Origin of the sequence: Paraburkholderia sp. C35 (genome assembly GCF_003121405.1) — a bacterium.
Taxonomy (GTDB): domain Bacteria; phylum Pseudomonadota; class Gammaproteobacteria; order Burkholderiales; family Burkholderiaceae; genus Paraburkholderia.
Genome location: NZ_QBUY01000007.1, coordinates 115,343 through 173,013, shown reverse-complemented (window position 1 = coordinate 173,013; position 57,671 = coordinate 115,343). Strand labels below are relative to the sequence as shown.

The window sequence follows — 57,671 nt, the reverse complement described above, 5'->3', positions numbered from 1 at the left end:
ACCGTGGTAGCCAGTTCTACCTCGCGATGTACTGGGCGCAAGAGCTGGCTGCACAGACTGACGACGCTGAGCTTGCTGCCAAGTTTGGCCCGCTGGCCAAGGTGCTGACCGACAATGAGAAGACCATTGTGGGTGAGCTGACGGATGTGCAGGGTAAGGGTGTCGATATTGGCGGCTACTATCAGCCGGACTTCGCGAAGCTGGAAACGGTGATGCGTCCGAGTAAGACGTTGAATTCGGCGCTTGCAGCTGTGACGGCTTGAGGGGTGTTGTTGTAGTGGTTTAGGTTTTTTTGTTTTTTTGTTTTTTTGTTTTTTGGCGAAGCCCGTGCATCGTTTTGGTGTGCGGGCTTTTTGCTTTTTGTCTTTTGTACTTTCGCGGGCATCCGCGATTTGCCTCCGTGCTTCATGCGTCGCCCCTGTGCGGGGCAGCACCTACTTTTCTTTGCCGCGGCAAAGAAAAGTAGGCAAAAGAAAGCCGCTGAACACCACCCACTTCGGTCCTTGCCTGCGGGCCCCAGCCGGTCCTATCCTTCACACGGCATCACTCGTCTTAATGCCCGTTGCCAGCGCTCTTTAAGGGCGCATCACCCGCTTCACACTCCTGCGTCTCAGCGAGCCTTACCAGTGAGTCCACGGCCGCCCAGGTGGCAAACGGTGTGTCGGCTGTCGCGCCTTAAATGCATCACTCCGGACTGAAAAGCAAAGGCGGTGTGTCTTGTAGGATCGCCGACGCAAAAGGTGCGATAACCTACACACAGTTTGCCACCTGGGCTGCATATACGGTTCGCTGTAGCATGATGCGCTACGGGTGATTGAAGCGGGTGAGGCGCTCGTAAAGAGCGCTGGCAGCGGGCATCGAGAAGAACGATGCCGCGGACAGGACGGGGCCGTTGGGGGCCCGCAGGCAATAACTAGCATTAGCGGTGTTAGCCCGCTTTCTTTGCTTACTTTCTTTGCGGCGGCAAAGAAAGTAAGTGCCGCCCCGCACAGGGGCAACACTAGCAGACCACTAACAAAACGCGGACGCCAGCGAAGCCAACCCCAAACACAAAACCAAAACCAAAACCTCCCCGCATGCGCGCCCATAACCATTCCTTCTTCGCCTCGCTATTCTTCTCGCGGCTCGCGGACCAGATCCTGCTATTCCTCGTCCCGCTCGTCGTCTTCCAGACGACACAAAAGCCGACTTGGTCCGGCATCGCGTTTTTCATTGAAGCACTGCCGCGCTACGCGGTATTCCCCGTGTGTGGCGCGCTATGCGACCGCATGTCGCCCGTGACCATACTGCAAGCCAGCCAGCGTTTTCGTGCTATCGCCTGCGCCGCAGGCATAGCGGGATACGCGCTAACCACCGGCATCGGCTGGTTGATCGCTCTGTCAGCGGTCTGCGGCGTGCTTACCAGTCAGGGTCTCGTCGCCCGCGAAGTGCTGTTGCCACAAGTATTCACGTCGGAACGTTTTGAGAAAGTGCTGTCGCATGCGCAGATCGCCGATCAGGTCGGCGTCGTGCTCGGTCCGATGCTGGCGGGCCTGCTGCTCGGCTGGTGGCGCTGGGAATATGTGGTCGGCGTGGCAGCGCTGCTGTTCTTCACCGCCGATGCCGCGACATTCTGGTGGCAGCGCGCCAGCGCATTCGTCTGGACACCGCACGGTCACGCGGAAAAGCATTGGTTCGCGCCCGTCAAAACCGCACTCGCGCATATCGTGCAACTGCCTGGCTTGAGCCGGCTCATCGCGCTCGCTGCCGCCGAAAATCTCGTGATCGGTGTCACGCTGGCGACTTCGGCGGCGATGGTCACAGGGCTGCACGCTCGCACGGACGCGTTCTATACCTTCGTTCAGACAGCCGGTGCCGTCGCCACGATCGTTATCCTGCTGCTGATCGCCCGCATGCAGATTCCACGCAAGGCGCTCGGCATCGTGTCGTTCCTCGCGATCTTCGCGGGCGGCCTGCTTGCAGGAGCAAGTCCTTCCGTGTGGGGTTACGTCGCAGGCTTTCTGCTGATCGTCGGCTTCGACAAGATGTTCAGCATCTATATCCGCAGCGTGCGGCAGGCGATCATTCCCGCGAAAGACTACGGCAAGACCCTTGGTGTCATCATCATGCTCAACAATCTGACGCAACCGCTCGCGGGGCTGCTCGTCGGCATGTTTTCCGGGCAGGGTCGCATGAGCGCTGTCGTGATCGCGATCTCGTTCGGCATGGGTGCGCTTGGGCTGATCGTCGTGCTGGCGGGTGCGATTGCGCGGCGGCGTGAGCGGCGTGCCCGTGGGCAGGTCGCGCCGCTGGCGCAGCGCACCTCCGACCGGGCCGAATAGACACGCGAAGTCACGCCACGATGTCACAATGACGCGATCGCTTTTCCACGGAGCGCCCTCGACATGGAATCGGACGACGAACTGAAGTATTTCGCCTTGCACGGCGCCACGCCGTTACCCGATGCGCAGGAAAGTGGCTTCGTGGATCATGCGGGCGCGCGCATCGCGTGGTCGGCGTATGGCATCGGAGACCCGGTCGTGCTGCTGCACGGCGGCCTCGGGCACAGCGGCAACTGGGGTTATCAGGTGCCGGCACTCGTGGACGCCGGCTATCGCGCGATCCTGATCGACAGTCGTGGACACGGCCGCAGCACGCGCGACGCGCAACCGTATAGCTACGACCTGATGGCGTCCGATGTGCTCGCCGTGCTCGACGAACTGCAGCTGCCGAAAGCCGCGTTCGTCGGCTGGAGCGACGGCGCTTGCACGGCGCTGATTCTCGCGCGGCGCGCGCCGCAACGCGTCGCGGGCGTGTTCTTTTTCGCGTGCAACATGAATCCGGACGGCGCCAAACCGTTCGAGCCGACGCCCGTGATCGATCGCTGCTTCAACCGGCATCGCGCGGATTATCAGGCGCTGTCGGCAACGCCCGGCGAGTTCGACGCGTTCGTCGCCGCCGTCAGCGAGATGCAACGCACCCAGCCCGATTATTCCACCGACGATCTCGCGCACATCGCCGTGCGCGTCGTGATCGCGATTGGCGAGCACGACGAGTTCATCAAGCGCGAGCACGCCGTCTATCTTGCCGAAACCATTCCGGGCGCCGAACTGATCATCTTGCCCAACGTCAGCCACTTCGCGCCGCTGCAGCGGCCCGCGCTGTTCAATGGCGTGATCGAGCGGTTCGCGGGCACTGCGTTGGAAACGCAGGGCTGAGCGCGATTATCAGTTCTTCGCGCCGACTTTTTCGCTCTTTACGTTGCCGCTATCGCTGCTGTCCTGCTCCCAGCCGCCGCCGAGCGCAAGGAACAGGTTCACCTGATCGACGGCCACCTGGCCTTCGGCCGCCGCCACCTGCGAGGCGACGCTGGTCAGCGTGCGCGTCGCATCGAGATCGTCGATGAAGGTCTCGCGGCCCGCCGTATAGAGGCGGTGCGTTTCGTCTGCCGACTGCACGGCCGACTTGTAGGCGATGCGCAAGGCGTCGGCGCGCGTGGTGTCGGATGCGTAGGTGGACAGGCTCGTCTGCGTTTCGCGCAGCGCGTTCAGCACCACGCCGTCGAAATGCGCGAGCGCGCCGCCCGTGGCCGCTTCCGCCTCGTGCACCCGTGCGCGCTGGCCGTTGATCGGGAACGTCCAGCTGATCAGCGGGCCGCACGCCCAGCGGTTCGTGGTCGGTCCGAACAGATCGCCGACCACGCCGACCGAACCCGCCGACGCGCCAATCGCCCCGGTCGGGTAGAGCGCCGCCGGCGCCACGCCGATGCGCGCCGTCGATGCGGCGAGCAACCGCTCGGCCTGGCGCACATCAGGACGACGCTTGAGCAGCGCCGCGCCGTCGCCGACGGGAATCGGTTCTTTCAGTTGCGGCAGCCGCTGACAGGTGAGCACGGCGGGCGGCAGATCGTTCGGCGAGCGCGCGAGCAGCATCGCGAGACGGTACTGCGCGGCGCGCCGGCGTGCGACGAAGCGCGGGATGTCGGCGGCAAGCGTGTCGGCTTGCGTTTGTCCGCGCGTCACGTCCGGCTGGTTGCCGCGGCCCGCGTCGCGCAGCCGCTGCGTGAGTTTGACGCGTTGCCGCTGCAGCGACAGCGACTTCTGCGCGATGTCGAGTTCGTCGCCCGCCGAGCACGATTCGACATACGCGCGCACGACATCGGCGACGACCGTGATGCGCGCAAGATCGCTCGCCGCTTCGACGGCTTCGTCGTCGGCCTTGGCGGCTTCAACGCCGCGCCGCAGCTTGCCGAACAGATCGACTTCATACGACACGCTCAGATCGAGCGCGCCTTCGTTGACGACGGGAATCTTCTCCGACAGCAGATACTGTTCGGCGGATTCCTGCGCACGCTGGAAAGCCGCCGACGTCTTGCCCGAAAACCCGCCTTGCTCGTTCGCGAAGTCCAGTTGCGCGCGCGAGCGGGCGAGGTTGGCCGCTGCCACGCGCAGATCGGTGTTCGACGTGAGCGCTTCGCTGACCAGCTGATCGAGCACCGGGTCGTCATACAGGCGCCACCACTTCGACGGCACGGCCTGCTGCGTGACGGGCGCCTTGTCCGCGCCGTCGATGGCCGCGTTCGCGTACGGCGCGTTGACGGCTGCGTTCTCGGGCAGCTTGTAGTTCGGGCCGACCGTCGTGCAGGCGTTCAGCGCGAGCGCGATGGGCAGCAGCGCGAGACCGGCGCGCGCCGCCTGCGAAGAGGTGAAGCGAGACGAAAAGCGTTTCATTGCGATGCGCCCGATGCAGTATGCGTCGCGCTCGACGGCGCCGTGCCGACGATGGCGGCGCCCGTCGTCGACGCACCCGAAGACGCACCCGGCGCGGAAGCCGCCGCCGCATCCGACGCCGGATTGCTGCGCCCGATCGAAGGACCGATGCCGCGCACCGACACCGTCGCCGTGCGGCCCGCGATCAGGCGGAAGTCAGCCGGAATCTCATCGAGCGCGACGCGCACGGGAATGCGTTGCGCGAGACGCACCCAGCTGAACGCCGGATTCACGTTCGGCAGCAGATTCTGGCTTTGCTGGCGGTCGCGGTCTTCAATCGCCGCGACGATGCTCAGCACGTGGCCGCGCAGCACGTTCGGCTCGCCCATCACCTTGATATCGACGGGCTGGCCGATGTCGATACCGTGCAGCTTGGTTTCCTCGAAGTAACCGTCGACGCGGAACGAATGCATGTCGACCACCGACAGCACCGGCCGTCCCGCCGCGATGTACTCGCCGACACGTGGCGCGCGGTCATTCAGATAGCCATCCACCGGACTTACGATCACCGTGCGCTGGAGATTGAGCCGTGCCGTATCGATCGCGACCTGGGCATCGGCGAGCGCCGCCGTGGCGGTTTCGACGCGCGATTGCGTTTCTTCGACCACCTCACGTGCGACGAGATTGCCGAGCACGCGGTTGCGGGCATCTTCGCGGCGCGCCTGATCGAGCGTCGCGCGGCGCTGCTGTGCGGTCGCCTCGGCATTGCGCAGCGCGAGCGTGTAGCGCGCCTGGTCGATCACGAACAGCACGTCGCCGCGCTTGACCTGCTGGTTGTCGACCACCTTGACCTCGGTGATGAGGCCGGACACATCGGGCGCCACCTGGATGACGTCGGCGCGCACGTGACCGTCGCGCGTCCACGGCGCGAACATGTAGTAATCGACCAGCTTCCACAGCACGGCCGCTGCGATCACGACGACGATAAGAGTGAGCAGGATCTGCCCGACTGAGAACCAGGTTTTTTTCACGTTATGAACCGGTGCGAAACGATGACGACAAGCCCCAGCAACAGAACATAGATGCCGAGATCGAAAATGGAACGATGCCAGATGAAGCGGTACACGCCGATGCGCGCGAGCACATTGCGCACCACCAGATTCATCAGATAGGCGATGATCATCAGCACCAGCACGGCTGGCACGAAGACGCCGAGAATGTCGATTTCGCCGATCATATGCGTCGACAGCCTGTAAAGAATGAGTTGGGCATCAGGCGGCGGTCTCCGGTTGGGGCGGCGGATTGGCGGGTGCGCCTTGCGGCGGGAACAGCGACAGGCGCATGCCCACCAGCGCATGCAGCGTTTCGCGCAGCCAGCGCTCGCCGGAGCGCGCGGCGGGTGCAGCGGGCGTGGCGGGCGTGGGTGCGGCGGCTGGCGTGTCCGCGCCGTCGGCTTGCCCTTGCGGTGGCTGCGGAGCGCCCGTTTCCGGTTGTCCTTCCTGAGACGTCGGTGCGCCGCCTTGCGACTGCGCGATGTTGAGCGTGGTCACGCGCGCGACGGCGGCGTCGATGGTCTCGATCAGCGCCGCGGGCACCGGTTGCCGCGTGCGGTGCGCGATGCATTGTTCGAAATATTGCCGCACGCCAGTCAGCACGTCATCGATCGATACCTGCAGGTCGGCCGTCAGCTTGCGACGCGTGCGGCGCAGATCCAGCGCGTTCAGCGCGACGCGGAAATCGCGGAAGCTTTCGATCGACGGATGGCGATGCGAATCCGATGCCGCATGACGCGGCAGCAGTTGCATCAGCCGGTCGAGCATGCGCGAGTACAGATTGCGCTGGTCTTCGATTGCCGCCGTCGATGCGCTCACCACCACGTCGGCCCATGCCGAGCGCGTCAGCCGCGAGGCAGCCAGTTCGGCGCCGAAAGGACGCGTGGCGCGTGTCCACAGGTACGCGAACAGCAAGCCGGCAACGCCCGCCAGATTGTTGTTGATGAACACGAAGAAGTCGGCCTCGTAAGCGCTCTGAATGCTGATGAAGGTCGCCGTGTTGACGGCTGTCAGCATCGTCACCAGCGTGAACTGCGGGCGCGGAATCAGCGTGCCGATGATCAGGAATGGCCCCGCAAAAATCACCACCAGCATCGCGAAGTCGTGCACGAGCGGCAGCACCACGAACACATACAACCCGGCGAACACGACGCTCATGCAGGTCGCGAGAAAGAACTTGAAGACGGCGGGCGCTGGCTCGTCGAGCGCGGCGAAGAAGCAGCACGACACGGCCGCGAGCGCCACGGCGGAGGCGCCGTCGTTCCAGCCCGAGGTGATCCACAGCCCGCACGCGAAGATGATGGCGCCCACGGCGGAAGCCGTCGAAAACAGCATCATGCCGTAATCGGAGAAGCGCTCCGTGCCGCCCAGCCGCCAGTGGCGGAAGTGCGGACGCCACAGCACAGTCTCGTTGACGATGGTCGCGCGCAGGCAGCGAATATCGCGCCACACGTCGATCACCTGCCCCAGCCGCCACAATGCGTTCGACAGCAGCGCGCCGTCCCAGCTTGCGAGCGCCTCGGCGGACGGCCTGAGCGCATCGGTGCGGGCGCGCAGCGCGTCGGCTTCGTGGGCGGGTTCCTCAGCGAGTCTGGCGTCGAGCGTCGGCGAACGTATCCACTTTGCGACGTCCAGCAGCAGGCCTTCGATATCAGGCGCATGGCCGCCGCGCTGCTTGACCAGTTCGATCAGCGGATCGGCCATCGACGAGATCAGCGGCAGAAAGATCTGCATGCGTCCCTGCAGCGCGCGGGCGCGTCGCACGATGTCGGGCCGGGTGTGATCGTAGGTCAGCTGGCTCAGCAGAAATTCGAGGCCGTTGACGGTGGCCGCAAGCCGCTGGCGCGAGGCCGAGATGGCCGCACCGGCGACGCGGCCGGACAGCGTCTCGCTGGCGTAGAAGGCGGCATCGCGGAACCAGGCGTCGGTGCGCTCGATCAGCGTCGGCGCCAGCCGGCTCGGAAACACCACGCTGCCGACAATGCTCGCCACCACGATGCCAAGCAGAATCTCTTCCGTGCGGGTAATGGCCAGATCGAAGATGGTGGTCGGATTGGTGACGGCGGGCAGCGCGATCAGCGGCAGCGTGTAGCCGGCCAGCAGGAACACATAGCTGCGCGCGGTCCGGTCGTTCATCGACAGAAACAGCAGCGAGCCCGTCCACACCGCGACGATCACGCTGAACAGGAACGGCGACTCGACGAACGGCGGCACGATCAGCACGGCGCCCGCCGCGCCGAGCGCCGTGCCGAGCGCGCGGTACAGCGCCTTCGAGCGGGTCGCGCCGACGAACGGATTCGAGACGATGTAGACAGTCGCCATCGCCCAGTAAGGGCGCGGCAGTTCGAGCGCAAGGGCGATGTAAAGCGCGATCATCGCGGCCGCGAACGTCTTGGCGGAAAACAGCCAGTCGCGGACTGAGGGATAGACCATGACGGTTATGTCTTGCGTTGGCTGCCGGATCGGGAGGCGGCGGCCGGCTCGCCGGATGCGCCTCTGTCGGGAGTGACTGTAGCATCCAGAGACGCATTGAACGCATTCAGCACCCGCAGCGTGGTTTCCAGATCCTCGCGGCTTACGCCCTTGAGCACGCGCGCGCGCAGCGCCATCAGGCGTTCTTCCATGCGCGCCGTGACGGCGCGGCCTTCGTCGGTAAGGGTGATGGTCTTGGCGCGTTTGTCGTCGGGATCTTCGTCGCGGCGCACGAGGCCGGCGGCGCACAACTGGTCGAGCAGGCGCACCAGCGACGGACCTTCGATCCCCACATGTTCGGCAAGCGTCACCTGACGCACGGCTTCGCCAAGACGGTTAGCCGTGAGCAGCGGACCGGCGCACGCTTCGGAGACGTTGTACGCCGACAGCACGCTATGACTCGTGCGGCGCCAGCGGCGCGCGGCGACGACCAGCGTGCTGCTGACGGAGCGGCGCAAAAGGTGGAGATTGACCATGGGCCGGGATTGTATGTCGAATTTTATTCGTTAGCATCCTATCGACCTACATTTTTTAAGGGAATGCTACAAAGTTCACTTACCGTGTGTTTCGGGGAGAGGGCGCTGCCTGTCTTTTGCGCGCCCGTAGCTTTCAGTCGTCGTTCAAACCCTTGCCTTCGAAGATCAGCGGCATGCATTTTTCGATCCGCGACTCGCGGGTTTTCGACTGCTTCGCCGACGAAAAATGCAGCAGATAGGCGCGTTGCCGTCCAGGCGTCAGCGCTTCGAAAGCCTTCTTGAGCTTCGGCAGCTTGTCGAGCTTCGCCTGAAACTCCTCGGCGACTTCGAAATCTTCCGTCGATTTACGCTGCACTTTCAGGCCGGCTTTTTCAACCTCGATGGCCGCGCGAATGTAGGTCTTCAGCGTGGCTTGCAGCTTGACGATTTCCTGAAGGCTCGTGAAGCGCACCTGACGCGCAGACTGCACGTTCTCCGTCTGCTGGATCAGGATGCCTTTCGGATCTTTCAGCAGCGCGCCCTTGGTGAACAGCAGCGCGCAGTAGTCCTTGAAGCTGTGGATGAGCACGACGTTCTTGTCATCGACGGTGTAGCAGGGCACGCCCCACTTCAGTTCTTCCGTGACGGGGCAATCGAGCACGATCGCGCGGAGCTTTTCCGTTTCTTCACGCCATTTTTCGAGTTTGCTGATGTAGGCGTCGACTTTGGGATTCATGGGTGTCCCTTGGGAATCAGGCGAGCCTATGGTACAGCCCGCCAGCCCCGCGCGGCAAACCCGTTCAGGAACGCGGTCTTATCAGAAACGGTCTGCGCGAAACGGATAAGGATTGGCGACCGTCGGCGTGCCCGTCATCATTTCCGCGAGCAGTCGCCCGGTAACGGGCCCGAGCGTGAGCCCATGATGCGCGTGGCCGAAGGCGAACCACAAATCCTTATGACGCGGCGCCGGTCCGATGATGGGCATCATGTCCGGCGTGCACGGACGGCGGCCCAGCCACGGACGCTCATCGAGCCGCGCGCCTAGCGGGAAGGTCTCGCGCGCAATCGGCTCGATGCCGTCCAGTTGCACGGGCGGGGCGGGCGCGTCGCAGGCGGCGAGTTCCGCGCCCGTCGTCAGACGGATGCCGCGCGCCATCGGCGTGATCATGTAGCCGATTTCCGTGTCGAGCACGGGCTGATTCAGCCGCGCGCCATCCTGCGCCGCGTAATGCATGTGATACCCGCGCTTGACGGCAAGCGGCAGCCGGTAGCCGAAGCGGGCGCTCGCCGTATCCGACCACGGGCCGAGCGAGATCACCGCTGACTTTGCGTCGATGCGTCCTGCATCGGTGTCGACGCTCCAGTGCGGTTGCAGCGTCGCGGCATCGCCGATGAAAATGCGCCCGCCAAGTTGCTCGAAGTAACGCGCGTAGGCCGTGACGAGCGCGTTGGGATCGCTGACGGTATCGGCATCGGTGTAACGCAGCGCGCCGAGCAGCACGTGGCTCAGCGAAGGCTCGTCGCGGCGCAGTTGCGCGGCGTCGAGTGCGTCGAACGTCACGCCGTACTCGGCTTTCCAGCGTTCGGCGTCACGCAGCGCGGCGTCCTGCTTGCGCGCGCTGCGGAACACCTTCAGCCAGCCGCCCGTGCGCAGCAACGCCTGCGCACCCGATGCCTCGATCAACGCGCGATGCTCATCGACGCAATGTTCGATCAGCGTCGCATAAGAACGCGCAATCGCGGCGTGACGGTCCGCACGCGAGTGATGCCAGTAGCGATACAGAAACGGCAGCAGCTTCGGCATCGCGCTGACGTGATAGCGGACATCGAGCGAACGGTTGCGCGCGTAGCGCAGCAGCGTGCCGGCATCGCGTGGAAACGCATACGGATAGACGCCTTCACGCTGGATCAGCCCCGCGTTGCCAAACGAGGTCTCGTTGCCGGGCGCCTTGCGATCGACCAGCGCCACGGCCAGCCCGCGCTGTTGCAGATGCACGGCGACCGACACGCCCACCATGCCGCCACCGAGTACGACGGTATCGAACTTCATTGCCGCGTTTCCTCGCGCGATGACATCAGGCCAGCGCCGTCACGGCGATTTCGACATCGAGTCCCGGCTTCATCAGCAGGGCCTGCACGCAGGCGCGCGTCGGTGCGTGGCCCGCAGGCACCCATGCGTCCCAGACGGCGTTGAATTCGTCGAAGTGCTTCGGGTCGCTCAGCCACACGTTCGCGGTCAGCACGCGCGTCTTGTCGCCATTCGCCGAAGCGAGCAGCGTGTCGATGCGCGCGAGGATTTCCGTGGCTTGCACGGTGATCGATGCGCCCGCCGTGTCGGGCACCTGGCCCGACAGATAGACGGTCCCGTTGGCAATCACCACCTGGCTCATGCGGGCGTTGGTTTGCAGTCGTTTGATTTCGTTGGACATGGTTGTGTTCGGTGAGTTAGACGGATGACATGCCGGCTTCGGCTTCGCCCGTCGAATCGAAAATAGGCGGCGCGGTGACGATCGATTTCAAGGCTGGATTCGGCTGCGTGAGCTTCGACAGATCGGGGCGCGGACGGCGTAACGCAGGATGCCGTTCGAACGCCAGTTCCATCGCGCGTGCAACGGCGAGCGTCTTGAGATCGCCATGATACGGCCCGACGATCTGCACGCCGAACGGCATGCCGGCCGCATCGACGCCGCATGGCAGCGACAGCGCGGGATGTGTCGTCAGCGTCACCACGTAGGTCAGCGCGAGCCAGCGGTAATAGTTTTCCTGCGCGCGTCCGTTAATCTGCGCGGCGTATAGCTCGCGCCACGGAAACGGCGAGACGGGCGTGGTCGGCGACAGGATCACGTCGTAACGCTCGAACGCAGACTGGAAGCGTTTGAAGATGCGCGTCTGCTCGGCTTGCGCCCACGCGCTGTCGGCCAGCGACATTGCGGCGCCCATCTCGTAGTTGGCGCGCGTGTTCGGACCGAGCGCGCCAGGGTCGCGCGCGTACGCGTCGCGCAGACCCGCGACGAAGCTCTCGGCGCGGATCACGTCGAACGCGCGGTGCGCGTCGCCGAGATCGAATGGAACCGGCTCGCAGGTCCGCACCATCGGCGCGAGCGCGGCCATGCGTGCGCGGAACAGGTCGCGGATGCCGTCATCGACATCGCAGCAGCCGAAGTCTTCCGTATAACCGACCCGCAAGGTCGAGAGATCGAAGGCGGGCAGGTTGGTGAAGCCGTGCGCATCGACTTCATAGCTGAGGGGATCGCCGGTGGAAAGGCCCGCAGTCGCCGCGAGTTGCAGCGCCGTCTCTTCGACGTCGCGGCCCATCGGGCCGACCACGGAGATGGGCGTCCAGCCGAGCAGACGGCGCGAATTCGGCACCAGTCCCGCCGATGGCCGGAACCCGACCACCCCGCATTTCGATGCCGGAATGCGCAGCGAGCCGCCTGTGTCGGAGCCCGTGCACACGGGCAGCATGTCGCACGCGAGCGCCGCCGCCGAGCCGCCCGATGAGCCGCCCGCGTTCAGTTCCGTGTTGAACGGATTGCCCGTCGCGCCCCACACCGGATTGCGCGTGTTCGCGCCCGCGCCCAGTTCAGGCACGTTGGTCTTCGCGACCAGAATCGCGCCCGCCGAACGCAAGCGCTCGACCAGCACGACATCGCGTGACGGCACGTGGCCGCGCGACATCGGCGAGCCGTAGGTGGTGAGCAGTCCCGCCGTGTCTTCCAGATCCTTCACGCCGAGCGGCAGGCCATGCAGCAAGCCGAGCGGCTCGCCGTCGAGCACCTTGCGCTCGGCAGCATGCGCGGCCTTGCGGGCGTCGTCGTAACAGGTGGCCGTGATCGCATTCACGGCGGGGTTGATGGCTTCGATCCGTTCGATGCAGGCGTCGAGCAGTTCGACAGGGGAAATCTCTTTCGCGCCGATCATCCGGCGCAACTCGACGGCATTGAGCGCGACGAGCTTGTCGCTATCAGACATGGTCCACGTTCCTGGTTGATGCTGCGTGTTCGTGCTTTCGAATGAAGTCAGTTGAGCGCTTCGCCCGTGCGGTCGCGCAGCCAGATGACGGGCACCAGCGACACCGCGCAGGCCGCCGCGACGTACCATGCGGGCGCGAGCGGATTGCCGGTCAGCGCAACCAGCCAGCTGGCGACGAACGGCGAAAACCCGCCGAAGAACGACGCGCTCACCACATAGGTTAGCGCGATGCCCGTGGCGCGCACATGTTTGGGGAAAAGTTCGGGGATCATCACCAGCACCGGCACGATCTGCCCGGCGACGAAGACCGCGAGAAACGCGGACACCGCGCACAGCATGATCGCCGACGGTTGCGCGGACAGCCACGCGAAGGCGGGATAGACCGTGAGCAGCAGGATCACGCGCGAAACGACCAGCACGCGCTTGCGGCTGAAGCGATCCGCGAGCTTGCCCGCGATGGGCGCCGCAACGAACAGCACCAGCGAACTGATCACGCCCGACACGACGGAAGCCGTCGATGAAAGATGCAGCGTGCGCACCGCATGGCTCGGCAGAAAAAACGCGGTGATGTAGACGGACACCGAGCCGCCGAGTTCGGCGAACGTGCCGAGTATCGTCAGCTTCAGATGCGTGGTGAGCGCGGCCTTCAGCGCGCCGCGACGATGCGTGCCTGTGTGAGAAGCATCGCTGAGCGTTTCTTCGAGCCTTCGGCGGATCAGCATGCCGACAGGCGCCGCGACGATGCCCAGCACGAACGGAATGCGCCAGCCCCACGCCAGCACGGCGTCCTTCGGCAGCGCGACGTTGACGAGCGTCGCGACGGCTGCGCCCAGTGCAAGACCGAGTGCCGTCGCCGCGAAGTTCCAGCTGGCGAAAAACGCACGCGTCGAGTCCGATGCGTATTCGACCAGCAGCGTCGTGCCGGGACCGAATTCGCCGCCCGCGGCAAAGCCCTGAATCAGGCGCGCGGCGAGCACGATGAAGGGCGCGGCCATGCCCGCCACTGCATAGGGCGGTGCGCACGCGATCAGCGCGCAACTGAGCGCCATCAGCATGATGGTCAGCACCATCGCTTTCTTGCGGCCCACGCGGTCGGCATACGCGCCGATCACGATGCCACCCAGCGGCCGCACCACGAATCCGACACCGAACACGCCGATCGACAGCAGAAACTGGTTCACGGGCGACGCCGACGGGAAAAACAGCTGCCCGATCTGGATCGCGAAGAAGCTGTAGATGGTGAAGTCGTAGAACTCCAGCGCCGTGCCGAGCGTGGTCGCGGCGATCACCTGGGTCTTCGACAGACCGGCTTTTTCCAATGCAAGCGTTGACACGGGCTGCGCTCCTGAAAGGACTGCATGGGACTGGCATCGATGCGAGTTATCATATACGAGAAAAAATAAATTCTCGTATACGACAAAACCCTTTGTCCCTTTGTCGTTCGTGAGACTTACGTAAGACCTACCGAGCATCGTCATGGCTACCCGATCCACTGCGCGTAAAACAACCGAAGCCGAAGCCGCCGACGCTTCGTCCCAGATCGATCACAAGGCGGTCGGCGCGCGGCTGCGCGACGCGCGCAAGGCACGCGGGTTGACGCTGATGCAGTTGTCGGAGCAGTCGGGTATCGCGGTATCGACGATTTCGAAGGCCGAGCGCGGCGACATCGCGCTGACCTACGACAAGTTCGCGGCGCTCGCGCATGCGCTACAACTCGACTTCGACGCGATCTTCGGGCGCGCGAAGCGTGCTGCCGCCAGTCCGATCGAGCCGACCTTCACCGCGTCCGGCCAGCAGATGATTTACGACACGCCCAATTACGAATACGGGATGCTCGCGAACGATCTGACAGGCAAGCGGATGGTGCCGATGCGCGCGCATGTCAGGGCGCGCAAGTTGACGGATTTTCCCGACTACATCCGTCACAGCGGCGAGGAGTTCGTGTTCCTGCTCGATGGCGCGCTCGAATTGCGCTTCGAGACAGGCGCGGTGTTCCATCTGAAACCGGGCGACAGCCTGTACTTCGATAGCGCCGTGGGCCATGTGTATCTGAGCACGGGAAAGAAGCCCGCCGAAGTCCTCGTCTGTTGCGTCGACACCGACGCGCACCGTCCCGCCGACGCCATCTGAGCGCAACACACGACGCGGGTAACATGGCGGCTTGTGCCATCGGAGGCGAGGGCGGCATGAGCGGGATTGGGCTGGCAGAGGTTTATCGCGGTTATATCGACTGCCTGAACCGGCAGGACTGGGCGATGCTGGGACAGTTCGTCGGTGACGATGTGATCTACAACGGCGAGCGGATCGGCGTGTCAGGCTATCGGGCAATGCTGGAACGCGACTTTCGCGAGATTCCCGATCTTCGCTTCGAGATTGCATTGATCGTCGCGGAGCCGTCGATGATCGCGAGCCGCTTGCAGTTCGACTGCTCGCCTAAGGGCACGTTTCTCGGGCTTGCCGTCAACGGAAAGAAGGTCGCATTTTCGGAGAACGTGTTCTACGCGTTTCGTGATGGAAAGATTGCTCAGGTGTGGTCGGTGATCGACAAGGCAGCAATCGAGGCTCAACTCGCGCAGCGCTGACGTTGACGCTCAATTTCAAGGAGATCTCATGTTGCGGCTACCGGTAGCCCTGTCGACACGTTGTGCGCGCGGGCTTCTGCAGATTCTGATTGCGGGCGCGCTGGCGCAGACGTACGGCTGTGCATCGGGCGGTGCGGCAGCGGATATGACGCCCGTCGCACTGAACGGCGTGCGGCCCAACGGCATCGCCGTCAATGCCGGCGACGGCGCCGTCTATCTGACCGACGATGCAAAGAGCAGCATATTGCGATCCGCCGATGGCCGCGCGTTCGCGCCGTACACGTCGATTCCTCAGGCGCCGGGGCAGGGCATCAGCCTGAGCCAGTTGAGCTTCGACCGTGAAGGCAATCTGCTGGCCGTGCGCTTCGGATTCGGCAGCGCGAGCGCGGTGTTCGCCGTCAAGGGCGCAGATAGCGCGACGCTGCTTTCCGGGCCGAATCCCGCGCGACGCAGGCTCGGCATTGCGGCTGTCGGTGCCAATCAGGCGCTATCGACGTGGTTCGTCAAGGAGAGCAGTGCGCCCGCCGCTGGCGGCGTGAGCCTGCTGACCTACGATACGGCCACGGGCCACGCGACCGAACGCGATCTGATCACGGGTCTCGGCAAGCCGGTTGGCGTCGCCGTATCGGGCGACATGGTGTATGTGTCGGATCAGGCGCGCAACGTGATCGTGCGCGTGCCGCTGGCTAGCCTGTTGCAGGCTGCGCAACCTGTGAGCGTTACCGATACGTTCGCGAAGATCGACAATCCGGATCTGATGGCGGCAGATGCGCAGGGCGCGTTGTACACACACTGCAAGAGCGCATCGGTGTGCAAGATCGCAACCGATGGCACGGTCAGCGAGATCGCCAGTGACTTTCACGACGCACGGGGTGTTGCCGTGGATGCGACGCGTCACCGGCTGTATGTAGTCGATCGCGCAGCGGCGGGTGGAACCAGCTACGTGCGGATTCTGCCGCTGCGCTGAATGAAGTTCGTAGCGCGAGGCTTACGCGTCGACGCCGATGATCACGCTCGACGCCTTGAAGATCGCCGAAGCGGCCGAGCCGTTTGCAAGGCCGAGGCGCTCGACGCTTTCATTGGTGATGATGGCCGCGATCTGCGCACCGCTTGCGGACGCAACGATCACTTCGCTGTTCACAGCGCCCTTCGTGACGGCCGTGACCGTGCCTGCGACGCGGTTTCGCGCCGACACCTTGTCGGTCGAATCGACCATCAGGATCACCGACGATGCCTTCACCAGTGCAAACGCCGGCTTGCCGGCTGCGAGTCCGAGCGAGGTCGCGCTGCCGTGCGTGATGACGGCGACGATGTCGAGTCCGTCCTGCGTGCGCAGCGTGACTTCGTCGTTGACGGCGCCATGCTTGACTTCGGTGATCTGCCCCGTGAAATGATTGCGTGCGCTTGTTCGCATGATGTGGTTCTCCGTGATTGGGCTTCGCGTGTTTGCGATAGCAGCCCGCTGTGTTAACTCAACCCGCAGTTTAGCGTTTACACCTATAGCCTGACTTCCCGTGTTTACGCGGTATGTAAGCCGCTATATCGCGGCATGCCAGAATCGACGTAACGCATTCGCAACGGGGCTATCAACAAACACGATATATTTACGGCTATATATCGAATGCAGATTTGACATTGGCATGTCACCACATCGAGGAGCAGTACGTTGAATTCGACACGCAAGGAAGCCGTCGGGGAGCTTTATTCGCTGGACGCCATGCAGCACGCCAGAACGATGACATGGCAAGCCGTCGACGCCATCGCCGCTGGAGTGCAACCCGGCATGCTGGAATCGCAGGCGAATGCGCTCGCGCTGCGGATCCTGAAAGATCTCGGCATGGACCGGATCTGGCATCCCGTGCTGGTGCGCTTCGGCGAGAACACGTTGCGAACCTTCAAGCAGCGCTCGAATGGCGATCCCGTGCTGGCGGCCAACGACATCTTCTTCATCGATCTCGGCGCGGTGTGGGACAAGCACGAAGGCGATGCGGGCGCGACCTTCGTATGCGGCGACGATGCCGACATGCGCGCGTGCGCGCAAGCGGCACGCACGATCTATGACGAAGTCGAGCATCACTGGCGCACGACAGGTTGCGCGGGCATCGATCTGTACGAGTACGCCGCGCAACGCGCCGATGCGCACGGCTTTCGGCTCAATGTCGATATCAAGGGTCATCGCGTGAGCGACTTTCCGCACGCCATCTACAAGGCGGGCGATCTCGGCGATTTCGATGCGGCGCCCGCAGCGGGACTGTGGATTCTCGAAATCCAGATCGCGCATCCGACGCGCCCTTTCGGCGCATTCCACGAAGACCTGCTCGTCTGACCGCGCATGTTCATCCGGCAGCTCGATTATCTCGTCACGCTGGCGCGTGAAAAGCACTTCGCGCGCGCCGCCGATGCATGCCATGTGTCGCAACCGGCCTTGTCGTCGGCGATACGCGCGCTCGAATCGGAACTGGGGCTGACCATCGTCAACCGCGGGCGGCGCTTCGTCGGCTTCACGGAAGACGGCGAGCGCGTGCTCGGCTGGGCGCGGCAAACGCTGGCGACGCTGCAGAACATGCGTCAGGATGCATCTGCCGCGCAAGATCGTCTCGTCGGCAAGCTGCGCGTCGGTGCCATTCCGACCGTGATTCCCGTGGCGTCGCGTGTACTTGCGCCATGCTTGCTGGAGCATCCGGATATCCGCTACGACGTGCACTCGCTCAGTTCGGAAGCGATACACCGGCAACTCGACGAACTCGAACTCGATATCGGCCTCACGTATCTGGACTCCGGCGTGCAGGCGGGCTTTGCCGTGTTGCCGCTGTACCGCGAACGCTCGATTCTGCTTTCGCCGCCGGGCGATCATGCCAGTCTCGTCGAAGGTGCGTGCAGCTGGCGTGAACTGGCCGGCTTGCCGCTCGGCCTGCTGCCGCTCGCGATGCAGAACCGGCAGGTGATCAATGCCGCCTTCCGTCGCGAACAGGTGCAGCCCGAAGTGCGGATCGAATGCGACTCGCTGCTCGCGCTTTACGGACATGTGCTGCACGCCGGTATGTCCAGTATCTTTCCGCACAGCCTGCTGAGCGTGCTGCCCGCTGGCGACGGCGTGCGCCGCGCCTTGCTGATGCCCGAACTCACGCGCGAGATCGGGCTGGTCGCGCGCAACCGCGAGGCCATGCAGCCACTCGTCGCTGCTTTCTGGCGCTGTGCCGAAGGCCTGCGTTTGCAGGACGATTTCGACGCCTTGCTTCCCGTTTGCTGAAACGCTTTCGCGCTCACTCTACATAAAGTCACGCACGGCCTGATAAGCGACGCTTATCACTTCATACGTCCAAACGATTGGACGCACCTGCACGCGCCATAGACACTGCTTCATATCGTATGTGATGTTTCACGTCGATATGTCGATAGAGCGCCGGCACAACAATGCGCTCGACCAGACTGGAGCGAGACGAATGGCCAAGGTTCTTTGTGTGCTGTATGACGACCCCGTCAAGGGAATGCCGAAACAGTACGCCCGCGACGATGTACCTGAAATCACGCACTATCATGATGGTCAGACGGCGCCCACGCCGAAGGCCATCGACTTCACGCCGGGCGAACTGCTGGGCAGCGTGTCCGGCGAACTGGGCCTGCGCAAGTATCTGGAATCACAAGGGCATACGCTGGTTGTCACATCCGACAAGGACGGTCCGAACTCGACCTTCGAACGCGAACTGGCCGATGCCGAAGTGGTGATCTCGCAACCGTTCTGGCCGGCGTATCTGACGGCCGAACGTATCGCGAAGGCGCCGAAGCTCAAGCTCGCGTTGACGGCAGGCATTGGCTCGGATCACGTCGATCTGCAGGCAGCAATCGAGCGCAAGATCACCGTGGCGGAAGTGACGTATTGCAACAGCATCAGCGTGGCCGAGCACGTCGTGATGATGATTCTCGGGCTGGTGCGCAATTACCTGCCGTCGCATGAATGGGTGAAGAAGGGCGGCTGGAATATCGCCGATTGCGTCGAGCGTGCGTACGATCTCGAAGCGATGAATGTCGGCACGGTGGCCGCGGGCCGCATCGGTGCAGCTGTGTTGCGCCGCCTCAAGCCGTTCGATGTGAAGCTGCACTACACGGACCGTCACCGTCTGCCGCTCGATGTCGAAAAGGAACTCGGCGCGACGTGGCATCCGACTGTCGAATCGATGGTGAAGGCCTGCGATGTGGTGACGATCAACTGTCCGCTGCATCCGGAAACAGAACACCTGTTCAACGAGCAGCTGATCGCAAAGATGAAGCGCGGCGCGTACATCGTCAACACGGCGCGTGGCAAGATCGTCGATCGCGATGCCATCGTGCGTGCGCTCGAATCGGGGCAACTGGCAGGTTATGCAGGCGACGTGTGGTTCCCGCAGCCCGCACCGCGCGATCATCCGTGGCGCACCATGCCGCACAACGGCATGACGCCGCATATCTCGGGTACGACGCTGTCTGCACAGGCACGCTATGCAGCGGGTACGCGCGAAATTCTCGAATGCTGGTTCGAGAAGCGGGCGATTCGCGACGAGTATCTGATCGTCGATGGCGGCAAGCTGGCGGGTGTCGGCGCGCACTCGTATAGCGCGGGCAATGCGACGTCGGGTTCGGAAGAAGCTGCGCGCTTCAAGGCAGCGTAACGGCAATAAGGTCAAAGGCCATCACTGTGATGGCCTTTGACGCTTTCGGTTTCTTCGAGGCGAGAATCGTTTTATCCCGCAGCCGGCACCACCGACACGGAAGCCTCGCTCGTCAGCATCAGGAACGTCAGCGTCTCACGCAGATAGAGGCGCACGGCCGAATCCGTGTGGCTCTGATAACCGATCGATACGTCCTGCCCGAGATGCAGTTCATAGTCGCCGCCGCGCATCGACAGCACGCTGCCGCCTTCGATCGCCGGTGCCCAGATGATGTCGGTATTGACGATGCGCTTGATGTGCCCGAGCACGGGATAGCCCTGATCGCTCGCTTCGGTGAGCGCGGTGTACGCGTCGGCGCCGAGCAGCACGGAATAGGGGCCATCGACGCCTGCGAGCCGCAACTGCGCCAGTGCGCCTGCAATTGCGTCCGGATAGTCGGCCACGTTCGCAGGCAACGTCAGCGACGTATTCGACGAACCCTCGCGTATGCCGACGATGCCCGCCGCCTGGTAGCCGTCGAATATCGCGCGATCTTCGGCGTAGGCCAGTTCTTTCGCTGCGTCCTTGGCGGGCTGCCAGTCCGAGTCGTTGGCGCCGCGCTCCACGGCATCGATGGCATCGCGCGACAGTTCGAACGGCACGGTCAGTTGCACGAGCGCCTTGACCTCGGACAGCTTCGCCACCACGCCCTGATGCGGCGCGGCGATGGTCGACTGATGACCCGTGCCGACACCCGACAGATCGACACCGCCCGGACCCTTCACGTCGACCACACGCCGACCGGCGACCGAGCGCTTGAACGTGCGCGCCACTTCTTCTTCGATTTGCTCCCAGGCGGCGCTGGAGATCGGGGCAAGCTCGCGATGCAGGTTATTCATATTGCGTGGTTCCTTTCAATGAGCCGATATTCAGCGAGCCGTCATGGCGTGGCTCGACGGATGGGGAATCGGATGGAGCGGCAAGCGTGGCCGGTGCTGCGTCGGCATCGACGTCGGCGTCCGCGCTCGCGTCGGTTGGCGGCGTGCGATCCGCGAGTTCTTCTAGCAGAGGCTCGGAAGGCACGAAAAACAGGCCGCCCGTCGCGGCACGGCTGTAGTCGAGCAGCCGGTCGTAATTGCCGGGAGGTCGGCCAACGAACATGTTTTCGAGCATCTTCTCGATGGGATCGGGCGAGCGCGCATAGCCGATGAAGTAGGTGCCAAACTCGCCCGAGCCGGGGCGGCCGAACGGCATGTTGTCGCGCAGAATCTTCACTTCCTGCCCGTTCTCGACCAGCGTCGTCAGCGAGCTATGCGACCGGCTCGGCTTGACGGCTTCATCGAGTTCGATGTCGGAGAGCTTCGTGCGTCCGATGATGCGTTCCTGCGTTTCGACGGACAGCGCATTCCAGCCCGACATATCGTGCAGATACTTCTGCACGAGCACGTAACTGCCGGACGTGAAATCGGGATCTTCGTCGCCGATCATGGTGAAATCGGTGGCTTCGCGGCCAGCCGGATTCTCCGTGCCATCGACGAAACCCACCATGCTGCGCAGATCGAAATAGCGGAAGCCGTGCACTTCGTCGACGACCTGAACGGACTCGCCGAGTCGTGTCATCAGTTGCGTCGCCAGTTCGAAGCACAGGTCCATCTGGTCGGCACGGATATGCAGCAGCAGGTCTCCGGGCGTCGCAATCGCGCGGCGCTCGCTCGGACCGAACTCGCGAAACGGATGAAGCAGTGCAGGACGGGGCGCGCCGAACAGCGTGTCCCACGCATCGGAACTGAAACCCGTCACGCACGACAGGTTGCCCGACGGCACACGCTTGCCGACTGAGCGCACGAGGGCGGCGACATCTGCGCACCACGCGCGCACGGTGGCGGCGTGTTCTTCGCCGTGAGCGAGGGTTGCGACGATAAAGATCGCGCTGCGGGTAATGGGGGAATAGACGGCTTGTGGTTCTGGAATGTCGTTGGCGTTGGGCATGGGACCATGTCCTGTTGAGACCATTGCGGATTGCATCGAGGCAGAAAAGGTGCCGGATAGGAGAGTACCGCGAACATGGGATGTTTGTCGTATGAGAGGTCGACTGATGATCAGGTTAGCGCGGCTGATCGTAGCGAACGTGACGACGTAAGTTGATGGTGCCGAACGTTGCGTCAACGCGCTTTCGTTCGGTTGGTTTTGTTGTGTGAATGCACGGCAGGCTGCGTGCAATATGTGCGGCGCGGGGATGATGTCGAGCGTGTATGCCCTCGGCAATTTTGGAACGTTCAACAATCATATAAGTAGTTGATTATTAAAGTAATTTAAATCTTTCCGTGCCACAAATGCCTGCTATATAAGTATTGCAATGTTGTTCGGCGGATGCCCGTTTTAAGCAATAGTGGTTGAGCGCTGTCATTGACGGACATTCTTGGTTGAACGGTGTCGACGAGACGTAAGTTTTAGTTTTAGGACCATTGCGCGGATCAATGGTGGCACCGGGGGGCGCACCAATTTCCTTTGGGATGGTCGCGTCTGCGTCACGTCTATTAGAGGTAGTATTGGATTTTCTCCGTTGAATCCGGAAGCGAAATTGCGGGAAACCGGTCGCTGGTCGCGGTGGGATACCAGCGTTCGAGATGCAAGATTTCCAGCCCCACTGACTTTGCTATACGCAGATGAATTCCATACGGACCTAGCGACGTAGACAACGATGTGGCTAGCTCACGACGGGTACCGTGCGAAGTCATGCTAACCTCCAACGTCCGGAACCATCGGTTCGCGTGTGCGAGCGTTTCAATCCACAACGCCGCGACGACGCATTCCTCAAACGGAAGTATTGCGAACTGGTTAAACAAGGCCTCGTAGGTGACAATGTACTGAGCCAAATTCCATGTCGCTTCGGCAACGTTGAGGCAATGGATTCCCATATGTAGCATATTCCATTCATCGTGATACCCAGCAGGGAAGAGTTCACTGACGTATCGAGCTACGTCGGAGATGTCCGGTCGCGGAGGGGCGGGCGGTTCATATCCACAGTCCTCGGCGAGATCCTCCGCGCGCCTCGCAAGCTCCCAATTTCCTAGCGTCGGCTCCAGGTATTCCCACAATGACCACGACAGCATGTGCCTAGTGGCATCCTCGAGCCCCCGCACAGCCCTGAGACTGGCCAGAAATCGCTTTTCTCTACGTTCGAGCGCTTTGGCAACGCGAAATTCGCCTTTCTCCAACCGCTCGAAGAACCTGAATCGATTCAGCGAATCAGCAGAGTCGCCTGCGGCAGCCTTATCAAGAATGCCGTGATGTGCAATGCCGACACGCTCTGCAGCCATGGCAAACAGCATTCTCGATTGCATGTGTTCGATGTTCTTCGAAGCTGTGCGGCCACCATCCGATGCGCTGGGAATCAGCGGTAACCGAACGACGGTAAACGGTGGGTCATCGTAGGGTAGATCACGAATTATTCGGCGAAATGCGATTTGCATATGCTGGTGGTGAAGTTTCGGTAGCCAAAACTTTACCAGCGGGTCGAAACAGGCTGCGATATCTTCGTGACGAAGAGGGAATTTGCGTGACCTTGTAACACTTGGGATACGTTATGAAACTATCGGACGCGCGCAATGATGCTGTGGAAAACTATTTGATAGAACGATATGGCTTGCTGCTGAGCGGGTGTTCGCTCTGGAAGGCCATTGGTTTTCTGTCGTCGTCGGCGTTTCGAAAGGCGGCGTCTCGAGGAGCGTTGCCAGTTAAAACCTTTCGGATAGAAGGCAGGAAGGGGCTATTCGCTTATACGTCAGACGTCGCGACGTGGATCAGCGGCGTTGGCGGCTCGACTGGGCAGATTGAAGAAATGAAGGATGTCGCAGCGGAGGCTATTCCGAAACACAAGATTACCGACACTCAACCGTAACATTTTTCTTCGGCATAACACCCTATTAGGGGGTGTCGTGCGATTGAGCGGAGAGCAGCTCAAAAGAGCAAAGGAGTAACTATCGAAAAAACTTGTGAACAGCAAAATGCATCCGTTTGCGCCAACAAACGGATGCATCGGAACTGCAAGTAAGTCAGTTACCCCGACTCCCTTCCAGTCTCCCTCTGTTCGCGCCGGCTGTCAAGCCTGCGTGCTTCCGCACGCCCATTCTCCATTGAAGTAACTCTTGCTAGCCCTTCCTGGATAGCCGGCGTTACCGTCCCCGAAGAGAAAACCATGAGACTGCAAGCGTCGGCGAGGAACTGCGTCCTCGCCACATACGATTGTTACACGACGATTTTGATCCGCACGCCCGCAAATGCGCTTCGCCAAAAGTGGAGGCGCTATGTGGACCGGACGTGATCACAAGTTCGGCGGCCTGAAGTACCGGTATGTAAAGCGCCCTCGAGGGGATTCGCGCGCGTTTGATCCGCTCCGGAAAGAGCCTGTCAGCTTCTCTACCGAATTGAAGTACGAAAACTGGTTGCTGCACTGGGCTGAGCCAGCGGTAAGTGGGCTCATCACCAGCCCCGAACGCCTTCGCTGCCTTGACCGTGGACGAGCGGTATCGATCACGCCGGACCTCCTGGTTATCCGTGCGCATGTTGAGATCCAGTGTGTAGTCCGTTCGATGCATGGAAACGCAATCGAAACAGAAAAATCACTCGAGCGTGTCGCGCAAGCTCACGGATGTTCGTGGGCGTTGCGCACACGGGAGCAGATCAGGGCGAATCCATTGTTACTCGACAACCTTGAACGGTTTAGGCAGTCAGCAATGATTTACGTGGATGAGTCCCTCGATGAGTTGCGCGAGAAGGTTAGAGCCGCGCTACCCAATAATTCAACGATGTCGATTGGCGATTTGCGCGAAGCCGTCAAATGTGAGAGTGGAGACTCCAGGCTGGATGCAGTGCTTATCCGTATGTATTGGAACAAACACGTTCATATCAATTTTAAGGAGTTCCGTTATGACGATGCGACCGTCTCGACAAGCGCATTCTGTGCTTGATGACATCCCGGAGTGTTATCGCGATATCAAGAACTGGCCCAATGTTGATGAATCTCTTATCGAAGAAGAAACAAAGAAAGCGAGATATAAGCGGTTAAGTACAGCCATGGATGCATATCTGCAGGGCACCACGCTTTCGGATGTAGCGGCGATAGCAAAACTGTCCAGTAACCGCTTCTTGAAATTGTTAAAGCGATGCCTGGCACCTGCACCAGACGGCCGGATCTGGGGGTGTCGCGCTCTTATTCAAGGCATGCGCGTGAAGCAACTGCAGCGAACAAAAATCTTCAAGAAACAGGAAAATTAGTAGGCTGGATATCAAGGAATGTTTGGCCGTCTTATGGCGATGCATCCTGAGATCGGAGAGGCGTTGCGCGATTTTGTGAAAAAGAAAAATGGACGGTTGCGTTTGAACAAGGTGACCTTTCGGGCGATACACAAAGAGTTTGTCGCAGCGTGTATGGCAGCGGGAGTAAAGCTAGAAGAGTATCCGCTCAACACCGTTCGACAGGCGAGGGAACCCTTGCGCAATTGGCTCGTGAGCAATTTATTCGTAGAGCAGGGGGAGGCATGGACGAAATCGGTTCATGGAGAAGACGCGGCACAGGCATTCGGATATCAGGATGGAGACGGTCAGGCGATGCGGGCGTACGGACCTTACCTCGTGTGGATCATCGACGAAACACCGATCGATTGTGAGGCGATTTATGAATTGCCAAATGCGCGTGGGGACTGGGAAGAAATCGAGCTTCGGAGAGCCTCTGCCATCAGGGTTCGAGATGCAGGAACTGGCGCTAATCTGGCGAGTTGCATTGTCCTTGGTCCGCAGCCGACGGCAGAAGACATAAGCCTAGCTATACAACGGGCAATCTTGGGCTCAGAAACTGCAAGCTCGACCCGAAAAGCGTATGTCGAAGGTGCTGGATATCCGGTAGACGTGATTCCTGAACTCAAATACGCAGTCCCCCAATTGGTCATGCTCGACAACGCTTTGAGCCACCTCGCGGATCACGTCCAGTTCGTATGTCTTTTTCTCTTTGGCGGACGGACAAGACTAGGCGTTGCATATACCCCCCAAGAACGTGCACCTGTAGAAACAGCCTTCGCTTTGGCTGCTCGGAGACTGATACATCAGATCCCAGGTACCACGGGTAGCGGTCCTCACGACCCAGTGCGTCGCACGGCCGCGGTCGCTCCAAAAGACCGGATAAGGGTGGACAAGCTCGCCGAGGCGATCGACGCATACTGCGCGAACGAGAATGCCCTTCCTGCGGCCGCTTCGCACTATATCTCGCCGCTCGAGAGATTGCGCCGGCAGTTGGCCAGCGGGGCGTTGAAACCTGTCTATCTTCCTTCGACGAAACGACATCCGCATTATTTCTGCAAACCCGCGCGCGCTATCGTCCGCTCAAACGCCAAATCTGGGAGGCGGCCGCACGTGAACTATTTGGGCGCTCGCTATTCCAGTCCATTACTTCAATCCAGCTTCGCAAGAGTCGGCTCTCCGGTCTGGATCAGAACCGACTTCGATGATTTGAGAATTGTATTGCTCTTTGACGAGCAGGGTAATGAGATTGGTCCATTGCAAGCGCAAGGACAATGGGGAAAGTTTCCACATGACATCCGAATCCGAAAGCTGTACCTCAGGCTCAAGAAGAAAAATGAGTTCGGACCGAGAGCTGACGATGACCCGCTTGCATGTCTGTTCAATTTTCTCCGTCTAAAAGCTAGCAAAGACAGAACCGCGGCACTTCAGCTTACTCATATTGTTGAATATCTTCGCCGTCAAGCGGATGCAGCAGGTGTCCAGCTCCCCGAGGAGTATGGGTCATGGGAGGACGCATGCAATGCGGTAGATACGGTTAGTCTGTTACCACAGATCGATCCGTCCAAGCCTAGCCCGATTCCCCTGCTGCCCGCACCCGGGTCGGCATCTTCGGGCAGCTCGGCGATTGAAAAATCGGAGGAGCAACAGGTTTCCGATCGAGACAGCACCAAGATAGAAGACATCATGACGGTTCAGCCGATCACATATTCTAGAAAGCTCATTCGTCGTGTCATATATAAGTAGGAATACAAATTATGGAAAATAGTAACGTCGCCAATGTTAGACCTGATCAAGACCCATTGCCAGATGGAATTTTTTGGACACCGGAGATCGAGAGACTCGGAAGACAGGTAGCGCATTGGGTAAGAATTGATGTTCCTGGAGCAACTGCATACGGGAAGATGCGAGTTGGTAAAAGTTCTGCGCTGACCTACCTCAGTGAAACGCTTCCGTCACTGATAGGTTATCCGGTCGAGGTGGTCGTTTGGGAAATACCGCAAAACGCAGGCGAAAGTCCACGCGAATTTCTGCAAAGCCGCATGAATGATAGCGGCTACCCCGCCATCTCTCATAGAGACATCGAAGTATTAAAAAATCGGTTTTTTCAGCACCTTGAGCAACGCTGCCAAGAAAAGGGGGCTCGCCGTCTGGTTGTGATTGTTGATGAGGCTCAGCACGCGAAGAAACATCATCTTGGGTGTTTAGTCGAATACTTCAATAAGCTTACCAAAAAAGGTATCAAACCGTTTTTTCTGCTTATGGGACAGCCAGAACTCGGTGGCGCCATCAAATGGGAGGGAGTCGGACGCGATATGCAAATTATTGGAAGGTTTCGTGTGAGTCAATATCATTTTCGAGGGATTGCGCTTGGTGACCTCGAAGAGGTGCTGTATGAGTTCGACCGCCCTGGACCTGACGGCCCTCCGGCAAGCTTGACGGCTTACCTTCCTCAGGCGTATGCGAACGGATGGCGCATCGCGGATCTGGCACCCTCCTTGCGAGAAGCGCTCGAGCTGGTAATGAAGCAACATAACGTGCAAGAGGATATACGCGTCCCGATGCAGTACCTCCGTTCAACAGTCGGAGCGTACCTCCACCACGCCGCAGACACCGGGGAGAATCCGGGATTTCCTTCGTCGGCCGCGCTCATTAAATGCCTGAAGGAAAGCGGATTCCTGTCTGTTTTATCGTACTACACCGAGCCGAAAGACGACGAAGGGGGTACCGATGAACACAAACAATGAGTCGATCCATCTGCCCGCTATACGCTTTCGCAAACCAGCATCGCAGGAGTCTTGGTATTCACTATGGTGCTCGCTATGTCTGATTGAGCCGTTAAGCACAAAAGAGATTCGTCAATTACTTTTTAGTCTCAGTACCAGGAATATGCTTGACCCAACTTCTTTCCGTACTGAAAGGCCTGAGTTGAAAGTCCTGAATACCGCTTTTGGCGTAACCAGTGAGACAGTTGCAGTGCTTGGCGGAGCAGATATGGATAACGAACCGAGAAGTACTGGACATATGCACGTTGGTCTGCGTCACTGTCCGGTGTGCTTGTCGAATGGTTACCACTCGCCAGTATTTCAACACCTGTCCATCCACACGTGTCCATTGCACGAAGTTCCCTTGCGCACAGCATGTCAGAACTGTAACGCTGAACTCAATCCAACATGGCTTGTTGCTGGGACGAACCCGTTTGGCTGTCCACGGTGTGATGCAATGTTTGTCAGAAGTGTCGAAAGACCTCAGCAAACGAGTGAAATATTGTTGGTCGACATGCTTCTGGCGACGAGACGGGAGGTGATCGTTCACGATCGCCAGACAGCGTCACGAGTTCGCCCATGCACGCTTCCAACTGTGCGCTCATCTAAGGATGATCAGAGCACGACGACACGATATGTGCAGCGCCAGGCAATATGGATGAACATGCCGAGGGAAGGCTGGTTACAGTTTAAAGGAACGACCCTCCAACTTCGTGAAAATGAAAATGTCAAAATAACTGGTCTTGAGGGCGTGGGTTCGGTTGAAATTGCGATTCGGAAGACTTTGACGCGAATTCGGGACTTATTTGAGGACGACGAGGCAGAGTTACATGAATTACAGGCCATCCTAGGAAGGTTCGAAGGGGGGCGCCGTCTTATCGACACCGCTGGAGTCGTGACTTGCGCGATTCTTAAGACAGAGTACCTGTTGGGAGTTGCGGCGAGAGTAGCAGTGCAGCCGGTATTGAGTCCGCTAGATCTCGTGAAGACCCGTGACCCACGCTGCCAAGCGGAACAGTCCGGTGCGCCATTAGTCAAGTTTGTCGAAGCCAACGCTCTATTGGTTGAGTATGAGGTTCTTGGTCTTTTCTGTCTGCACGTTTGGCGTATCGCGAGGCTGAAACGACTGACCGATATCGCCTGGAACGAATTTTCTCATGCAGCTCATTTCCGTCCTGAGTGGTGCCTGGATGAACATCACACAGTGCCTCTTCTATATATACGTCCACGTGCGACCTGGAAAACAGTGCAGTTTCTGATCAAGCGATATTCGAAGCGGCTCTTGAGATAGATGGCGTCTGCCCGAATCTCGTCTGATACGCACAGATCGCAATCTTCACAGTGTGTGCGAAAAGATCAATTTTCCATGGGTTGAAAATGGCGTGTTCAATAGGGGACGAATGATGATCAAAAAATTGCACGATTCCAAGAGGCTCTCCGTATGCTCTAGCCTATCAAACCGACCCATCCTCATAAAGCGCATTGCGAAAGAGGATCTAGAATTCTTCACGGCTTGTATGAGAGGAACTCCGTTAAGCTGGGCGGCTGAGGTCTCTCTCTGCTTGCCGAGGTGGCGGGCCGCCGATGCATATCAAAGGACGTTGGACGTGCTTGAGGAGCATGCCCGATCCAAGGGGTGGTTCAGTGCTCCCCGGCTTCTTCGCATCGTCCTGTCCAGAGATCGGCATGAGGCTCGGTTGAAGAAAGTTGGCGCAAGGTCTGTAACTGGGGGGACGGTCAATGGCGGTGAACACGAAATCACGCTAGATGAACGCGTTGACGGACTGTCGCGCGTAGCCCGTGAAATCAGAATCATCCGACGTCAAGAGGCGTTACTCGCGAGCCTGTCGACGGAGATCGTGGAGACCCCCCGACTCGATGACCCAATCTGTGAATGGCTTGACGGTGTAGTCGCAGCACAGCTTGAAAAAGCCGGCATCGTCACGATTGGCGCATTGTTCGGCTTCCTGGACGGGGCACCCATCTTATGGCACAAAAGGATCGCCCGGTTGGGGCGGCCATGCGCAAGGTATGTAACGCGATGGGTTGGCGAATATGCACCTACCCTCGCGGAGACGCAGATAGTGCTGCCGCCACTAGATCGATCGAACTCGCCGCAAAGCCCAAAGCAGAGAGAAACCGATGTTGTCCCGCTTGAGACGTTCCTGGTGCCAGAAGCGCTCGACGGAAGCAATGGGGAAAACAGAGGGTGGCGCCAAGCTTGCCATTTGCCCGCGGCTAACGACATGGAGGCCATAACGCAGTGGCTCGGTCTTTTTGAAGGAAGGCCTGCATATAAGCGCTATCGCATCGAAGTTGAACGTGTGCTTCTTTGGGCCGTTCTAGTGAAAAAGAAGGAATTTTCAAGCTTGACGCATGCTGACTGTGACGAATATCTAAACAGCTTTCTTTCAGACGTGCAGCCTGTTGGGCAATGGATCGGGCCGCGAGCACCGCGGCACAGTCGGGACTGGAGGCCATTCACTGGCCAACCGACCGACAATGCACGTATTAACGCGCGTACGGTATTGTTTACGTTGGCTCAATATTTGAGCCAACACTACTATCTGAGAGTTAATCCTTTTTACACTGTTTCGTTGCGAGAGGCGGGCGTCCCGGCACCAGATGAGATTAGCTTTCGGCGCGGAACGGTTGATCTGAGCGTGAAGAACGTCCGTCCTCGGCCCCGCATACTCTCTGAAGGGCAATGGAATGCTGTACTTGCAGTCGCCGATCGCATGTCGACCAGCGTTCCGGCAAATGCAAGATTGCAGTTCGCATTGCGGTTTTCTTTGTTGACTGGACTTTCACGCGCGGAATTAGCCAAAGCTACAACGTCTGATCTATACCTTTCACGTACGGACCGAAGTGCGATGTGGCTACTGGTACAGGGAGACAGCCGAAAACCGGTACGCTGTGTTCAGCTTGACGAAGCGGCCCAGGGTGCACTCAAAGATTACTTTGAATTACGCGGGCATGGGCGGCTCGTGCATCAGTGGTCTTCTGGTTTGCCTTTGGTGCCTGTGATCGCGGGTGGTCGCTTTATCGCGCTCGACCGCGCGTTGGGGGCAGAGGGCATATCTACAATGTTCAAGAAGTTTCTGGTCGACGCCGCCCGGCAGATTCAGCAAGAGAACCCAGAACTCGCGACAATGCTCGAATCTGTTAGCAGCACATGGATGCGCGAGTCGTTTGCGGTCAATTCCGTCAAGGCTGGTATGCCGGTTCATGAAGTCGCATATCGAATTGGCGATCGAGCGAATCAGCATCCATTTCGAAACGAAAATGAGCTTGGGCGGCGTGATCTGGAACGCGCGGTGTTTTTGAACGCTGGGATACCGCCGGCAGAGTGATGGACGGGCCGGGGCTCGACTATGTGCGACAAACATTGATAGGCGGACTCCAATATGGGGTGAAGCAAGCCGGTCGGCGGGTCGCTGACCGGCACCGTATCCCGTAGTCGAGCGCTTTTGGGTGGAAAAAATATGGCCTGTAGACGTACTGCGTGTGGCACTGTCGTCCACCGGTCCCCACGAAAATGATCGACAGCCCCCCAGTTTTTTGACAACAGCGGGACAGGGAAGAGACGATGATGGGCGTTTGCCGGCGACCGGGAGGCGCTAGCGAGGAGGTTCGCGAGTGCGGTTCTGGTGGCGTGGCCAAGGTGATCCAATGACCCCTGGAAGGCAAGCAGGTTGCCAAAAGTGAGGCCAGACGGGGGCAAGCCAGTGCGCCTCGCAGCAACTGACCAGGTGGCGCAGTTTAAAGCGCCACGCGCGCGAAAATTGCGTTACAGGAAAGGCGTGGTCGTGCAGGAGAGGTACCAGCGACTGCGAGTCGTCAACGTCGGGGAAATTGTCGGTCGACGCGTTCATGAAGTGGCCGGCACGGGTGGGCCGCGACCGCAGCGCGAGAGGGCACCCATGGCCGGTGGCTATCAGCGCAACCGCATCTACCGGATCCTTTACGATCTGACCGGCGTTTGTGTTACCGGGCGGCCTGTCTGGGTCGCCGCTGACACTCGGTGGATCACCAACTGTTGCTCCAGGTAAATGATGGAACCGGCATCGGTGGGCATGCGGCATGGACGCAAGTACCACGCCGGCGGCGGTGCCGAGAATGCCGCCGCTCAGCGCGGCCACTCGCGGATCGCATATTCGATCGAGCTGCGGCGCAAAGACGGCGTGACGTGTGCGCTTCGCGCTGGTAAGCGATGGCGCAACCTGTTTGATATTGGCCAGCGCCCAGCGCCGGTACATCGCTTCACCCCGAGGCTTGCCGAGAAAGGCCAGCGCGGCGTCGATACCGGATGGAAGTCGCTGCACCAGCAGGGCGCCTATGTCGATCCAGTCTGCGGGCTTCTGGGCGAAGGGGGTTAGGGCGAACCGAAAGAGCAGGAATGTGGGCGCGTTGGCCGTTGCGGCGGGGCCAGGGCGCACGCTCCGCTTCGGAGTGGTGCCGGCGGCGGTACGGCTCGGCAGGCTGCGCGTAGAGTGCTGTATGTCCGAGGTGACATCAGGACGATGGTCACCGGTGCCGCCGCTTCGCGACCGTCACCTGCAGGGGGGATTCGTCGCTGGTGGCCACCTCGCGTCCGGCAGGCGCTCACGCAGTCTATCGAGCGCCGCGATGCGAGTCCGTGTGTTGGCCTGTTGCGTGGTGATGTGCACGCGCACGGTGACGGGCGCGTGACGCTGGTGTTTGGCCTCCTGCCAGAGCCGTTTCAACTGGCCGTCACAGCAGGCGCAAACGTCGATGAGTTCAGCGGCGTAAGTTGCGGCACCTCTTCGAGCGTGGTGTGAGTCGACAGAATCCGCAGGCCTGCTGAGGCCCTGCTGAGCGCCGCGAAGGGTTCGATGGCGCATGGAGCCGGGCACGTAGGTCAGTCAGCTCCGCATCACAGGGGGCGGGATAGCGAATCAGCGCGGCGTTATGGCGTTCGCCCTTAACACAAAACGTCTCAGCCCGGCACGTGCGCTTACTTAGAGCGCTTTGGGTCCGTTCGGGCCCGAAGACGCGTCGGCTTAAGGTCGGACTTTTTTTTCGTGTGGGCGCTCGCAAGGCGCTGCTCGACTTCTGCAATGAGGTCGCTGGCAGCGCAATCGAGCGCCTTGGCCAGCGTAAGCAGCATTGTGAGTGTCGGTTGCGCCTGTCCCAATTCCAGCTTGCTCACGTGCACGCGTTGAATCTCAGCCTCAAACGCCAATTGCTCCTGGGTGAGGTTCGCCTCAAGGCGGCGTGCACGCAATACAGCCCCAAAAGCTTCTGCTGCTTCCAAATTTGCTCCCGCGAAATGGGAGCAATGTCCGTTTAACGTTATAATTTGTCTTCATACTAGACTATGAATTAACCAAATCATTGTCGTATTCCCTTCGAGCGCTATGAGGGGGCGGCGGCGCGTCATAGGCGAAATGCTAGTAAAGCTTCGCAAGCCAATGGGCATTGGCCTGCGTGCCAACAGGCAGTAAAAGGTGTGTATAGGAACTTGGATCTATGTTTTTGACTTCTGATCAGAACCGTCTGCCCATGGGGGCCTCGCTAGGCGGACCCGGCGCAGCGATGTGGGCCATCGTCGAGATGTGGAGCGGCGCGGATGTTTTGATCGTGCAGTTTGCTGCCACGAAGCGAGCACTAACGCGAGTCGCCATGGTGGACCTGTCTTCGGGGGCTGTGACTCTCGAAAAGCTGACGTCGGACGGGCATGTAGTGCGCGGCGCGGCCGTGCTAAGCGCCAAGCCGCAACACGAGTGCGGTCAATGGGTATTAGAGCCGCTCAGCGAGATACACCTCGGAGCGACGCGAGCGTACGACGACAAGCATCCACTCGTCTCGTTTGTCCGTTACACGACCATCGAGGGACGGGAGTTTTCAATGCCCATCGCTATCGCCCAGAAGCACTCTCGCGGCAAGCTCGTGTACGGAACCAAGCCCGTGCGCTCCGCGAAAACTGCTCGTCCACTCAAGTCCGGAAACGTCGCGGGCTCGACCTAAGGTTTTCGATTCCGGACTGCGTTGGACCTGAGCCTCGCAATTCCGGGCCAGAGCACTGCAGGCGTGAGGCCAATGCAACCTTTTGGCGCGTGTCCGGTGACATCAAGGTCATGATGGAACGTGCGCGGGTAGAGGACTGACGGAGTCGGGATGAACGGAGCGAAGCGGGAAAAAGCGCGAGTTGTCAACGATTTGCCAGCAGAAACGTCAGAACAGCTACGGGCACGGCTGCGTGCGTTTGCCTTGCTCACACGCGAGCAAGCCATGCGCCAATCGACGATCCCCTTTCCGGAGGACGTGACGGTATTGGCCGGACCCTTACGGAAAGTGCGGAGACGCGGATGACCCGAAAGGCTGGAACGCGAGAGAAATCGGGCGTAAGCGCGCGTCGCGTGGTCGACGATTCGCCGCGGGCGGTCCAGGAACGTCTTGACAGGTTTGTCGAGCGTACGCGTGGATGGGGGATGCAGGCCGCACACGCAGCTCTGCCCGACGGCATTGTCGTACTTGCCGGGCCTACGCGGAAAACACGCGGTCGATGACCGTCGGATGAAAGTTTTCCTATTCCTCTTTGGCGGCCATCGTATCGCGGGCGTAGTGTTTTGTAGGAGCCGCGACACGAACCGATCAACGTATGAAAAGCAAAATCGATGTGGAGCATCTTGCAGCAACGGCGTCGGACTGACTGAAGATGCACGTTCGAATCGCGGGATCGAGATTCGAAATGCGAACCACGGAGGAGTGGAGTCGTGACGGCAATCCAGCAAAAAAGCAATCCGCAGTTGGACGCTGCAGGTGAGTCCTCAGCTCCAAGTCTTGAGGCGAATGTGTTTGATGGATTATTCGACTTCCGCGAAAGGCTGCTCGCGAACAACTGGCCGGACGCGTCACAATTGCTTGGCCTGTTGAAAAGCAGTGATAGTGCCGACGCACAATATGTTTTTTCCTTGATGCGTAGCAACGGTGTGTTGCTGGGCGTGTGGTCTACGCCGCGCGAGCGCTTTCTCTACCCGGACTTCCAGTTCAACAATGACGGACAGATGATCTCTGAAGTATCCCTGCTGCTGCGGATACTACCCGCTGAGGGCGACGATGCAGGATGGAGAAGGGCGTTCTGGCTGTATTCGCCGCACGCGTTGCTTGACGGGTGTTCACCGTCATTGATCTTCGCCGCTGATCCGCGGAAGATTCTGGAGGTCGCAAAGGCGGAATTCAATGCGTCGTCGGATGAAGGATGGTGACGGGTATCGGCTGCGCGTCCCGGATCTGCGTGGCATAAACAGACACAGTCGTGTTAGTGACGAACGGACATTCAACTCGGCGTCTCTTGCATCATGCCGTGATCCGATGCGAGTTTGGGTCGTGAGCGATTTCAGGAACGTCGTAGGGGTTCACATGCGCGCGGACGCCCGCCACGACGTCTTTCATGGGAAGGTAAAAAGGACCATGCGTGCAATTGATAGCGCAGTCGTCTTTCTCGACTTTGATGGTGTGCTGCATCCCGTTGGTGTCCCTGCCGTAGATGAGGACTTTCGCCTTATCGAAAATGCTGACCTGTTTGTGTGGCGCCCGATTCTCGGACGTTTGCTCGCACCGTATCCAATGATCGGGATCATCGTCAGCTCGGACTGGCGTCGGCTCTTTGACGACGCGACGCTGGTCCGGTTACTGGGCCCGCTGGCTACGCGGTTTGTCGGTGTGGTGGAATGCTATGGGTCGTCCCGATCTGAGGAGATACTCACCGAAGTGAGGCGAAGGGGACTCAAGGAATGGGTGGCGCTGGATGATCACCCCAGTGTTATCGCCGCACAGGCCACGGACTCACGTTTCGTCGCATGTGAGCCCACAACGGGCCTGAGCTCGATTGACGTGCAACGGACTTTCAGTGCACGGCTCGCCGGCCTGTCGATTGACGAGGTTTGATTTTTTACGCGTGCACAACTGGTTGCCTAAGGCAGTGGCGCCGCATCAGGCTCGGGCGCGGTCCCATCGAGCTTCATTGCCGTGCCAGCGAGCCGTTGTTAGGGAGATCCATCTCCAGGCACGAGCGCGCGGATCCAATTGACGCTATCTGAACACTTGATCTTGAGATTTCTACCTAAAAGGCGACGCGCACGATGCTGACAGGACTGCCGGGTCCCGCTTATGCCGTTCCACCACCGCGACGGATGGGCGGTCGTGTTCTTTATCTGGATCTGGACGGGTGCCTGCATCCCGACGCTGTATATGAGATACCTGGCTCGGGAGGGGGACCGATTATTTTCGGCTATCCAGATCACAGGCTTTTCGAGCACGCTCGGCTGCTTGAGGACGCGCTCGCCCCGTACCCGCGTGTCGCATGGACTGAGTCCGGCGTTGCGGGAAAGAGTTGTGGGCGCCACCTTTCATAGTCGCATGGACCTGAGCGCGTTCAATGACGCACCGCGAAGTATTCAGGTGTGGTCCGATGTGCTTCGCCATAAGCCGGAGGCATGGCTTGCGCTGGACGATGACGTCGAGAACTGGCCGAGTTGGTGTGAAGACCGTCTGATGCGCACAGACCCGATCCTCGGGATCAGTGCGCCGCGAGCGCTGGTCCAGCTAAAAGAGAAACTGTATGAGATGGACGGATGGGAGTGATTCGATGGACGCTCCCGCAAATATACGAACCTGACCAACCCATCAATAGCACTAACGCAAATCCCAGATGATAAAACACGTACCCGAAGATTTTCCTCGGAACGTCACCCCAGCGTCGCTGGCGGGCGCTCATCCGAAGCTCGCCGGGCGGCTTATTGACGGCAAGTTCGTCGTTGGATTGACGGAAGAGGAACGGTTCGAACGGTGGGATATATGTGAAGATCTCGCACAGCAACTGGTTGGCGTTGCACAAAAAGACGCATCGAAGTATCCAGAGCGTTCTCGCGAGATGACACTGGAGTGTATTCGGCGTGGAATTTCGGGCAAGCAGTGGACAAGCGTTGTGGAGACGGACTGGCTAATGGGGCGACTGCGGTCTTTGCTGGAATGGTGACGGACGTTTACTCACGAGTTACGACGTAAGAGAAATGCCAGGCGGTGGCTAGTGTTCCCGAATTTGTAGCCATCCGTGTTGTTTGTGAATGCCTTGGGAATCGCATCCGTCGTGAGGATGCAGCGTATCGCCGCCGCCATCGTCAGCGTGTTTGGTGTTTGGCATGCGCTAATCCACGCGCTACAACGATCACACTACTGGAGCGTTCAGGGAGAAGGGCTCGTGAAAGTTCGGCAACGCGTTCGCAGGGCCGCGCGAGCGCATTATGACAATAGCGATACCGCTCGTCTTCTGCGCTCGCGTGCCAATCGCGCACATCTGAAGCGCTCAGTCACGCAATTGCATCAGACTTATGACCTGTCCGAATTCTGTGCGGGCGAAGGGTGGGCCGCAGCTCAACCGGTATGGAAAGACAACGGTCGTTGTCCCTCGTGACCGACCATCGCATGCGTTATTGACGATCATCCACAGCGAGTCGATTTGGCGCGCTCGCCGTCGGCCCAAATCGGCCAGAAAGAGTCGTTTACGAGGCATAGGAAGCCGCCGTTCCGATGTCCGATGTACCTTGAAGGCGGCCAGACATAGGACGGGGATCCTTCGGCTTGCTACGAGGCAGATACTGCCTCGTAGCACCACGGAACTTTCTCTAACAGCTGCAAATGGCCGATGTCACTCGGTCCATAGCAGAAATACGAATCTGACGGTTATTCGCCGACAGCGAACGGGCTTTGTGACTTCCATGCGCGTTCGGGGAGTGCCAAGACGGTTGCTTCAACAGCGATGCAAGTTCCTCGACTAGCGCCGCGCAAGAGTAGGGCCTTCACCCTCGACCAGATCGCGGAGGTTCGCGAATCGTAGCGCTTCGTTTTCCTGTAGCCAGGCACGTATCCTCTCATTCTTGAGCAGCGAGCCGACGTAGCCAACTGACACGGCCAGATGAAGGTGCTCGACACCGTAATCTTCTTCCAGATTCGTCCGCTTTGACTGCAGGGAAGCAATCTCTCGTTCGAGCCGATCGATCTGCTCTTTGGACTCGTCAGGAGATGCGCTATGTGGTTTCTCATCAGGAAGCAGTTGTGCCTCTGGTGTGGCAGCTCGTATTGCCCGCGCGAATGCGGAGGTAAAATTGGTCTGATCACACATCAATTCTGCAGCTTCAAGCTGGCGTAAAGGACGCAAGGTTTTCAGAATCTCGAAAGTTGCCGCCGGGCAGTTCTTGTCGGCAAGCAACGCAGTCGCGTCGGGACAAATTCCATTGAGAAGCTTGACCCTCCTTTTGACAGTTCGCTCGTTCACCCCAAGCACTGCAGCAATGCGGTCATGCGGGACGCCCCGTTTGACGGCCAGCGCGATCATCCGGGCATCCTGACCTGCGGTGAGGCGGTTGACATGCCTGTTGTAAGTATAAGACTCGTCTTCGGTCGCAAACATGCACGTTGCCATTGTTTTGCCGAGCCGCTTAAGGGCTTCGAGTCGTAGTCGGCCATCTAGGACGATATATTCGTCATCACGCCCCGGCACCCGGACAACGATAATGGGTTCAACCAGACCAACTGTCGCGACGGATGCGAGGACCTGAAGGAACTTCTTGCAATGAGTCGCCACGCCGACCAACGGACAACGGATTCGAATCTGGCCAACAGGAAGGTCTACTACTTTCCGCGCGAAGGCCGACCGTACGTTCTTGGACGCTGGATGCTCACAGGGGATCATGGCTGACTCCGTTTAGACGATCGCTCAGAACGCGGGGCATACTGACGATGTTTTCTTCCCGCAGCAGCGCGACGAACTCGGGGTTGCCGGCGAGCGCCTTCATCGACGTGACCAGAACGTTAAGTTTCGCATGCACCATGTCTGCCTTCATGGACAGCAGGTACTGTTTCTCGCTTTCCCGGATATAAAGTTTGCGCAGCTTTTCTGGGGTCAGCGAGGAAGAATTCGGTGCACTATTCGTCCCAGAAGGACGGGTGCCACGATTTTTTTGCCTTTGCTCAATGATTCGTCGAACCACGGCGAGCTGGCGGTGTTTGAGCGTTCCATCGGCGTATGCGTCGGATAGGGCGAGTTGCAGTTCCGTATCGGTTGAGCGGGCTATTGAGATAGCCAGTCCGATCGGTAACGAACCTTGCTCGACTGCCGCGACCAGACGCTCTTCACCCTGCTCAAGAAGGGTAAGCAGGCTCTGCAGATAGGACAGAGATAGTCCGACCCGCGCTGCTACGTCCTTCGGAGCCTGGCCGTCGCTGACGAGGAATTTTATGTCGCGAATAAGCTCGATCGCTGAGTGATTACGGCGAGCCACATTTTCGACAAGGCTCATCTCGAGACAGCCAACTTCATCTTTTTCTATGACGCGTGCCGGAATGGTGTCATAGCCCAGAGACCTGACAGCCTCGATACGGCCTTGTCCACACACGAGGTTGTAGGTCGCGCCGTTGCTACTGTTACCGCATCTGCTTACCGTTACCGGTCGCTTGAGACCGACGGCGGCAATGTTCTCGACAATCGCCCTGTGCTGCTTTCTGGCGCGAGCGCGTGGATTGATAATCCGGATCTGGTCCAGCGGAATATCCATAATCTCGTGATTTTCCTGATCGTTCATGGCAAACCTCCGAGCGGCGCATGAGCGCACAAGGTTAGAACAGCGGACAGGTCGGACATCCTGAACCCTTCGACTCCAGGTATCTGAGATTCACAAAGCGTAGTCATTCCCTTGTTAGCGATGACTGACCCAGGTAGCAGGTAGAAGCCAAGGAGGTGGCCGCCAGGGCGCGGGTAGTAGCCCACGCGGCACAGGTCGGCCGTCTTCACGCTAGACTTGACCACTTGGGCGTAGGGCCTGAAGGTATTGTCCTTTTCGCCAAGTGACACGGCCACCTTGATCCGGAGATATCGATCGATAACCAGAGACGGGCGGATCTCGTTATATTCGACCAGGTGTCCTTGCGCCCTCAGGCGCTCAATGAGATCGCTTATGTGGGCGGCCATGGATTTTTTCGCGATTACACGCTCGTCCACATATGCGATGTCACGAGGGGAGTTGTATCCGGCAAGGCGATACCCTTCCTCCAGGGATGTCATGCGCCGTCGGACGGTCGATTTTCCCGGTATATCCAGTTCGCTTTTGATGGATCGGACAGAGAGCGTTCCGTTCGACCTGAGAAGCCGTGCCATGCTAGCCGCAATTGCTTCAGTATCCGGCTTTATCCTGAACCGGCCTAACCGTTTTTGTGCCGCCTCGAAAAGTTCACGGTCGACAATGGGCGAGAACGCGCCGACGTGTCGGTACCACCTGGAGGGATCATTCCGGACCACTGGCGTGTGAAGTTTCATTGACGTCCGGTTCCACACCAGATCGCCGACATATTTCTCGTTTCGAATGAGATGATTGATCGTGCACGAACGCCACGGGTTTCCGTAGGAGTTGTATAGTCCAAAGTCATTGAGCCGTTCAGCGATGCGGCCTGTTCCTAATTTATCGTGCACATACCACGAGAATATTGTTCTTACGAGCGCGATCTCGTTCGGCGGACCGGGAACGAGAATCGTGTGGTCGGCGCGGATGGATTTGTGCTCAGACCGCTTCAGATAGCTTTTTGAGGTGCCGTTCGCGTCTACAAGCATGCGGCGCAGACCATAGCCTGGCGCCGCTCCCAGCCAGAATCCGCGTTCAACATGTCGTGACTGGCCGAGAAAGACCTTTTCGGATAGTTCACGACTATATTCACCCGCCATGGCGCGCTTTACTGTCTTGATAATATTGGAAGCAGGCGTGCCGTCGTTCGTGAAAGGCTCAGCGCAGTAGATGACACTGACGCCTGCCTGGCGGCAGATATATTCGTGGTGGGCGCTCTCGTCCACGTCCTGAAATCGTCCCCATCGGCTGACGTCATAAACCAGTACGGTTTCGAATCCTCTGCCGGGATCGAGTACGTCCTTGAGCAACTTCAGAAGAGCGGGGCGATGGCGAAGGGTGACACCCGACCGGCCGTCGTCCTCATAAGTCTCGACGATGTCAATTTCGTGCGCGCGGGCGTAGTCTGCGAGCGCTGTCTTCTGGTTTTCAGGGGAGTATTGCTGATGGTCCGTCGACATACGGACATACTGCGCGGCACGAACACGAGAATCGGAGGCGGATGCCCCCTTGATGGATTGCATTGGGGGATGCGACAAGAGAACACGTTATCTATTGATAGGCCGCTCCAGATACAAGTCAATGCGCGAAACCGAAGCTTGCCGCCTGCGAAAGCGACCACTATCACTACCGGCAGATACCCAAACGGACAATTCCGACGGGATCGTGATGATCGTTGAGGCGTCTGCAGCCGACCGAAGAGGCGCGGGTGCTCGCCAGCAATGCGTCCGTCTTTGACAGACGGCGGGTAGTGGATGTGAAATTCCAGATAGGAGCAACGATGGAGCGCCGTTTCATGGCGCTCGGTGTGCCGATACCGATGGAAGCATTCGCGAGTGGCTGCGCGCGCCAGAGTGTTCTACACGCGGTGCAGTCGGGCGACGCATCGGTCATGAATCTGACAGACCACAGGCAGACGGTAGTCAAGGCGCCAGCCGTCCGCGAAAAGCGCCGTCAACGCTTTTTCCGTGTCGAGCCCGAACGCCGCCAGAATATCGGGCGCCAAATCGGCTGCCATCCGTGCGATCCCGATGCGCTCCTGCCAGTCGCAAATCGCGCCGTTGGCATTCATCCAGATCCGGGACAGCTCAACAAGGTGCCCGGTGTTGAGCCAGTCCTGTGTCCGAGCCATCGAAACAAGCTCGCCGACAACCAGATAGCACAGCATTTCGGCGCGTGCTTCATCATCGAGGCTCAAAGGGTTGGGCATTTTGGCACTGGCACAAGAGTGGTCGGCATCCAGCCTGTTTTCGCTGATGCCTATCAGTGTAAGCGGTGCATCGGGCCCGATCCAGACCCGGATGCCCGACTTGCGGGCGCTTTCGGTCATCTCTTGTTATTCGGCAAACCGCGCAGCGTCGGCGTGCAGTGTTGTGGGTCCGAAAGGTTGCCCGGCGACAATGAGCCGAGCTGCTCACTCGCCAAGCAAAATGTTGCAGCCGCCTTGTTTAAATTGGTCTTCCCACCGCCGCGATCTCTGGAGCATTTGTCATGGACATGCAGCAACTGGTTTCTGAATTTCTCGCGTCGGAACATGGGAATCAGGCAACGCAGGCGCTAGCCGATCAAGGCATCAATGCTGACGACGCCCGGCAGATGCTTGGCCAGGTGGCCGAGACGGCGCACGCGCACGTTGAGGAGCAGGGTGCCGGCCTGCTGGGCGAGCATCCGGGCAAGAGCTTCTTTGTGGCGTTTGCCGCCGGGCTGGTCAAGGGCGATGGCGTTTTCAAATCGCTCGAAGAGGGTGGAGAAGGCGTTCTGACCGGTCGCGTGGCCGAATCGTTGGCGGCACGTGCGATCATCGATCCATCGACTGCATCGATGATCGCGGCCGCCGCGACGCCTTACGTGGTTGCGTTTCTCAAGGCACGGCTGGGCTCAATCGTTGCACTTCAAGCCCTGATTTCCGTCGACCGGCTTCATCGCGGGGCGCTGTTTGCGTCCGCTCTACAGTGAGCAGACGTTCGCGTGACATGAGACGCCGGAATCGGACGCGCGGTTGCGTCTAGACGTTCAGAGCACGCGCGATGTACGCATGGCCGACCACTCCGCCGGTTGCCGGTTTCAACAGCATGCGAGCCTGCAACAGGAAACGCGCTCCCGCCAACGCCGATTGCTTGCCGCCCAGGATTATTGCCCATTGCGCACGTGCATGTGGACTGCAGATCATCAGCGAAAAGAAGTCTCCATGACCGATACTCACTCTATTGCTGTCTTTGACTATGCAGTCTTCAACGACAGCAAAGACTCGATGAACGAAACCGCTCGCGCGGTAGAGGGCTTCGGCCAACGTGGCAGGTTCCGGAGAGGTCCGCTGCGCAGTTCCGTATGTTGAGGGTCGAGGCAATCCGCCTCGTTCTTCAAACGGAGCTGCATCATGACCTCCACCCAACCGGGCGTCAGCCCATTGCGCCAGCGCATGACTGATGACATGCGCATGCGCCAGCTTTCTCCCAAGACCCAGACGGCCTATCTGCGCAGCGTTCGCGCGTTTGCCCGATACCTCGGACGCTCGCCCGATACCGCGACTGTCGAAGACCTACGAAGCTACCAGTTGCATCTGGTCGACCATGGAGCCTCGCCCATCTCGCTCAATGCCGCCATCACCGGACTGAAGTTCTTCTTCGAGATCACGCTTCAGAAGCCGGAACTGATGGCCCGGATGCAGCCGGTGCGCGTGCCGCGCATCCTGCCGGTCATCCTTAGCCCCGACGAGGTCCGTCGACTGATCGCGGCAACAGGTAATTTAAAGCATCAGACGGCGTTGTCGCTGGCTTACGGCACGGGGTTGCGTGCCAGCGAAGTGGTCGCACTCAAGGTGGGCGACATCGATAGCCAGCGCATGACACTGCGCGTCGAACAGGGCAAGGGCCGCAAGGACCGCTATGCGATGCTCTCGCCAGTACTGCTCGAACGCCTGCGGGTCTGGTGGCGTGTGGCTCGCGCCCAGGGCAAGATGCCCGATGGCGGCTGGCTGTTCCCGGGACTTGATCCTGTTGACCCGCTGACGCCACGGCAACTCAATCGCGCCATTCGCGCCGCAGCCGAAGCTGCACAGATCGACAAGCGCGTATCGATGCATACGCTGCGCCACAGTTTCGCCACGCACCTGCTCGAGCAGAAGGTGGATATCCGTGTGATTCAGGTCCTGCTTGGCCATAAGAAGCTTGAAACGACAGCGCTTTACGCCCAGGTCGCCACCGACTTGCTGCACGAAGTCGTCAGTCCGCTGGAGCGCCTGCATAGCGAATAGCTGACGCGCGGTCGGAGCCGATGCTGGAGGTCGCGGACATCTTCCGCGCCTGCGGGGCCACGTGGCGACGCTCGGTAGCACTGAGCCTCGGGCAGCTGAAGGTGATGTCGGCCATCGAACAGTGCCGCAGCGCGGCGCTGGGCGGCCATGTGCTGCGCTGTTCGGGCTGCACACGAACCGAGATTGCCTATAACTCATGCCGGAATCGCCATTGCCCGAAGTGTCAGGCAGGTGCTGCACGACGTTGGCTCGAAGCGCGCGAGGCTGACCTGCTGCCCGTCGAGTACTACCACGTCGTCTTCACGCTTCCCGCACCGATCAGTGCGATCGCCTGGTATAACAAGCGCGTCATCTACGGATTGCTGTTCGACATTGCCGCCGAAACGCTGCGCACCATCGCAGCCGATCCCCGGCACCTCGGTGCCGACATTGGCGCCACGCTCGTGCTGCACACCTGGGGCTCGGCGCTCACGCATCACCCGCATGTGCACGGCATTGTTCCTGGCGGTGGCCTGTCAGCCAATGGCGAGCGCTGGATCGCCTGTCGTTCTGGCTTCTTCCTGCCCGTGCGCGTGCTCTCGCGCCTGTTTCGCAGACGCTTCCTCGAAGCGCTCACTGATGCCCATCAGTGCGGCAGGCTTCAGTTCTTTGGCGAGTACGCGCAGCTCGCTGACCTGGCGGCCTTCGCCCGGTGGCTCGCGCTGCTGCGCGCCTCCGAATGGTTCGTCTACGCCAAGCGTCCGTTCGCAGGACCTGAAGCAGTGCTCGCTTACCTCTCACGCTATACACATCGCGTCGCCATCTCCAACCAGCGGCTGCTCGCCTTCGATGGGCGCAGCGTGAGCTTCCGCTGGAAAGACTACCGGGCAAAGGGCCGCACCCGCTACAAGGTCATGACGCTCGATGCCAGCGAATTCATGCGCCGCTTCCTGCTCCACGTGTTGCCTGCTGGCTTCCACCGCATCCGTCACTACGGGCTGCTTGCCAACCCGGTGCGCCGCGCGAACCTGGCGAAGGCCCGCACGCTGCTCGATGTCCCGCACGAACCCGGCTCATCGCAGCACGACGCGGTCATGGCCAATCGACCGGTCTTCATCTGTCGGCACTGCGGTGCGCCCATGATCGTCATCGACATTCTGACGCGCACCGTACCGATTCGTGCACCACCCGAGGCGAGCCGGCGATGAGCGCCTTGCTCCGATCTACATCCCAACTGCCGGCTTCGCGTCAGCGCGCCCGGCAAGCGGACGGTTGTGCCGCTGGCATCATGCACCGTTCCACAGCCGTGCTCCAAACTCAGAACCGCACGCGCGATCGTACAGATTGCTGCTTCCGTACTCGTCTTCGCGCCCGTATCATCCGCCGTTGCCCCAGAACTTATACCGGGCACATTCATCAATCGCCATAGCGAAAACGCCGGTCGTATCGGACCACTCCGCGGTTTCCTCCCTCGAGGTTTATCCAACGCCTGCCCGCGCGCGCCGTCGTTCGCTCACCAGCCTGTGCTTGAGGGCAGGCGTCGAATAAACCTAAACGATATCGGTCCATCAACCACTACGGCTGATCGCTGCCACAATTTTGCCCAGATTCCGTAGCATAAGTCCCATCGAAAATCCAACCTCGTGTCGATCGTTATCAAACGCCCCGAGGTGCCGGCAAGCTGAATTGGACAACGGCTCCCCGTGGTGTATTTGTGCTGGCCCACATCCGCCCACCAAAAGCATCGATGATTGATGAACAGATCGACAATCCCATACCCAGGCCGGCTGATTTCGTCGTGTAGAAGGGGGTAAAAATCTTCTCGACACTTCCAGGAGCGAATCCCGGCCCCGTGTCACGCACGGTCACCACGATGTTGCTGGTTTCGGAATCGACACGCTCAGTGCTGATTTGCAAATGTCGTTCGCCATCGTCGACATCCGTCATCGCCTCAAGCGCGTTGATCACAAGATTCAGAAGCACCTGTTGAAGTTGTACATGGTCTGCCTCGATGAGCGGCAAGTCAGCCGCGAGCTGGCTCTTTACCGACGCGTTGCTCCTTGATGCCTCCGCTCGCGTCAGCTCTATGACCTCACAAATCGTCGAGTTAACATCCACCAGTTCCTTGCTCGGTGGCGCCTTTTTGATGAGTTGACGAATTTTACCGACGACACTGACCGCCCGATTGCCATCGTTGACGATACGCTCGAAAGCCTGTCGTATTTCCTCCACTTCGAGCGGTTCGGCCCGAAGCCATCGCAGACCGACTCGCGCATTCATCACCGCGGCAGAGACCGGTTGGTTCACTTCGTGGGCGATGGAAGCAGCAAGTTGACCGACAGTCGCGACCCGGTTTGCATGTGCCAGTTCGGACTGCACTTCCCGGTAACGACGCTCACTCTGACGAGCTTCCTCCTCGGCAAGCTTGCGCTCCGTCAGATCTAGCACGAAGGCAACACCTTCTTTACGGCTCGCTTCGAACGTTGCAAGACCGACGATGACAGGCACGCGGCTACCATCCTTTCTGAAATATTCCTTTTCGTACGGCTGCGCTCGCCCCGTCTGCGCGGTCTGTTCCAGAGCTTCCATGCTGATTGGTCGCCACTCTGGTGGTGTCAGATCGCGCCAGCGTACGAGACCCGAGGCGAAATCCTCTCGTTGATATCCGACCATGCGAAGGAACGCGTCGTTGGCCTCGAGAATGACCCCATCGGCGTTCCAGACGATTATTCCAATGATATTCGCATCCACGAGACGCCTGATCTTTGCTTCGCGCTCGGCAAGGTCGCGGTAGAGGCGTGCGTTCTCTAACGAGATCGCCGCCTGCGACGCCACCAGTTTCAGCACGGCAATCCGGGCAGGACTAAAGACGCAAGCAGTCAGATTGTTTTCGAGGTAGAGCGCGCCGACCAGCTTCACCGGGTTCATCAAAGGCAAGCAAAGAATCGAGCGGGCGCGAAACTGGCGGACGTACGAATCTGTTTCGAAGCGAGGGTCGATTGTCGCATCGTCGAGGATGACGTTTTCTCGCGCGCGCATAACGTGATACAGAATCGATTCCGGTAGCAGTGTTGAGCTCACTGGCAAGTCTCGAAGTTGCAGATGTGCGGCGTCGGCACCTGTCGTTACCTCTGCTGCGACACGCAGTTCGCCACCATGGGACAGGATCAGGAGGCCTCGCTCGGCACCCGCCTGCTCGATGGCCGTGCGCATGACCATGTCAATGAGTTTTTCCAGCACGATGTCGCTGGATGCAGCCTGTGACACCTTGAGCACCGTCGCAAGATCGAGCTGCTCGACGGGCGTTGCAATCGTACTCGTTGAATCGGACATGGGATCGTTGGTCCCAAGGTACGGATGCATCTGCTCAAGTTGCCGAACCTTGCCATCGGCGCGCCAACGCTGATACCCATAACGGGCGTCGCGCATATAAAGGCGCGCAATCTTCTCCAGACCACGCGCCGAATAGAAGCCGGATGCGAGTTCATTCGCGAGCGCCTCATTGTGAACGAATCCACTTTGCTGCGCCGCGCGTATCGCCTGTTCGTAGCTTTGCTCGGCATCTCGATCGCGCCCTTCGATGCGGGCAATTTCCGCACTAACCAGTGCCGCGCGGTCCGCGAAATTCTCCGGGCAGTTTGCGGCCCAGGTCTGCAAGTTCACGAGGTGGCTCTTCATCGCCGGAAGACACTGGGACCGCTCGTCAAACGCGGCGGCGTCCGAGCATGCCGACAGGGCTAGAGCGGTATAAAAATGGAAGTCGGATTCCTCGTAAAACGAGGAAGAAGTCCATAGAAGTGGCTGAGCTTTGGCAGCAGCGTTGAGCGCTCCCGCAAAATCGCACGCTAGATAGCGTGCTTGCAGTTTTCGGATCCAGTAACAGCAGGCGGGAACGGCGAGCGCGGGATTCTCGGACAAGCGGTGTTCGATTTGACGTTCATTAAAGTACGCATCGTCGAATGACCCGAATGTCGGCGTCAGGCCGCGGAGCGTCCGGATCAGCGCGAGTTGCGTGGCGATAAAGTCGATCACAAGCCCAAAGTGCATCCGCTCGACATACGCCAATCCGCGTTCGGCTTCCGCTTGTGCTTCAGGCAGAGGCTCTCCGGCGAACAGCAGATCTGAGTTCATGCTGTTGCACGAATAGGCGGCGTAAGGGATGTCGCCGAGCCGGTTCGCAGCGGCGAAGGCTCGGCGCAGCAGATCGCGGCAAGCCTGCACCGGCTTCATCCAGCGAACGGAAAAAATAGAAAAGCACAGGTAAGTCTTCGCCTCGAAGCGCTTAAGGCCACGTTGTTCGACGAGATCGTAGCCAAGCTGGCCGAATCGGAAGCCAAATTGATAGTCGCCGAAGCGCGGCCCTGCCACCCGGCTAAGCAGGACATAGGCGAAACATGACGCGTCACAGTTGCCGCGCGAAAGGCTCAGATTGATGGCTTTGCAACTCATCAGCGCAACGAGGTTGCCATCTGTCTGCAGGGCAGGAGCGAAGAGCTTCGTCAGCACTTCTGCCGTAGCCAGCGACGCTGCATCCTCCATTAGCGGCAAATCAATCAGCTCTTCTATTGTCCTCCGCCCCAGGAGTGAACCAATCAGGTCAAATTCGTTCCGGACCTCTTCATCGGACGGATGGGGGGACCAATCGATCCCGACGTGGCGCAGATAATCAAGGCAAACCGCGACTGCACGGCTGCTCTTGTCGAGCGTCGTGCAGACGTCCGTGTGCAGACATGCGACGCTTGCCTGCTCCACAGTCGTCACGGCGCGCATCGAAAGCGCGCTGAGGCGTTCGTCCGCAAGTGATGACTGACCAGTCAGAAATTCGCACGCGGCCCGATTCAACTCCAGGTCGAAAATCAGCTCATGTTGGCGGCTCCATCTGTCGTCGCCAAGCAGTTCCGCACCCGTCGCGAGATAGGTGAGTGCCGACGCATAGGCGGTCGACGCCTTTGCGCGCTGTCCCGCGAGTAGATTGAAACCCGCAAGCTGCTCCCGCTCGCCGCTGGAAGTCATCAACGCCGCACCGCGATTGAGTTGGCCGACGATCTCGAAGATCGCCTCCTCTCGCCTGTCTGGTGCTGTTTGCTCAGCGAGTAACCGGCCGATCCGCAAATGTGCTTCGGCACGTGAGGCCTCCGGGATAAGCGAATACGAGGCTTCGTGAATGCGGTCGTGGCCAAACCGATAAGAGCCTCCGAGCCGTTCCACCAGTTCCTGACGGCAGGCATCCCATAGTTCCGTATGGACCTGTTTTACGGGAACCCCAAGCACTGTCGATAGCGCTGCCGTGCTCGCTGTGTTCCCCAGACATGCGAGTTGCTGCAACGCACGCTGCGTCTCAATTGGCAAGCGGCTCAATTTGCCGATCATCAGATCCACGACATTATCGGTGTAGCCCTTGGCGTGGATAAGATCGAGATCCCAGCACCATTTCCCCACGTCATGATCGAAAGTCAGCAAGTCGCCTTCGACGAGTGTCTGGAGAAACTGGATCACGAAGAACGGATTGCCAGCTGTTTTGTCGTGCACGAGTCGAGCTAGTGGTTGTACTGAGTCGGAATCGCAGTGAAGCGCCTCCTCGGTCAACTGTCTGACGTGCGAGATAGCCAACGGCGCGAGTGTGATCTCACTGACTGCAACGCCCGCCTCGCGAATAGCGCGAAGCTTACTCATCAATGGATGCAAGGCATCCACCTCGTTGTCGCGATAAGCGCCGATCAGCATCAGATGTCGAAGGTCTGGACGCGCCAACAGGTCTTCGAGCAGGTCGAGCGTTGCTGCGTCGAGCCATTGAAGATCGTCTACAAAGAGGGCGAGTGGATGCTCCTCGCGTGCGAATACGCCGATAAAACGCTGAAAAACCTGCATGAACCTGCGTTGTGCCTGTTGCGGCTCGAGCTCTGGAGCTGGCGGCGGTTCTCCAATGATGAGCTTCAAATCCGGAATCAGGTCGGTCATGAGCCCCGCGTTGACGTCCAATGCCTCCAGCAGCGCTATGCGCCAACGCGAGAGTTCCGCGTCGGGCTTGCCGAGCAGCGGGCGAACCAGGCTCTGGAACGCCTGTATCAGCGTGGCGTAGGGGATATCTCGCTTGTATTGGTCGAACTTGCCCGATGCGAAGATTCCCCGAGGCGGTACCAGCAGCTTGTGCAGTTCATTGACGACAGATGATTTGCCGATCCCGGAATAGCCGGAAACCAGCAATAGCTCCGGCGTGCCAGTCTTGACGATCCGATCGAAAGCAGCCACCAGCGTGTCAACTTCGCGCTCCCGTCCGTACAGCTTTTCGGGAATCAGAAGTTTGTCGGATGCGTCGCGTTCACCGAGCGGAAACGCTTCGATAAATCGCTGATGCTGCCAGTGAGCAAGACAATGGCGCAGATCGTGCTCCACTCCAGCCGCCGTCTGATAGCGTTCTTCCGCTGTTTTGGCGAGCAGCTTCATGACGATGCGCGATACAGCGGCTGGCACGTGTTGTACTCGCTCACCGGGCGGAATCGGCTTTCTGGCGATGTGGCAATGCACCCATTCCATCGGGTCGACGGCATTGAACGGTAGCGCGCCCGTCAGCATCTGATATAGCGTCACGCCGAATGCGTAGAGGTCGCTCCGCGAGTCGATGGACCGATTCATCCGTCCCGTCTGCTCGGGTGCCATATAGGCAAGCGTGCCGGCGATGGTCTCTGGCGGCTCGGGCGACTGTCGCTCACGAGGCAATCGTGAGGCGAGGCCAAACCCCGTGAGACGGGCCTGCCCGCCGATGCAGTTCACGAGAATATGCGTAGGCTTGAGATCTTTGTGGACGAGTCCACGCTGGTGCAACTGCCCCAGCACCGATGCGATCCCGACGGCGTGGTGAAAGAAGTGCTCAATTTCCATGGGCGCGCCTAGCAGTCGAGCGAGAGGCTCGCCCCCGGGATCCTCGAGCACCAGCATGGTCTGGCCGTTTTCCCGCACCAGATCTAGCGGCCGTACGGCCCACGTTCCATCGAGCTCGTCTTTCAGGCTGAATTCATGTGCGAACCGATCGAGGCTGGCTGGCCGTGGATGATCGGCAACAGGTCGGGCAAGCAGAACGTCGGGACCGTCGGTGTGGCTCGGTCTTCTCCCGCGCCAGAACACGCGTTCGCCATCGTCCCATGACATCTGGAGTCTGTTGTCCATTGCAGTGAACCTTGACGGTTTTCGTCTCGTGGGTTCTGCTGTGGCGGTATTGCCCTTCGTCGGGCCGAGCAAATTAACTGGTTGAGTTAAGCACTGCGGGTTAGCGAATAACGTACGGTAGCCATTTCCAGAATCTGGAAGTATGCAACGCGGCCTCACGCGCATCCCGGTGAAAAACGAGCGCCGCCTGAGAGTATGGCAAGGACCATGCTAGCACTGATGGATCTTCGTCAGCAGCCATAGAGCAGTAACGAAAAGCATCTTTTCCAGATTGCTGCTGCCTGATCGGCGTCAGCGACGTAGCATTGGAAACCAGACGGCTCGCTCTCGATAGGTCAGACGGTTCGATTTCTATCTGCTGATGACAATCTCATGAACGAGTGTGCATCCGTAGACGCTCGCGAAACGCTCGAAACACAGCGTCGAGAGCCCTATTGTGGCATCGGGGGACGGGATTGCGTACCATATTAAACGCTGACAAGTGATCTCTGTCCGTACACATTCCGGTCTTCGATGATGAAACACGATGCCATTCGAGCTGGCCACGAAGCGGTACCCGGCTCGCTCGTCTATGTGGTCGATGACGATCCTTCAATTCGGGGGTCATTAACCACGCTGCTTGCTTCGGTAGGGCTTCAGGTTCGAGCGTTTGAATCTACGGATGAGTTCCTTGCTGCGAAAAAGCCCGAGGTGCCGAGTTGTCTTATCCTGGATATTCGCCTGCGGGGAGGAAGCGGGTTGGCTCTGCAGGAGGAATCGGTCAGGAAAAAGATACGCTTTCCGATTGTGTTTTTGACGGGCTACGGTGACATCGAGATGGCCACGAAGGCGATGAAAGCGGGTGCCTTCGATTTTATGACCAAGCCGTTCAAAGATCAGACGCTTATCGACACGGTCACGGCAGCCCTGCGACGCGATGGTGACGCGCTCCAGAAAGAGCAGGTCACCGCTGACATCCGGGACGCTTACGAGTCGCTCACCGCACGGGAGCGGGAAGTCATCGTTCTGGTCACTGATGGGCTTCTGAACAAACAGATTGCGGACCAGCTTGGGCTGAGCGAGGTGACGGTCAAGATTCATCGGGGCCGCGCGATGCACAAGCTTCAGGTTCGCTCCGTAGCCGACCTGGTCAAAATGCTGCAACGTGTATTGCCGTCCCAGCAGGAATCAGAGTAGCTTTTCTCCTGCACATAGGTGCTGTGCGCAATTGTCAGCCTCAAGTGAGTCTTCCTAGGATACCGTCACTGAATCTGCATCATTCGAAGGTCTTATTGCCGTTTCAACTGCTGGACTGTAACTTGCCATAGGTTCAGCTCCCAGAATCCATCCAACGGTGTCCGGACCAGAGATGAAAGCAAAACGCTCTTCCGCAGTCATCGGCGTGGTCGACGACGACGAATCTGTCCGGATGGGCCTGTCAAGCATGCTTCGTGCAGAGGGCTGGCATTCCGCGGCCTATTCTTCGGCGGAGCAACTTCTGGGCGATACCCGTCGCTCGACGCTCCAGCTGGTCATCACGGATATCCAGATGCCCGGTATCGACGGTTTTGCGTTGCTTAGCTCCATCAAGCTTTGGAGGCCGCCCGTGCCGGTGATCTGCATTACGGCGTACGCAACGGAAGCCGTATTGGCACGCGCAACTGCTGATGGTGCGGCTGGATTCTTTCCAAAGCCGGTAGACGATGAGCAACTGCTTGCACTGATCGCCGAACTATTGGGAAAGAACGTTTGATAGCGACTCGTACAGGCGTGGCTCAAAAGTGAACGTTGAGTCCTACGCGCACGGCACTCTGCCTTGAGTTGGACGACCGGCCGATAAAATTATTGGCAGCGACGGCACTTTGTCCCGTGGAATCGACTCCGGACGCTCTCTGCGTCATCGCCTCAGCGTAGACGAAAGTCGTTTTCTGAAGGAAATACTGAATACCAATCGTCGCCTGAATGTAGCGCGCAGAACCGAGACCGTTTGGATCATTAACGGTTGATACGCTGTTTCTGGTGGTGATGTTGTATGCAGACCCGATGATCATCGACGGTGAAATCGAGTACCTAACGTTAAATTCGACATTCTGGAATGTCGCGTTCCCGGTGTATTGAAGAGGGTTGGGGCCGGAATTGAGGTCGCCGAGGCCGCGAAACTGGGTATTTGTGTAGAGCACGCCCAATATGGCTGAGCCGATATTGTAGGACGCGCCGCCCGAAAATACCTGATACGTATGAGCAGATACGAATCCGCTATCAACGGGAGACAAAAAATAGACGCCAGCCGGTGTAACTGGGGTGTTGACGTTTGCTGTTCCGGCGGCCAGTCCCTGATTGGGCGATTGCGCATTGTTATAGCTGGCCCCCACGACCACTGGCCCGACTTCATATGTCGCAGCGATCGACGCGACTTGTCCCTGCGTGATATGCCCCGCAACGCCCCCCGGCGCATACAGCAACTGAACACTGACGCCCCGGATTTTCGGCGCGATGTACTTCAGCGCGCCCGGTACCCGGAATGTGTCGTAAAAGTTGTCGACGTCTCCCGGGTGGGAGCCAAGGATGCCGGCCCATTGCGACGCCGCAGCAAAGTCCGGTGCAATCAGCGCGACGTCTGTATTCAATTGCCGTCCGGCGAGCAATGAGCCAAAGTTACCGGCAAGGCCGACATAAGCCTGACCGCCAAACAGTCGAGCGCCTTGTCCCATTACGCCAGTCGACGCATTGAATCCGTTCTCCAGTCTGAAAATTGCACTGAGTCCGCTGCCGAGGCGTTCTGTTCCGAACAGCCCAACCCGGTTGCCTTGTATGCCGTTATCGCTGAGGCTGATAGTGCGGCCCCCGTTGTTATTCGTGTTCAGCAGCAGGCTCGTATCGATCGATCCATACAATGTGACAGCGCTCTGTGCGAGCACCCCGCTGGTTATCGCCATCATTGAAGCGCCGGCGAGCCACGATTTATTCACCGTGCTCCCCATGGCTGCAAACTTGCAGACGTCATGAGACTTCCGATGTGCTCTGTCTGGAACGGCGCTAGAGTTGTGCATTTGCAATACTATCCCGGCGTATTGCAATCACATTGCACAATGCCAGTTTTCAGGCGGCGCCGCGAAGGAGGTGGCTCGTGTTGCATGTTCAATGGCGGCCAGTGCCTTCCGGAGACCCCACTTCGACCCGTTCGAGCGAGCCGGATCAAGTCTTTAGGAAAATAGTCTGGCGAACCATGCCGGTGCTGTTCCTGATTTTCGTGCTGTCCTATATGGATCGCGTCAACATTGGGTACGCAAAGCTTCAGTTTGCGCATGAACTGGGACTGACCGACGCGATGTACGGGATGGGTGCGGGGATATTCTTTATCGGTTATCTGGTGTCGGGCATTCCCAGCAATCTTCTTCTCGCACGCATCGGGGCTCGGGCGACGATTTCGCGCATCATGATTTCCTGGGGAATCGTCTCGTCGCTGATGATGTGCATTTCCTCGCCAATGCAGATTTATCTGCTCAGATTCCTGCTGGGTGTTGCGGAAGGCGGACTTGCGCCAGGCGTTTACCTGTATTTGACGTACTGGTTTCCCGATGTGCTTCGCGCAAGGATGATCGCTGTTTTCCTTGCCGCTGTTCCTGTCGCGGGCGTTTTATGTGCGCCATTGTCGGGCTATCTGCTCGAGACCATGCACAATGTAAATGGCCTTGCAGGTTGGCAATGGATGTTTTTGATCGAAGGTATTCCTTCGATTGTTGTCGGCATACTGGTCTACTTTCTGATTGAGAACACACCGCAATCCGCGACGTGGCTCACTGCAGCCGAGAAGGAACGGGTAGCGACGTCTCTCGCATCGGATTCCGATGGGCAACCGGTGGTTGGGCGTCGATCCGACATACGGCAAGCGCTGAGATCGAAGACGTTTCTGATCCTCGCCTTCATCGAAGTCATCGGGGGTGTCGCTGTCGCCGGCTTCGCGTATTGGCTGCCCCAGATTGTTCACGACCTCGGCGTGCGAACGTTTAGCCGGAATGGGTTGGTCACCGCCATTCCCTACCTGTGCGCAAGTATCGGAATGATCGTATGGGGATATTCGTCCGACTGGTTTCGCGAGCGCCGTTGGCACTACGCGATCGCTGCCTGCGTGAGTGGTTTCGCTTTACTCGTGGCTTCCCGTGACGGGATCAGTTTTTACGTGGCAATAGGCGGGTTGTCGCTGGCATACACGGGAATCATGTCGTGTGTCAGCGTGTTTTGGGCTTACACGACGACTTATCTAAACAGCCGGGCAGCCGTGGTCGGTATCGGTGCGCTCAATGCCGTAGCGTCCCTTGCCACCTACGCGAGCCAATATGCTTTTGGTGCGGCAAGTATGGCTACCCACAATTCGCGCTCTGGCCTGTACGGGATTTCAATCGCGTTGTTTATCGCCGCCGGCCTGGTGCTATTTGTACCGAAGAATTTGCGGCACGCTACGTAATCTCCAGGATGCGTTGCTCTCACCATGACAGCAACGCGTCCTGTTCCTGACTGACAGGTATTCTCCATGGCAGAGGATTCCGGGTACACGCTGGAGCCGCTTCGCGAAGAGGGTGGGCTCACGCTCTACCGTGGCAGGGAGTCCCGCACTTCGGCGCCCGTCGTCGCGCTCGCTGCCGCCGTCGCTCAGCCAGCGTCACACATTCTGCAGCGGCTCGAACACGAATGGTCGCTCGCGCCCGAACTCGATGGAGCATGGGCGGCCCGCCCGATTGCGCTGACCAGCTATCGGGAGCGGGTGACACTCATTCTTGAAGATCCAGGTGGTGAGCCACTAGATCAGATCATTGCACGGAAAAAAGACGATGCGCCCGGTCTGACGCGCTGCCTGCGCATCGCAATCGGGCTGCTGGCGGCATTGGGCCAGGTTCACCGGCGGGGTCTTATACACCGCGACGTCAAGCCAGCAAATACGCTGATCGACAGTTCCGGGCGCGCATGGCTGATGGGCTTTGGTATCGCATCACGGCTGCCGCGCGAGCGTATGGCGCCTGTGCCGCCTGAAATCGTTGCGGGCACGCTTGCCTACATGTCGCCCGAACAGACGGGGCGGATGAATCGCTCCGTCGATTCCCGCAGCGATCTGTATTCTCTCGGCGTCACGCTGTACGAGCTATTCACTGGCGTTCTGCCATTCGCTGCTTCCGACCCGATGGAGTGGGTGCATTGTCACGTTGCAAGGCAACCGCGCATGCCCGATGGAGAGGGGGCAGTCATGCCTTCCGCTGTCTCGGCCATCATCATGCGACTGCTCGCTAAAACGGCCGAAGACCGCTATCAGACAGCCATAGGTGTCGAGCGGGACTTCAGGCGGTGTCTGGAGCAGTGGGAGGCGCACGGACGCATCGATGCGTTCCCAACCGGTGAAAGCGACATACCCGACCGGCTGCTAATTCCAGAAAAGCTGTACGGGCGTGAATCGGAAATCGAAGCCCTTCTCGGAGCATTCGAGCGGACGACCGCCGGAGGCAGGCCAGAACTCGTCCTTGTATCCGGCTATTCTGGCGTCGGCAAATCTTCCGTGGTCAATGAGCTTCATAAATCGCTCGTGCCGCCGCGCGGCTTTTTCACATCAGGAAAATTCGACCAATATAAGCGCGACATTCCCTATGCGACGCTCGCAGAGGCGTTTCAGAGCCTGATCCGCCAGATCCTTTCGAAAGAGGAAGAAGAACTCAACCAGTGGCGTGTGGCATTCCGCGAGGCGCTCGGTCCGAATGGTCAGCTGATGGTCGATCTCGTTCCAGAACTAAAACTCGTCATTGGCGAGCAGTTGCCTGTTCCAGCGCTTGCGGCCAGAGACGCACAAAGCCGTTTTCAACTGGCTTTTCGGCGATTCATCAGCGTCTTTACGCGGAACCATCCGTTAGCGCTTTTTCTTGACGATCTGCAATGGGTTGACATGGCAACGCTCGATGTAATCGAAGACCTCATCACGCAATCCGATGTGGAGCGGCTTCTTTTAATCGGCGCTTACCGCGATAACGAGGTGCAGCCGGAGCATCCACTCAAGCGGAAACTGGATGCGATCCGCAGATCGGGTGTGACTGCGCACGACATCGTGCTTGCGCCGTTGGCGCATCATGATCTCGAAGCGTTGCTGGCGGACTCGCTACATGGCGAGAGGGTGCGTGTAGGTCCACTAGCGGAACTCGTGGAGGCGAAGACGCGCGGCAATCCGTTCTTTGTCGTCCAGTTCATTTACGCAATGTTCGAGGAAGAACTGCTCGTCTTCGACCACGGTCAAGCTCAATGGGATTGGGATCTGAATCGCATTCACGCCAAGGGTTATACCGACAACGTTGTCGACTTGATGGTGGCGAAGCTGAATCTGTTGCCGACGCAGACGCAGAAGGCACTTCGGCAGCTTGCCTGCCTTGGAATTGGCGCCGACTTCGCGACGCTACGAGCGGTATACAACGAATCAATTGATGACCTGCATGGCCAGCTTTGGCAGGCTGTTCGAATGGGTCTTATTCTGCAGCATGAAGACGCTTATCGCTTTGTTCACGATCGCGTGCAGGAAGCAGCTTACTCGTTGATTCCTCAAAGCATGCGAGCGGAGGCGCATCTGCGGATCGGCATGTTAATGGCGTCGCGCGTTTCGCAAGAAGCGCTGGATGAGCATATCTTCGAGATCGTCAACCAGCTCAATCGCGGTGCCCATCTGGTTGCGTCGATTGAGGAGCGCGAGCGCATTGCACAATTGAATCTCATCGCTGCGCGAC

The 57,671-nt window shown here is 59.4% G+C and carries 51 protein-coding genes (2 of these 51 running past the window's edge); 29 read left to right on the top strand and 22 right to left on the bottom strand.

Going from position 1 to position 57,671, the window contains the following annotated elements:
* The 3 genes from DK391_RS07265 to DK391_RS07255 all read left to right on the top strand — a co-directional run.
* Positions 1-263, top strand: partial view of an NADP-dependent isocitrate dehydrogenase gene (locus DK391_RS07265; RefSeq protein WP_109477316.1) — the 3' end only. Its footprint begins 1,981 nt before the window's first position; only the last 263 of its 2,244 coding nucleotides appear in the window; the start codon falls outside the window, past its left edge; its stop codon occupies positions 261-263.
* An 813-nt stretch (positions 264-1,076) separates the two neighbouring features.
* Complete coding sequence (locus DK391_RS07260; RefSeq protein ID WP_109477315.1) at positions 1,077-2,321, top strand: MFS transporter; 1,245 nt, start codon at positions 1,077-1,079, stop codon at positions 2,319-2,321.
* Positions 2,322-2,384: 63 nt separating this feature from the next.
* On the top strand, positions 2,385-3,197 hold the full coding sequence (locus DK391_RS07255) for an alpha/beta hydrolase (RefSeq protein ID WP_109477314.1): 813 nt from the start codon (positions 2,385-2,387) through the stop codon (positions 3,195-3,197).
* 9 nt (positions 3,198-3,206) lie between these two features.
* On the opposite strand, the gene DK391_RS07250 is transcribed toward DK391_RS07255, so the two are convergent.
* The 10 genes from DK391_RS07250 to DK391_RS07205 form a co-directional block, all read right to left on the bottom strand.
* Entirely contained in the window at positions 3,207-4,709 is a 1,503-nt protein-coding gene (locus tag DK391_RS07250) for an efflux transporter outer membrane subunit (protein WP_109477313.1), read from the bottom strand.
* Positions 4,706-5,719, bottom strand: coding sequence for an HlyD family secretion protein (locus DK391_RS07245; RefSeq protein ID WP_109477312.1), 1,014 nt, complete (start codon positions 5,717-5,719; stop codon positions 4,706-4,708). The genes DK391_RS07250 and DK391_RS07245 overlap by 4 nt, the downstream gene beginning before the upstream one ends.
* Positions 5,716-5,925: a DUF1656 domain-containing protein gene (locus DK391_RS07240; RefSeq protein WP_109477311.1), complete on the bottom strand. Its 210-nt coding sequence runs from the start codon at positions 5,923-5,925 to the stop codon at positions 5,716-5,718. Before DK391_RS07240 ends, DK391_RS07245 begins: the two co-directional genes overlap by 4 nt.
* A gap of 34 nt (positions 5,926-5,959) precedes the next feature.
* Entirely contained in the window at positions 5,960-8,173 is a 2,214-nt protein-coding gene (locus tag DK391_RS07235; protein ID WP_109477310.1) for an FUSC family protein, read from the bottom strand.
* A 5-nt stretch (positions 8,174-8,178) separates the two neighbouring features.
* The gene (locus DK391_RS07230; RefSeq protein WP_109477309.1) at positions 8,179-8,688 is read right to left on the bottom strand and encodes a MarR family transcriptional regulator; all 510 of its coding nucleotides are present in this window, start codon (positions 8,686-8,688) and stop codon (positions 8,179-8,181) included.
* 133 nt (positions 8,689-8,821) lie between these two features.
* A complete protein-coding gene (locus DK391_RS07225) occupies positions 8,822-9,403 on the bottom strand; it encodes a DUF1801 domain-containing protein (protein WP_109477308.1) in 582 nt (193 codons plus the stop codon).
* Positions 9,404-9,484: 81 nt separating this feature from the next.
* The gene (locus DK391_RS07220; protein WP_109477307.1) at positions 9,485-10,717 is read right to left on the bottom strand and encodes an FAD-dependent oxidoreductase; all 1,233 of its coding nucleotides are present in this window, start codon (positions 10,715-10,717) and stop codon (positions 9,485-9,487) included.
* A 25-nt stretch (positions 10,718-10,742) separates the two neighbouring features.
* Positions 10,743-11,096, bottom strand: coding sequence for a RidA family protein (locus DK391_RS07215; protein ID WP_109477306.1), 354 nt, complete (start codon positions 11,094-11,096; stop codon positions 10,743-10,745).
* Between the two features lie 16 nt (positions 11,097-11,112).
* Positions 11,113-12,639: an amidase family protein gene (locus DK391_RS07210; protein ID WP_109477305.1), complete on the bottom strand. Its 1,527-nt coding sequence runs from the start codon at positions 12,637-12,639 to the stop codon at positions 11,113-11,115.
* Positions 12,640-12,686: 47 nt separating this feature from the next.
* The gene (locus tag DK391_RS07205) at positions 12,687-13,973 is read right to left on the bottom strand and encodes an MFS transporter (protein ID WP_109477304.1); all 1,287 of its coding nucleotides are present in this window, start codon (positions 13,971-13,973) and stop codon (positions 12,687-12,689) included.
* Positions 13,974-14,115: 142 nt separating this feature from the next.
* Here DK391_RS07205 and DK391_RS07200 point away from each other — a divergent pair, with 142 nt between their 5' ends.
* From DK391_RS07200 to DK391_RS07190, 3 genes are read left to right on the top strand one after another with little or no spacing between them, the layout of a single operon-like run.
* Entirely contained in the window at positions 14,116-14,769 is a 654-nt protein-coding gene (locus tag DK391_RS07200) for an XRE family transcriptional regulator (protein ID WP_109477303.1), read from the top strand.
* A 56-nt stretch (positions 14,770-14,825) separates the two neighbouring features.
* Positions 14,826-15,221 (top strand): ester cyclase, encoded by a 396-nt coding sequence (locus DK391_RS07195; RefSeq protein ID WP_109477342.1) that lies wholly within the window; start codon positions 14,826-14,828, stop codon positions 15,219-15,221.
* 28 nt (positions 15,222-15,249) lie between these two features.
* Entirely contained in the window at positions 15,250-16,188 is a 939-nt protein-coding gene (locus DK391_RS07190) for a hypothetical protein (protein WP_109477302.1), read from the top strand.
* 21 nt (positions 16,189-16,209) lie between these two features.
* Here DK391_RS07190 and DK391_RS07185 read toward each other — a convergent pair whose 3' ends face one another.
* The gene (locus DK391_RS07185) at positions 16,210-16,635 is read right to left on the bottom strand and encodes a TOBE domain-containing protein (protein ID WP_109477301.1); all 426 of its coding nucleotides are present in this window, start codon (positions 16,633-16,635) and stop codon (positions 16,210-16,212) included.
* A gap of 252 nt (positions 16,636-16,887) precedes the next feature.
* Here DK391_RS07185 and DK391_RS07180 point away from each other — a divergent pair, with 252 nt between their 5' ends.
* The 3 genes from DK391_RS07180 to DK391_RS07170 all read left to right on the top strand — a co-directional run bounded on the left by DK391_RS07180 (position 16,888) and on the right by DK391_RS07170 (position 19,867).
* The gene (locus DK391_RS07180; RefSeq protein ID WP_109477300.1) at positions 16,888-17,547 is read left to right on the top strand and encodes a M24 family metallopeptidase; all 660 of its coding nucleotides are present in this window, start codon (positions 16,888-16,890) and stop codon (positions 17,545-17,547) included.
* A gap of 6 nt (positions 17,548-17,553) precedes the next feature.
* The gene (locus tag DK391_RS07175; RefSeq protein ID WP_109477299.1) at positions 17,554-18,471 is read left to right on the top strand and encodes a LysR family transcriptional regulator; all 918 of its coding nucleotides are present in this window, start codon (positions 17,554-17,556) and stop codon (positions 18,469-18,471) included.
* 193 nt (positions 18,472-18,664) lie between these two features.
* Positions 18,665-19,867, top strand: a complete 1,203-nt coding sequence (locus DK391_RS07170; RefSeq protein WP_109477298.1) for an NAD-dependent formate dehydrogenase — start codon at positions 18,665-18,667, stop codon at positions 19,865-19,867.
* Between the two features lie 71 nt (positions 19,868-19,938).
* Here DK391_RS07170 and DK391_RS07165 read toward each other — a convergent pair whose 3' ends face one another.
* The 3 genes from DK391_RS07165 to DK391_RS07155 all read right to left on the bottom strand — a co-directional run bounded on the left by DK391_RS07165 (position 19,939) and on the right by DK391_RS07155 (position 23,319).
* Positions 19,939-20,745: a family 1 encapsulin nanocompartment shell protein gene (locus tag DK391_RS07165; RefSeq protein WP_109477297.1), complete on the bottom strand. Its 807-nt coding sequence runs from the start codon at positions 20,743-20,745 to the stop codon at positions 19,939-19,941.
* Entirely contained in the window at positions 20,738-21,835 is a 1,098-nt protein-coding gene (locus tag DK391_RS07160; RefSeq protein WP_109477296.1) for a Dyp-type peroxidase, read from the bottom strand. Before DK391_RS07160 ends, DK391_RS07165 begins: the two co-directional genes overlap by 8 nt.
* Positions 21,836-22,383: 548 nt before the next feature.
* Complete coding sequence (locus DK391_RS07155; protein WP_162600726.1) at positions 22,384-23,319, bottom strand: hypothetical protein; 936 nt, start codon at positions 23,317-23,319, stop codon at positions 22,384-22,386.
* 113 nt (positions 23,320-23,432) lie between these two features.
* Here DK391_RS07155 and DK391_RS07150 point away from each other — a divergent pair, with 113 nt between their 5' ends.
* The 8 genes from DK391_RS07150 (at position 23,433) to DK391_RS07115 (ending at position 32,285) form a co-directional block, all read left to right on the top strand.
* On the top strand, positions 23,433-23,747 hold the full coding sequence (locus DK391_RS07150; RefSeq protein WP_109477294.1) for a hypothetical protein: 315 nt from the start codon (positions 23,433-23,435) through the stop codon (positions 23,745-23,747).
* Positions 23,748-24,153: 406 nt separating this feature from the next.
* Positions 24,154-24,816: a hypothetical protein gene (locus DK391_RS07145; RefSeq protein ID WP_109477293.1), complete on the top strand. Its 663-nt coding sequence runs from the start codon at positions 24,154-24,156 to the stop codon at positions 24,814-24,816.
* Positions 24,809-25,123: a hypothetical protein gene (locus tag DK391_RS07140; protein WP_109477292.1), complete on the top strand. Its 315-nt coding sequence runs from the start codon at positions 24,809-24,811 to the stop codon at positions 25,121-25,123. The genes DK391_RS07145 and DK391_RS07140 overlap by 8 nt, the downstream gene beginning before the upstream one ends.
* Before the next feature lie 18 nt (positions 25,124-25,141).
* Positions 25,142-26,887, top strand: a complete 1,746-nt coding sequence (locus tag DK391_RS07135) for a hypothetical protein (protein ID WP_109477291.1) — start codon at positions 25,142-25,144, stop codon at positions 26,885-26,887.
* An 11-nt stretch (positions 26,888-26,898) separates the two neighbouring features.
* Positions 26,899-27,888 carry an ATP-binding protein gene (locus DK391_RS07130; protein ID WP_109477290.1) on the top strand — a complete coding sequence of 330 codons (990 nt, stop codon included), beginning with the start codon at positions 26,899-26,901 and terminating at the stop codon, positions 27,886-27,888.
* Complete coding sequence (locus tag DK391_RS44190) at positions 27,872-29,197, top strand: hypothetical protein (RefSeq protein ID WP_162600725.1); 1,326 nt, start codon at positions 27,872-27,874, stop codon at positions 29,195-29,197. The genes DK391_RS07130 and DK391_RS44190 overlap by 17 nt, the downstream gene beginning before the upstream one ends.
* A gap of 406 nt (positions 29,198-29,603) precedes the next feature.
* Positions 29,604-31,259 carry a phage integrase family protein gene (locus DK391_RS07120; protein ID WP_162600724.1) on the top strand — a complete coding sequence of 552 codons (1,656 nt, stop codon included), beginning with the start codon at positions 29,604-29,606 and terminating at the stop codon, positions 31,257-31,259.
* Positions 31,260-31,958: 699 nt separating this feature from the next.
* Positions 31,959-32,285 carry a hypothetical protein gene (locus tag DK391_RS07115; protein ID WP_162600723.1) on the top strand — a complete coding sequence of 109 codons (327 nt, stop codon included), beginning with the start codon at positions 31,959-31,961 and terminating at the stop codon, positions 32,283-32,285.
* A gap of 599 nt (positions 32,286-32,884) precedes the next feature.
* On the opposite strand, the gene DK391_RS07110 is transcribed toward DK391_RS07115, so the two are convergent.
* Entirely contained in the window at positions 32,885-33,184 is a 300-nt protein-coding gene (locus tag DK391_RS07110; protein WP_109477286.1) for a helix-turn-helix transcriptional regulator, read from the bottom strand.
* Between the two features lie 215 nt (positions 33,185-33,399).
* Here DK391_RS07110 and DK391_RS07105 point away from each other — a divergent pair, with 215 nt between their 5' ends.
* The 5 genes from DK391_RS07105 (at position 33,400) to DK391_RS07085 (ending at position 36,910) form a co-directional block, all read left to right on the top strand.
* Positions 33,400-33,897: a hypothetical protein gene (locus tag DK391_RS07105; protein ID WP_109477285.1), complete on the top strand. Its 498-nt coding sequence runs from the start codon at positions 33,400-33,402 to the stop codon at positions 33,895-33,897.
* A 749-nt stretch (positions 33,898-34,646) separates the two neighbouring features.
* Positions 34,647-35,138, top strand: coding sequence for a hypothetical protein (locus DK391_RS07100; protein WP_239482737.1), 492 nt, complete (start codon positions 34,647-34,649; stop codon positions 35,136-35,138).
* Between the two features lie 205 nt (positions 35,139-35,343).
* Positions 35,344-35,820 (top strand): HAD domain-containing protein, encoded by a 477-nt coding sequence (locus DK391_RS07095; RefSeq protein WP_162600722.1) that lies wholly within the window; start codon positions 35,344-35,346, stop codon positions 35,818-35,820.
* Between the two features lie 447 nt (positions 35,821-36,267).
* Positions 36,268-36,516: an HAD domain-containing protein gene (locus DK391_RS45230; RefSeq protein ID WP_239482736.1), complete on the top strand. Its 249-nt coding sequence runs from the start codon at positions 36,268-36,270 to the stop codon at positions 36,514-36,516.
* A 67-nt stretch (positions 36,517-36,583) separates the two neighbouring features.
* Positions 36,584-36,910 carry a hypothetical protein gene (locus tag DK391_RS07085; protein WP_239482735.1) on the top strand — a complete coding sequence of 109 codons (327 nt, stop codon included), beginning with the start codon at positions 36,584-36,586 and terminating at the stop codon, positions 36,908-36,910.
* Between the two features lie 795 nt (positions 36,911-37,705).
* Here the strand turns inward: DK391_RS07085 and DK391_RS07080 are convergent.
* From DK391_RS07080 to DK391_RS07065, 4 genes are all read right to left on the bottom strand, one after another.
* Complete coding sequence (locus tag DK391_RS07080) at positions 37,706-38,623, bottom strand: plasmid partitioning protein RepB C-terminal domain-containing protein (protein ID WP_109477284.1); 918 nt, start codon at positions 38,621-38,623, stop codon at positions 37,706-37,708.
* Complete coding sequence (locus DK391_RS07075; protein ID WP_109477283.1) at positions 38,610-39,512, bottom strand: plasmid partitioning protein RepB C-terminal domain-containing protein; 903 nt, start codon at positions 39,510-39,512, stop codon at positions 38,610-38,612. Before DK391_RS07075 ends, DK391_RS07080 begins: the two co-directional genes overlap by 14 nt.
* On the bottom strand, positions 39,509-41,068 hold the full coding sequence (locus DK391_RS07070) for a recombinase family protein (protein ID WP_109477282.1): 1,560 nt from the start codon (positions 41,066-41,068) through the stop codon (positions 39,509-39,511). Before DK391_RS07070 ends, DK391_RS07075 begins: the two co-directional genes overlap by 4 nt.
* A 335-nt stretch (positions 41,069-41,403) precedes the next feature.
* A complete protein-coding gene (locus DK391_RS07065) occupies positions 41,404-41,874 on the bottom strand; it encodes a hypothetical protein (protein ID WP_109477281.1) in 471 nt (156 codons plus the stop codon).
* Between the two features lie 161 nt (positions 41,875-42,035).
* Between DK391_RS07065 and DK391_RS07060 the strand changes: the two genes are divergently transcribed.
* Positions 42,036-42,500, top strand: coding sequence for a hypothetical protein (locus DK391_RS07060; RefSeq protein ID WP_239482734.1), 465 nt, complete (start codon positions 42,036-42,038; stop codon positions 42,498-42,500).
* A 49-nt stretch (positions 42,501-42,549) separates the two neighbouring features.
* Here DK391_RS07060 and DK391_RS44185 read toward each other — a convergent pair whose 3' ends face one another.
* Complete coding sequence (locus DK391_RS44185; protein WP_162600721.1) at positions 42,550-42,834, bottom strand: hypothetical protein; 285 nt, start codon at positions 42,832-42,834, stop codon at positions 42,550-42,552.
* An 87-nt stretch (positions 42,835-42,921) separates the two neighbouring features.
* On the opposite strand from DK391_RS44185, the gene DK391_RS07055 reads away from it, so the two are divergent.
* Both DK391_RS07055 and DK391_RS07050 read left to right on the top strand, forming a co-directional pair.
* On the top strand, positions 42,922-43,797 hold the full coding sequence (locus DK391_RS07055) for a site-specific integrase (protein WP_109477280.1): 876 nt from the start codon (positions 42,922-42,924) through the stop codon (positions 43,795-43,797).
* A 20-nt stretch (positions 43,798-43,817) separates the two neighbouring features.
* Positions 43,818-44,984 (top strand): IS91 family transposase, encoded by a 1,167-nt coding sequence (locus DK391_RS07050; RefSeq protein ID WP_109477279.1) that lies wholly within the window; start codon positions 43,818-43,820, stop codon positions 44,982-44,984.
* Between the two features lie 448 nt (positions 44,985-45,432).
* Here DK391_RS07050 and DK391_RS07045 read toward each other — a convergent pair whose 3' ends face one another.
* Positions 45,433-50,940 (bottom strand): ATP-binding sensor histidine kinase, encoded by a 5,508-nt coding sequence (locus DK391_RS07045; protein ID WP_109477278.1) that lies wholly within the window; start codon positions 50,938-50,940, stop codon positions 45,433-45,435.
* Positions 50,941-51,453: 513 nt separating this feature from the next.
* On the opposite strand from DK391_RS07045, the gene DK391_RS07040 reads away from it, so the two are divergent.
* A complete protein-coding gene (locus DK391_RS07040; RefSeq protein ID WP_343225328.1) occupies positions 51,454-52,116 on the top strand; it encodes a response regulator in 663 nt (220 codons plus the stop codon).
* Between the two features lie 172 nt (positions 52,117-52,288).
* Positions 52,289-52,672: a response regulator gene (locus DK391_RS07035; protein WP_109477277.1), complete on the top strand. Its 384-nt coding sequence runs from the start codon at positions 52,289-52,291 to the stop codon at positions 52,670-52,672.
* A gap of 22 nt (positions 52,673-52,694) precedes the next feature.
* Here the strand turns inward: DK391_RS07035 and DK391_RS07030 are convergent, their stop codons facing one another.
* Positions 52,695-53,888 (bottom strand): porin, encoded by a 1,194-nt coding sequence (locus tag DK391_RS07030; RefSeq protein WP_162600720.1) that lies wholly within the window; start codon positions 53,886-53,888, stop codon positions 52,695-52,697.
* A 257-nt stretch (positions 53,889-54,145) separates the two neighbouring features.
* Here DK391_RS07030 and DK391_RS07025 point away from each other — a divergent pair, with 257 nt between their 5' ends.
* Positions 54,146-55,384, top strand: coding sequence for an MFS transporter (locus tag DK391_RS07025; RefSeq protein ID WP_109477275.1), 1,239 nt, complete (start codon positions 54,146-54,148; stop codon positions 55,382-55,384).
* Positions 55,385-55,450: 66 nt separating this feature from the next.
* Positions 55,451-57,671, top strand: partial view of an ATP-binding sensor histidine kinase gene (locus DK391_RS07020; protein ID WP_109477274.1) — the 5' portion only. 3,272 nt of this gene lie beyond the right edge of the window; only the first 2,221 of its 5,493 coding nucleotides appear in the window; the start codon lies at positions 55,451-55,453; the stop codon falls past the right edge of the window.

Coding starts and splice junctions, on each gene's coding strand:
- DK391_RS07260 (WP_109477315.1), top strand. CDS start 1,077: ATGCGCGCCCATAACCATTCCTTCTTCGCCTCGCTATTCTTCTCGCGG.
- DK391_RS07255 (WP_109477314.1), top strand. CDS start 2,385: ATGGAATCGGACGACGAACTGAAGTATTTCGCCTTGCACGGCGCCACG.
- DK391_RS07250 (WP_109477313.1), bottom strand. CDS start 4,709: ATGAAACGCTTTTCGTCTCGCTTCACCTCTTCGCAGGCGGCGCGCGCC.
- DK391_RS07240 (WP_109477311.1), bottom strand. CDS start 5,925: ATGATCGGCGAAATCGACATTCTCGGCGTCTTCGTGCCAGCCGTGCTG.
- DK391_RS07235 (WP_109477310.1), bottom strand. CDS start 8,173: ATGGTCTATCCCTCAGTCCGCGACTGGCTGTTTTCCGCCAAGACGTTC.
- DK391_RS07230 (WP_109477309.1), bottom strand. CDS start 8,688: ATGGTCAATCTCCACCTTTTGCGCCGCTCCGTCAGCAGCACGCTGGTC.
- DK391_RS07225 (WP_109477308.1), bottom strand. CDS start 9,403: ATGAATCCCAAAGTCGACGCCTACATCAGCAAACTCGAAAAATGGCGT.
- DK391_RS07220 (WP_109477307.1), bottom strand. CDS start 10,717: ATGAAGTTCGATACCGTCGTACTCGGTGGCGGCATGGTGGGCGTGTCG.
- DK391_RS07215 (WP_109477306.1), bottom strand. CDS start 11,096: ATGTCCAACGAAATCAAACGACTGCAAACCAACGCCCGCATGAGCCAG.
- DK391_RS07210 (WP_109477305.1), bottom strand. CDS start 12,639: ATGTCTGATAGCGACAAGCTCGTCGCGCTCAATGCCGTCGAGTTGCGC.
- DK391_RS07200 (WP_109477303.1), top strand. CDS start 14,116: ATGGCTACCCGATCCACTGCGCGTAAAACAACCGAAGCCGAAGCCGCC.
- DK391_RS07195 (WP_109477342.1), top strand. CDS start 14,826: ATGAGCGGGATTGGGCTGGCAGAGGTTTATCGCGGTTATATCGACTGC.
- DK391_RS07190 (WP_109477302.1), top strand. CDS start 15,250: ATGTTGCGGCTACCGGTAGCCCTGTCGACACGTTGTGCGCGCGGGCTT.
- DK391_RS07185 (WP_109477301.1), bottom strand. CDS start 16,635: ATGCGAACAAGCGCACGCAATCATTTCACGGGGCAGATCACCGAAGTC.
- DK391_RS07175 (WP_109477299.1), top strand. CDS start 17,554: ATGTTCATCCGGCAGCTCGATTATCTCGTCACGCTGGCGCGTGAAAAG.
- DK391_RS07170 (WP_109477298.1), top strand. CDS start 18,665: ATGGCCAAGGTTCTTTGTGTGCTGTATGACGACCCCGTCAAGGGAATG.
- DK391_RS07165 (WP_109477297.1), bottom strand. CDS start 20,745: ATGAATAACCTGCATCGCGAGCTTGCCCCGATCTCCAGCGCCGCCTGG.
- DK391_RS07160 (WP_109477296.1), bottom strand. CDS start 21,835: ATGCCCAACGCCAACGACATTCCAGAACCACAAGCCGTCTATTCCCCC.
- DK391_RS07155 (WP_162600726.1), bottom strand. CDS start 23,319: ATGCAAATCGCATTTCGCCGAATAATTCGTGATCTACCCTACGATGAC.
- DK391_RS07150 (WP_109477294.1), top strand. CDS start 23,433: ATGAAACTATCGGACGCGCGCAATGATGCTGTGGAAAACTATTTGATA.
- DK391_RS07145 (WP_109477293.1), top strand. CDS start 24,154: ATGTGGACCGGACGTGATCACAAGTTCGGCGGCCTGAAGTACCGGTAT.
- DK391_RS07135 (WP_109477291.1), top strand. CDS start 25,142: ATGTTTGGCCGTCTTATGGCGATGCATCCTGAGATCGGAGAGGCGTTG.
- DK391_RS07130 (WP_109477290.1), top strand. CDS start 26,899: ATGGAAAATAGTAACGTCGCCAATGTTAGACCTGATCAAGACCCATTG.
- DK391_RS44190 (WP_162600725.1), top strand. CDS start 27,872: ATGAACACAAACAATGAGTCGATCCATCTGCCCGCTATACGCTTTCGC.
- DK391_RS07115 (WP_162600723.1), top strand. CDS start 31,959: ATGATGGAACCGGCATCGGTGGGCATGCGGCATGGACGCAAGTACCAC.
- DK391_RS07105 (WP_109477285.1), top strand. CDS start 33,400: ATGTTTTTGACTTCTGATCAGAACCGTCTGCCCATGGGGGCCTCGCTA.
- DK391_RS07095 (WP_162600722.1), top strand. CDS start 35,344: ATGCGTGCAATTGATAGCGCAGTCGTCTTTCTCGACTTTGATGGTGTG.
- DK391_RS07085 (WP_239482735.1), top strand. CDS start 36,584: ATGATAAAACACGTACCCGAAGATTTTCCTCGGAACGTCACCCCAGCG.
- DK391_RS07080 (WP_109477284.1), bottom strand. CDS start 38,623: ATGATCCCCTGTGAGCATCCAGCGTCCAAGAACGTACGGTCGGCCTTC.
- DK391_RS07075 (WP_109477283.1), bottom strand. CDS start 39,512: ATGAACGATCAGGAAAATCACGAGATTATGGATATTCCGCTGGACCAG.
- DK391_RS07070 (WP_109477282.1), bottom strand. CDS start 41,068: ATGCAATCCATCAAGGGGGCATCCGCCTCCGATTCTCGTGTTCGTGCC.
- DK391_RS07065 (WP_109477281.1), bottom strand. CDS start 41,874: ATGACCGAAAGCGCCCGCAAGTCGGGCATCCGGGTCTGGATCGGGCCC.
- DK391_RS07060 (WP_239482734.1), top strand. CDS start 42,036: ATGGACATGCAGCAACTGGTTTCTGAATTTCTCGCGTCGGAACATGGG.
- DK391_RS07055 (WP_109477280.1), top strand. CDS start 42,922: ATGACCTCCACCCAACCGGGCGTCAGCCCATTGCGCCAGCGCATGACT.
- DK391_RS07050 (WP_109477279.1), top strand. CDS start 43,818: ATGCTGGAGGTCGCGGACATCTTCCGCGCCTGCGGGGCCACGTGGCGA.
- DK391_RS07045 (WP_109477278.1), bottom strand. CDS start 50,940: ATGGACAACAGACTCCAGATGTCATGGGACGATGGCGAACGCGTGTTC.
- DK391_RS07040 (WP_343225328.1), top strand. CDS start 51,454: ATGATGAAACACGATGCCATTCGAGCTGGCCACGAAGCGGTACCCGGC.
- DK391_RS07035 (WP_109477277.1), top strand. CDS start 52,289: ATGAAAGCAAAACGCTCTTCCGCAGTCATCGGCGTGGTCGACGACGAC.
- DK391_RS07025 (WP_109477275.1), top strand. CDS start 54,146: ATGCCGGTGCTGTTCCTGATTTTCGTGCTGTCCTATATGGATCGCGTC.